The following is a 56,973-nucleotide window of genomic DNA, read 5'->3' on the forward strand; positions in this document are numbered from 1 at the left end:
CCCCGTGCACGGCGTCGTCTTCAAGGGCCGCCGCTATGACACCGGGGACCGTGGCGACTATCTGCGTGCCATTGTCAGACTCGCGTGCGAACGTGAAGACCTGGGCCCGGACTTCCGGACCTGGCTTCGCAGTTACGTAGCCGAGGAGATGTAGCAACGTTGAGCAGCGCCGTGCCCCGCACCACCGGCCAGGACCACCTCTGGTCGGTGGACGAACACCTGGAGGACATCCTCGCGACCGTCCGCCCCCTCGAACCCATCGAGCTGCAACTCCTCGACGCCCAGGGCTGCGTCCTGGTCGAGGACGTCACGGTGCCGGTGTCACTGCCGCCGTTCGACAACAGCTCCATGGACGGGTACGCGGTACGGGTCGCGGATGTCGCGGGCGCGAGCGAGGAGTTCCCCGCCGTCCTGGACGTCGTCGGGGACGTCGCGGCGGGCCAGTCCGAGCTGCTCCACGTCGGCCCCGGCCAGGCCGCCCGCATCATGACCGGCGCCCCGCTGCCGCCCGGCGCCGAGACCGTCGTACCCGTCGAGTGGACCGACGGAGGCCTCGGTGAGGGGCCCGTGACCGGCATGCGCGCCCGCGCGCTGGCCCCCGAGGGCGCCGAAGGGCACGTGCACGTGTACCGCCCGGCCGAGGCACGCGCGCACGTACGCGCCACCGGCAGCGACGTGAAGGCCGGCGACCGCGCCCTCGACGCCGGTACGGTCCTCGGCCCGCCGCAGATCGCCCTGCTCGCCGCGATCGGCCGCGGCACCGTACGCGTGCGCCCGCGCCCGCGCGTGGTCGTCATGTCCACCGGCAGCGAGCTGGTCCAGCCCGACGAGGACCTGGGCAGCGGCCAGATCTACGACTCCAACAGCTTCGCCCTCACCGCCGCCGCCCGCGACGCCGGCGCCATCGCCTACCGCGTGGGCGCCGTCGCCGACGACGCCGAGACCCTCCGCGACACCATCGAGGACCAGCTCGTGCGCGCCGACCTCATGGTCACCACGGGCGGGGTGAGCGTCGGGGCGTACGACGTCGTCAAGGAAGCCCTCTCGCACGTCGGCGACGAGGACGAGGCGGGCAGCGGCGTCGAGTTCCGCAAGCTCGCCATGCAGCCCGGCAAGCCCCAGGGCTTCGGCTCCATCGGCCCCGATCACACCCCGCTGCTCGCCCTGCCCGGCAACCCGGTGTCGTCGTACGTCTCCTTCGAGCTGTTCGTGCGCCCCGCGATCCGCACCCTCATGGGCCTGGCCGACGTCCACCGGCCGCGCACGCGCGCGAAGCTGACCGCCGGAAAGGCGCTGACCTCCCCGAAGGGACGCAGGCAGTTCCTGCGCGGGGCGTACGCCGACGGCGCGGTGACGCCCGTCGGTGGCGCCGGCTCCCACCTGGTCGCGGCCCTCGCGCACGCGAACGCGCTGATCGTCGTCCCGGAGGACGTGGAGAGCGTCGAGCCCGGCACCGAGGTCGAGGTGGTCCTGCTCGGCTGAGTGCTCCTGGTTGGCGGTACCGTGTCGCGCACAGCAGGCCCCTGCGCCGCACCGCGAAGGGCCGAGACCGGGAGCGCCACACAGCATGAGTACGCAGGACCGACTGACGCACATCGACGAGGCGGGCGCCGCCCGCATGGTCGACGTATCCGAGAAGGACGTGACCGCGCGCACCGCCCGAGCCAGTGGCCGCGTCCTCGTCTCGCCCCGCGTGATCGAGCTGCTGCGCGGCGAGGGGGTCCCCAAGGGCGACGCCCTCGCCACCGCGCGGATCGCGGGGATCATGGGCGCCAAGCGCACCCCGGACCTGATCCCGCTGTGCCACCCCTTGGCGGTGTCCGGTGTGAAACTGGATCTGTCGGTCGCGGACGACGCCGTGGAGATCCTCGCCACCGTCAGGACGACGGACCGCACGGGCGTCGAGATGGAGGCCCTCACCGCGGTCTCCGTCGCCGCGCTCACCGTGATCGACATGGTCAAGGCGGTCGACAAGGGAGCGGTCATCACGGACGTGCGCGTGGAGGAGAAGACCGGCGGGAAGTCGGGCGACTGGAGCCGGGCATGAGCGCCGGGACGCACGAAGCCGTGCCCGCGCCGTATCGCGCGCTGGTCGTGACCGCCTCCAACCGGGCCGCCGCCGGTGTCTACGAGGACAAGGGCGGCCCCCTCATCGCCGCGGGGTTGAAGAGCTTCGGCTTCGCCGTGGAGGGGCCGCAGGTCGTGCCCGACGGCGATCCCGTGGAGGCGGCCCTGCGCGCCGCCGTGGAGGCCGGCTACGACGCCGTCGTCACCACCGGCGGCACCGGTATCTCGCCCACCGACCGCACCCCCGAGGCCACCCGCAAGGTGATCGACCACGAGGTGCCCGGCATCGCCGAGGCCATCCGGGCGTTCGGACGGGAGAAGGTGCCGACCGCGGCGCTCTCGCGAGGCCTCGCCGGAGTGGCGGGCCGCACGCTGATCGTCAACCTGCCGGGTTCCACCGGCGGGGTGAAGGACGGACTGGCCGTCCTGGAGCCCCTGCTGGTCCACGCCGTCGACCAGATCCGCGGCGGCGACCACCCCAGACCCGGCGCCGGCAGTGGGGGTGCGAGCTGAACAGCCCATCCTGGCCCGTCGTGCTCGCGGACGGCGATGTCGTCCTGCGGCCGATAAAGATGCGCGACCAGCGGGCCTGGCGCGAGGTCAACCGGCGCAACCGCGACTGGCTGCGCCCCTGGGAGGCGACCATCCCGCCGCCCACGCCCAGCGGGCCGATCGCGCACCGGCCGACCTACCGGCAGATGGTCAGGCATCTGCGGTCCGAGGCGAACGCGGGCCGGATGCTGCCGTTCGTCATCGAGTACCAGGGGCGCCTGGTCGGGCAGTTGACCGTCGCCGGGATCACCTGGGGCTCGATGTGCTCGGGGCACGTCGGCTACTGGGTGGACGAGTCGGTGGCCGGCCGCGGCGTGATGCCGACCGCGGTGGCACTGGTCGTCGACCACTGTTTCCGGACCGTAGGTCTGCACCGCATCGAGGTCTGCATTCGCCCCGAGAACGGGCCCAGCCGACGGGTCGTGGAGAAACTCGGATTCCGCGAGGAGGGGATCAGGCCCCGTTATCTCCACATCGACGGAGCCTGGCGCGACCACCTCGTCTTCGCGCTCACGGCGGAAGAGGTGCCGGAGGGGTTGCTCGCCCGCTGGCAGCGGGCACGCTCACAGAAGGCGCCGCACACCACGCCCCGGAACCCGCAGAACACGCCGGGGAATCCCGCATAGCCCCGGGAAATTGAATAAATGTTCGAGAATGATCGGTCGGTGACCGTCTCGGGGCATTAAATTCGCATCCTCGGCGGCCTGCTGATCGCATCGGTCACAAAAAAAGCTCGAAATATCAGCCAGATCGTGCGACACACCGGCCCAATTGGCGGATGGCCTCACGCAAACCCCTCTACCGTGTGAGGCGTGAGCAGCAGCGGCCTCATCTACGCAGTCATTGTCGGGGCCTGGGCCGCCTACTTGGTGCCGATGTGGCTCCGTAGGCAGGACGAGCTGAACGAGGCCCGTCCGACGGAACGCTTCAGCACCGCCATCCGGTTGCTGTCCGGACGGGCGGGGATGGAGCGCCGGTACGCCAAGGACCTGCGGGCGCGCTCCACCGAGGAGGAGGAGCCCAGCGCCGTCGACCCGGACGCCGTCACCGACTCGGTGGACGTCCGGGCCTTCGCCATGCCTCCGACGCGTCCACAGGCGCGCGCGGACGTCCCGGCGCGCACGGAAGCACCGGCGCCGGGACGCAGGGAACCAGTGCGTGAACCGGGGCGTGAACGGACAGCCGAGTCGGCGCCCGCTTCCGCAGCCGTACCGGCGCCCGCATCCGGATCCGCGCCCGCGCGCAGACCCGTACCCACCCCTCGGCGCTCGCCCGCGGCGGAGGCCGCCGCGGCGCGCGCCCGGCGCACGAAGGCGCTCGCGCGCCGACGGCGCACCACCGTGGCGCTCTTCCTCGCCTTCACGCTCGGCGCGATCGTCGCCGCTGTCGGAGGGCTCACGTTCCTCTGGGCGCCCGGTGTCCCCGCTGTGCTGCTCAGCGCGTACATCGCCTACCTGCGCTCCCAGGAACGCCGTCGCTTCGCCTACCAGATGGACCGTCGCCGCGCGGAGGCGGCGGCACAGCGTCTGAAGGAGCGTGCGCGGCAACCGCGCCGGCGGCCGTCCGCGGACGCCGCCGACGCGGACGAGCCGGACGAAGGACCAGAGCCCGAGCAGCAGGACCCCGGACTCTCGGCGCTCGCCGCCGACCGGCGTGCGCTGGTCGAGCAGACCGATCACGCCGAGTGGGTCGACCAGCAGCGCGAGCGGCAGCGGCGGCCCGGGCACGGGGACAGCTGGGAGCCGGTGCCGGTGCCGTTGCCGACGTATGTGACGGCGCCGGTCGCCCCGCGGGCCACGAGCGACGTGGACCTGGGAGCGCCGGACGCGTGGAGCTCGGCGCGGTCGAGCTCCGTCGCCGGGGACCGGGACGCTCACGCGGGCGCCGCCGAGGCCGGTGACGGGCAGGACGGTGCGGCGTCGGACACCGAGCCGGGGGAGTCGTCCCGCGCGGAGGACAGGACGGACGGGGACGGGCGCAGTGACGCCCGTCGGGCCGCGTCCGCGCGGCGGGCCCGGGAGCGGGGGCGCACGCCGCTGTTCGACCAGTACGAGGACGGCGAGCGGCCGCGCGCGGCCAACGAGTAGACGAGGACGCCCCCACCTGTGGGTTGCCGCTTCGGCGGGGCAGGGAACGGATTTCCAAGCACCCCGTGAGGGGTGCTAAGGTTTCACTCGTTGCAAGGGCCTGTGGCGCAGTCTGGTAGCGCACCTCGTTCGCATCGAGGGGGTCTGGGGTTCAAATCCCCACAGGTCCACGCAGCATAGAGCCCCTGTCGGGAATCACCGACAGGGGCTCTTGCCATGCCTGGGTGATGACCGTCTCCCTCAGCGGCGGCTGCCCACGGGACCCCGTAGCGCCAGACCCGCCGGCACCACCGCCGCGGTGACGGCCAGGAGCGCGCAGGCCATGGTCGTCGCGCCGAGTTCGGGCCAGGGGACGTGGATCGGGGACCGGACCGACTGAAGACCCAGGGCGGCCCACATGCCGGTGAGGTTGAGGGCGGTCACCAGCAGGCCCAGGAGCGCGCCCACGGCGACCACCGTCAGGGACTCCAGGGCCACGAGACGGAGCACCTGGGCGTTCGTGGCCCCGGCCAGCCGCAGGGACGCCAGCTCACGGGAGCGGTCGGACGTCGCCATCAGGAGCGTGTTGGCCACGGAGAGGGCCGTGTACAGGAGAGCGATGCCGAGGACCAGGAAGTAGCCGAGGCGCGTGGTCGAGTCGGCGGACGCGAAGCCGGCCGCGGGGTAGGCGACGGCCAGCCACGCGTCGCGCGTGAGCAGCGTCGCCTCCGGGGCCGCCGAGCGCAGCGCCGTCCGCACCACCGACGCCTCGGCGCCCTCCCTCACCTTCACCTCCACCCGGTCGACCACCGCCCCGCGCGCGTTGACCGGCGTGATGTACACCCCGTTGTCGCCCGTCCCGACCGGCATCACCGCGGCGATGCGAAGGGATCTGCGAGTGCCGTCGCCCAGCCGGACGGTGACGTGTTCGCCGACCCGGTGCCGCGCCCACTCCTCGTTGACGACGATCGAGCCGTCGGAGAGGTCGGCGATCCGCCCCGCCGCGAGCGGTACGGCGGTCGTCGCGGCCAGCCGCTCCGGATCGACCGCCCTGGCCTCGGACTTGACGAGAGCCACGCCCTCCTCCAGCACGTACACCGCGCTCGACGCGGTCGGCGAGACCACGGCGCCCCGGACCGCGCGCAGACGCTCCAGCGTGCGCGCGTCCAGACCCGTCGCGGACGTCATCACGAAGTCCGCCCGCGTGCGCTCGCTCGCCTCCGTCGCCCGCGCGTCGTCCAGGGTCGCCGTCGCGCCCAGCAGTGAGCCCGTCAGCGCCACCGTGACCAGGACGGGAGCGGCGAGGGCGGCCGTGCGGCGCAGAGCGGTCGTGGTGTTGGCGCGGACCAGCGTCCCGCGAGGAGTGAGGAGCCTGATCAGAGGACGGGCCAGGAGGGGCGACAGGAGGGCCGTGGCTGTGATCAGGAGCAGCGGGCGACTCGTGTACGTCTTGCGGTGCAGCAGATCGCCCGGGTCCGTCAGCAGCGCCAGGGCGAGTGTGACCGCCGCCGTCAGCAGCAGGGCGATCCCGCACAGGAACCGGGGCATTGTCAGCGGGTGTTCGTCGGCCGTGGCCTCACGCAGGGCCTGGGTCGGGGCGGTGCGGCCGGCCCGCCAGGAGGCCGCCGTCGCCCCGCACAGCGCCACCAGCAGGCCCGTCCAGAACGCGACCTGGTACGGCCAGGCATGGTCGCCGATCGTGAACCAGGCCGGGGCGATGCCACTCTCGACCACTCGATCCGCCAGCCACGGGGCGCCGTACGACCCCATGGCGCACCCCGCCGCCGACGCGAGGACGCCGACGAGCAGCGCCTCCGTCAGCACCGTGCGGCGGATCTGGCCCGGCGTCGCGCCCACGGTCCGCAGCAGGCCGAACTCCCGGCGGCGTTGGGTCACCGAGAAGGCGAAGGTGGACGCCACGACGAACACCGACACGAAGCCCGTCACCCCGCCGGCGGTGCCGAACAGGGCGTTCAGGGTCGTCAGGGCCTCGGCGTCGCGGTGCGGGTCCGCGTCCGCGAGCCGTCGCTCGGCGCCCACCAGGACCCGGGCGCCCGATCCCGAGGCCGCCACCACCCGTCGTACCGCCTCCGGCGCGGCCTCCACCACGAGTTGCGTGCTCACCGGCGCCAACTCGGCCGCGCGCGCGTCCGGGTAGAACAGCGCGCGCTCGAAGACGCGGGTGCTCCCAGCGCCTTGAGCGCCCGCCGCGCCCGCCGCGCGCACCGTGCCGACCACGCGGACCGTCCCGTGTGCCGTCCGTAGGCGCTCTCCCACGGTCGTCCGGGTGTCCGTGGAGACCACTTCGTCCGGCGCGTGGGGCGGGCGGCCTGCTGTCAGGTGGTACGGGGCGAAGGCCGCGGTCGACCAGGGGTGGCCGATCAGGTCGTCGCCCACGGCGAAGGCGCGGTCCTGGGTGACCTTGCCGAGCGTGCGGAGCGCGGCCACCGTCCGTGCCGGTATCGGGCCTGGATGGGCGAGGGGCTGGGTGCGGTCGCCGATCCGGGTCGGCACGTGCAGGGTGTCCTGGGCCTTCACCACGACCGGAGCCGCGGCGAAACGTTCCGGCCCGCGTTCGGGGGCGTCGACGGAAGAGGCGAGGGCCAGGCCCATGACCGTGAGGAGGGCGACGCCGAGGGACAGGGCGACGAAACTGCCGGTGAAGCTGGTCCAGCGGGAGCGGAGGCCGGGCAGGGCGAGAGTCAGCACGGAACCGCCTCCAGGCACGTCATGCGAGCCGCCACGTCGGCCGCCGACGGGTCCGTCAGCTCACCGTGCACGCGGCCGTCGACCAGGAAGACGACGCGGTCGGCGTACGAGGCGGCGACCGGGTCGTGGGTGACCATGACGATCGTGCGGTCCTCGGTGTCGACGAGTTCGCGGAGCAGGGACAGCACCTCGCGGCCCGTGCGCGAGTCCAGGGCGCCGGTCGGTTCGTCGGCGAAGAGCACCTCGGGACGGGTGATCAGAGCGCGGGCCAGGGCGACGCGTTGCTGCTGTCCGCCGGACATCCGGTCCGGGCGGTGCCGGGCACGGTCGCCGAGGCCGACGCGTCGCAGCGCCTCACGCGCGCGTGCTCTCGACACCCGCCGGCCGGCCAGGCGCAGTGGCAGGGCGACGTTCTGCTCGGCGGTCAGGGCGGGCAGGAGGTTGTACGCCTGGAACACGAAGCCGACGCGTTCGCGGCGCAGCAGGGTCAGGCGCCGTTCGCTCAGCCCGGTCAGCTCCGTGTCACCGAGGCGCACCGAGCCCGATGTCGGCCGGTCGAGGCCCGCCGCGCACTGCAACAGCGTGGACTTGCCCGAGCCGGAGGGGCCCATGACGGCCGTGAACGTGCCCTGGGGAAAAGCGAGCGAGACGCCGTCGAGCGCGGTCACACCGCCGTCGCCGGTGCCGTACCGCCTGTGGACGGTGGTCAGTCGGATCGCGGGGTCGGTCGTCATCTGCCCTCATCGCGTCGGGGAGGGCTGCGAAGCCCTCGGCAGGTCGAAGCAAGTGGGCTTCAGCCAACCGTCCGACGGGCCCTCGAAGCAGTGCGGCAGGGGCGAGACCTGGGGTAGGGCCAGGCATACCCCAGGTCTCGCCCCCGCTGGATTCCGCCCGCCGCCGACCGCCTCCTACCGTGATCTCCATGACGGTGTGGCAGGCGCTCGGCGGGCGCGGATATCTGAGGTCGGCGTGGCCGTGGCGGTCGGTCGCGTTCCTGGCGGGCGGGGCACTGTTCGGGGCGGTCGTGCTGGTCGGGATCGTCGCCGGGGTCGTGGTGGGCGCGGCGACGGCCGTCGTGCTCGTCGGGCTGCCGCTGCTCGTGCTCACCGCGCTGTCCGGGATTCCGGTGGCCGCCGTGGAGCGGTGGCGGGTCGGGGCTGCCGGGGTGGGGCAGGTGCCCGCAGGGGCGCATAGGACGCCTGACGCGCCAGGGCTCGCGCGCTGGCTCTCCGTGCGGCTCAAGGAACCGGAGACCTGGCGGGAGTTGGCGTACGCCGTGTTCCTCGCGCTCGTGCTGTGGCCGCTGGACGCGCTCGTCGTCACCTTCGCGGCCGGAGTGCCGCTGTTCCTGCTCGCGACGCCGCTCCTTGTCGCCGTCGACGGGGAGGCGAAGGTGGTGAAGCTCTGGACGGTCGACACCTGGCCGACCGCGTTCGGGGCCATGGCGGCCGGAGGCGTGTTGCTCCTGGTCGGGGCGTATGTGCTGGGGGTGGCCGCCGGGGCGCGCGCCGAGGCGGCCAAGGCGCTGCTGGGGGCGGATGCGCAGAACAGCGCGCGGGTGACCGAACTCGTGCGCTCGCGCGTGCGGTTGGTGGACGCCTTCGAGGCGGAGAGGCGCCGTATCGAGCGCGATCTGCACGACGGCGCACAGCAACGGCTCGTCGCCCTCACGATGGGCCTCGGCCTCGCCCGTCTGGACGCCCCGCCCGGCCCGCTCGCCGACCAACTCGCCCGGGCGCACGGCGAGGCCGAGAGAGCCCTCGCCGAACTCCGCGAACTCATCCACGGAATCCACCCCAAGGTCCTCGCGGACTACGGCCTCGAAGCCGCCGTCGCCGACGCGGCCGACCGCAGCGTGATCCCGGTCGACGTGGGCCTCGACCTTCCCCGGCGCCTGCCCCAACCCGTCGAGGCCGCCGCGTACTTCGTCGTCTGCGAAGCCCTCGCCAACGTCGCCAGGCACAGCGGGGCGAGTCGCGCGGTGGTGAGCGGGGGAGTGACCGGAGGCGGACAGGAGAGGGAGCGGCTGACGCTCGAGATCCGGGACGACGGACGGGGCGGCGCGGACCTCGGCGGCGGCACCGGGCTCACCGGTCTCGCCGACCGGGTGTCAGTGCTCGATGGCAGACTTTTCCTGTCCAGCCCGCCGGGTGGACCGACCCTGCTGCGAGTGGAGATCCCTTGCCGGCCGACCGAGCCCTGCGCATAGTCCTCGCCGAGGACAGCGTCCTGCTGCGCGACGGCCTCGTCGGCCTGCTCACCCGGTTCGGAAACGAGGTGGTGGCGGCCGTCGGCGACGCGGACGCGCTCCTCACCGCCGCCGCCGAGCACGCGCCGGACGTGGTGGTCACGGACGTCCGCATGCCGCCCGGCTTCCAGGACGAGGGGCTGCACGCGGCGGTGAAGCTGCGCGAGGAGCGGCCCGGGCTGCCGGTGCTGGTCCTCAGCCAGTACGTGCAGCGGGCCTACGCCGCCGAACTCCTCGACTCCGGGGACGGCACCGGAGTCGGATACCTGCTCAAGGACCGGGTGGGCCAGGTCGAGGAGTTCGTGGACGCGCTCCACAAGGTCGCGGCCGGGGGCACGGTCGTGGACCCCGAGGTCGTACGGCAACTGCTGCGCCGCCGACGGGATCCGCTCGCCCGGCTCAGTCCGCGCGAGCGGGAGGTGCTGGCACTGATAGCGGAGGGCAGGTCCAACGGCGCGATAGCCAAGGCGCTGGTGGTGTCCGAGGCGGCCGTCGGCAAGCACATCGGCTCGATCCTCACCAAGCTGGACCTGCCACCGGCGGACGACACCCACCGCAGGGTGCTGGCGGTGCTCGCGTACCTCAGAAGCTGACTCCGGACGCGCTCCTCAGAGGGCCTTCGCGTAGCAGCGGCTCGACTCGTAGTGCCGGTAGTAGCCGAACTTCGCGCAGGGCTCGTAGCCACTGGAGAGGTACAGCGCTATGGCCTCCGGCTGCTTGTCGCCGGTCTCCAGGACCATGCGGACCCGGCCCGCCGCCCGCGCGTCCTCCTCCAGCGCGGCCAGGATGCGCCGGGCGATGCCGCGACCGCGTGCCTGCTCGACGACGTACATCCGCTTCAGCTCGGCGTCCCCGTCGCCGTACCCCTCGTCATTGGCGTCCTGGGTGCGCCAGCCGCCCGTGGCGACCGGGCTGTCGAACTCGTCGTAGGCGATGAGGTAGACGCCGTGCGGCGGCGCGAAGTCCGACGGGCTCAGGAACGTGGCGTCGCCGCCGTCGCCGTACCGGGCGGCGTACTCGGCCTGCACCTGGTCGTTGAGCTTGACGGCGTCGGGGTGGTCGAAGGTGACGGGGCGGATGTCCATGGGCAAACCGTATACCAATGTGTAGGAACGTATATTGATACAATCCAGAACAGGACTCAGTCCAGTGTGCGGGTAAGGTGCCCTGGTGCTCACTGTGACCTCTGCGAATGTAAACGGACTCCGCGCCGCCGCGAAGAAGGGCTTCGTGGAGTGGCTCGCCGACACCTCCGCCGACGTGCTCTGCCTCCAGGAGGTGCGTGCCGAGCCGGGGCAGCTGCCCGAAGAGGTCCGCACGCCCGACGGCTGGCATGTCGTGCACGCCCCCGCCGCCGCCAAGGGCCGCGCCGGTGTTTCCCTCTACACCCGCCGCGAGCCCGACCGGGTGCGGATCGGCTTCGGGTCGAGCGAGTTCGACACCAGCGGCCGGTACGTGGAGGTCGACCTCCCGGGTGTGACCGTCGCCTCCCTCTACCTCCCCTCCGGCGAGGTCGGCACCGAGCGCCAGGACGAGAAGGTCCGCTTCATGGGCGAGTTCCTCGCCTACCTCAAGGAACTGCGCGAGCGGGCCGCCGCCGACGGCCGCGAGGTCGTCGTCTGCGGCGACTGGAACATCGCCCACCAGCCGGCCGACCTGAAGAACTGGCGAGCCAACCAGAAGAACTCCGGCTTCCTGCCGGAGGAACGGGCATGGCTGACGCAGGTCCTCGACGCGGGCGACGGGGGGTACGTCGACGTGGTGCGGGCGCTGCATCCGGAGGTCGAGGGGCCGTACTCGTGGTGGTCGTACCGGGGGCGGGCCTTCGACAACGATTCGGGATGGCGCATCGACTACCACGTCTCGACCCCCGGTCTGGCGGCCAGGGCGGTCAAGGGGTTCGTGGAGCGGGCGGCCACGCACGCCGAGCGCTGGTCGGACCACGCGCCGGTGACCGTGGTCTACGACCTCTAGGGCTGCCCGCCTCGGGACTCCGGGCCCGCTCCGCCCTGCTTGCGCAGCCGTCGGTCCAACGCCAGGGACAGTTCCGCCTCCACCACGCTGCGGGCGAGCGGGCGTAGGCGTTCGAGGTCGTTCTCCGTGGCGTAGTGGAGGACCAGGTCGGTGAACATTTCCGCGAGTTCGTCCACGTGGTCGCGGACGCGTTTGCCGGCGGCGAGGACCTCCGCGAGGGGGATGCCCTCGGCGACCAGGGCGGAGGAGACGTCGAGGAGGCGGCGGCTGATGTGGACGATCTCGTCGCCGTCGGTGCCGAGGTAGCCGAGGTCGAGGGCGGCGGCGAGGTTCTCCGGGGTGACCTGGCCCTCGAAGCGGGCGGCGAGTTCCTCCGGGGTGAGGTGGACCGGTTCCTCCTCCGAGGGGGGCTCGACCCCCAGGAGGTCCGCCACGTCGCGGCCGTTGTCCAGGGCTTCGGCCAGTTCCGCGATGCCCGTCAGGGTGTGGCCGCGTTCCAGCAGCGCCGCGATCGTGCGCAGCCGGGCCAGGTGATGGTCGTCGTACCAGGCGATACGGCCCTCGCGGCGGGGCGGCGGGATCAGTTTGCGTTCGCGGTAGAAGCGCAGGGTGCGCACCGTGATGCCGGCCTGCCTCGCCAGCTCCTCCATGCGGTACTCGCGGTGCTCCTGCTTCTCCGTCACGGCCGCAGCCTATGTTGTACCGCCGGTAACTTTCCTTTCCTCGCCCCCTACCCATCGGTACGGAGCTGCTCTACCCTCCCATTGCGCCAGTGTTCACTGGCGGAGTCCGAAAGCGTGGAGGGTTCGGGATGACCGAGCACGAGCATGTGCGGGTGGCGGTGATCGGGTCCGGGTTCGGTGGGCTCGGGGCCGCCGTGCGGCTGCGGCGGGAGGGGGTCACCGACTTCGTCGTGCTGGAGCGCGCGGACAGTGTGGGCGGCACCTGGCGGGACAACAGTTATCCCGGGTGCGCCTGTGACGTGCCCTCCCACCTGTACTCCTTCTCCTTCGCCCCCCATCCCGACTGGCCCCGCACCTTCTCCGGGCAGGAGCACATCCGGGCCTATCTGGAGCATGTGGCCGACGTCTTCCACCTCCGGCCGCACATCCGCTTCGACTCCGAAGTGATGAAGATGACCTGGGATGCCGGCAAGCTCTGCTGGGACATCGAGGTCAAGGGGGGCAGGCGGCTCTCCGCCGACTTCGTCGTCTCCGCCACCGGGCCGCTGTCCGACCCCAAGATGCCCGAGATCCCCGGCCTCGACTCCTTCCCCGGCAAGGTCTTCCACTCCGCGCGCTGGGACCACGACTACGACCTGCGCGGCAAGCGGGTCGCCGTGGTGGGCACCGGGGCCTCCGCGATCCAGATCGTGCCCGCCATCCAGCCGCAGGTCGGCCGGCTCACCCTCTTCCAGCGCACCCCGCCCTGGGTGATGCCCCGCATCGACCGGGCCATCACCGGCGCCGAGCGGGCGCTGCACCGGGCGCTGCCGTTCACCGGGCAGGCCCGGCGTGGACTGCTGTGGGGGATCCGGGAGTTGCAGGTCTCGGCGTTCACCAAGCACCCCGACCAGCTCGGGTTCGTCGAGCAGTTGGCCAAGCGGAACATGGGGCGGGCCGTCAAGGACCCGGCCCTGCGCGCCAAGCTCACCCCCGACTACCGCATCGGCTGCAAGCGCATCCTGCTGAGCAGCACCTACTACCCGGCGCTCGCCCGGCCCAACGTCGATGTCGTCGCCAGCGGTCTGCGGGCCGTGCGCGGCTCCACCCTCGTCGCCGCCGACGGCAGTGAGGCAGAGGTGGACGCCATCGTCTTCGGCACCGGCTTCCATGTCACCGACATGCCCATCGCCGAACGGGTCGTGGGCGCGGAGGGCAAGACGCTCGCCGAGGTGTGGAAGGGCGGCATGGAGGCCCTGCGCGGTGCCTCCGCCGCCGGGTTCCCCAACTGGATGACCATCATCGGCCCCAACACCGGGCTCGGGAACTCCTCGATGATCCTGATGATCGAGTCCCAGCTGAACTACATGGCGGACTTCGTACGGCAGTTGGACGTGCTCGGCGGTCGCGCCGCCCTGGACGCCCGGCCGAGCGCCGTCGGCGCGTGGAACCGGCGGGTGCAGGAGCGGATGAAGCGCACGGTGTGGAACACCGGCGGCTGCACCAGCTGGTACCTCGACGAGAACGGCCGCAACACCACCATCTGGCCGGGGACGACGGGCGAGTTCCGGCGGGCGACGCGGCGCGTGGACATCACCGAGTACGAGGTGCTCCGCGCGAGGAAGACGGAGGAGAAGCAGGCGGCCGAGAAGAACGCCGCCGGGGAGAAGACGGCGGAGGTGTCCGCGTGAGCCGGCTGATGTCCGTCGGGGACGGGCCGTACGCCCCGCCCGTCCCGGCCCGTGAGCTGACCGCCGTCTCCGCCGACGGAGCCCGGCTGCATGTCGAGGTCCACGGTCCCGAGGGCGCCCCCGTCGTCGTCCTCGCCCACGGCTGGACCTGCTCGACCGCCTTCTGGGCGGCGCAGATACGGGATCTCGCCGTCGACCACCGGGTCGTCGCCTACGACCAGCGCGGTCACGGACGCAGTCCGGCGAGCCCGGCGTGCAGCGTGGACGCGCTCGCCGACGACCTGGAAGCCGTACTGGAGGCGACCCTCGCTCCGGGGGAGAAGGCCGTGATCGCCGGGCACTCCATGGGTGGGATGACGGTGATGGCGGCTGCCACCAGGAAGAACCTCCGGGAGCGTGCCGCCGCCGTCCTGCTGTGCAGCACCGGGTCCTCGCGGCTGGTCGCCGAGTCGACCGTCGTACCGATCAGGCCCGGACGGCTGCGGACCTGGCTGACCCAGCGCGTCCTCGGGTCGCGGGCGCCGCTCGGGCCGGTCACTCCCCTCGCCCGGCGGATCCTCAGATACGGGACGATGGGGCCGGGTTCGGCGCCGCACATGGTGGAGGCGTGCGCGCGGATCGTGCACGCCTGTCCGCGCAGGGTGCGGTACGCCTGGTCGCAGGTGCTCGACCTGCTCGACCTCGACCACGGCGTACGCTCCCTCGACGTGCCGACGGCCGTCGTCGTCGGCACGGCCGACCGGCTCACGCCGCCGGTGCAGGCGCGGGCGCTGGTGGCGGCGCTGCCGCACTGCGTCGGGCTCACCGAACTGCCGGGAGTCGGGCACATGACGCCCGTGGAGGCTCCCGACCTGGTCACCGGGAAGATCCGGGACCTGGTGATGACGTACGCGACGCTCAAGGAGGGCGCATGAGCAGGGTCGGTCTCGAGGGACAGGTCGCCGTCGTCACGGGCGCCGCGCGCGGTGTCGGGGAGCTGCTCGCGCGGAAGCTGTCGGCGCGGGGGGTGAAGGTCGCGCTGGTGGGCCTGGAGCCGGACGCGTTGAAGCAGGTCTCCGAGCGGCTGCACAGCGAGAGCGAGCACTGGTACGCCGACGTCACCGACCACGAGGCGATGGCGCGGGTGGCCCAGGAGGTCAAGGAGCGGTTCGGCAAGGTCGACATCGTCGTCGCCAACGCCGGTGTGGCGACCGGCGGGCCCTTCGTGGACTCCGATCCCGAGGCGTGGCGGCGGGTGATCGAGGTGAACCTGATCGGGTCGGCGGTGACGGCCCGTGCGTTCCTGCCGGTGCTGATGGAGAGCCGGGGGTATCTGCTCCAGATCGCCTCGCTGGCCGCCATCACGCCCGCGCCGATGATGACCGCGTACTGCGCGTCCAAGTCGGGTGTGGAGGCGTACGCGCACAGTCTGCGGGCCGAGGTCGGCTACAAGGGCGTACGGGTCGGGGTCGGGTATCTGTCCTGGACCGACACGGACATGGTGCGCGGGGCCGACCAGGACGAGGTCATGCGGGAGCTGCGGCAGCGGCTGCCGTGGCCCTCCAACAAGACGTATCCGCTGGGTCCCGCGGTGGACCGGATCGTCGCCGGGATCGAGCGGCGGTCGAGCCATGTGTACGGGCAGTGGTGGCTGCGCGGGATGCAGGGGGTGCGCGGGTATCTGCCGGGGCTCATCGGGACGGTCGGGGTGCGCGAGATGCGGCGCTTCGGGGACCGATTGGAGGGCATGCGGTCGGGACTCGTCGGCGCAGGTGGGGCGGCTGACGAGGAGGCGCGCGCTACACGGCGTGACTGATCGAAATGCGCAGTGTGTCCGGTCGTGTGAATCTGGTCGAGGCCCCGGCAAGGGGCTCTTCCCCTCACCCTCTTTGGGAGTGAACCCACATGGGTATGAAGGACCAGTTCCAGGACAAGTCGGAACAGTGGCAGGAGCAGGCCAAGCAGAAGGCCCAGCAGGGCCGGGAGCAGGCTCAGCGCGGCCAGCAGCAGCGTGGCAAGCCGCGTGACGAGGAGACGGAGCGGCTCCAGCGCGAGGAGCAGGACCGGATCGACCAGGACTACGACGCCTAGTCGCTGACGGTTTGTGTGAGGCGCCCTGAGTTTGCTCGGGGCGCCTCACGTTTGTGTTTCGGGTGCGGGTGGGTGGGGGCTTGTCGCGCAGTTCCCCGCGCCCCTTGGGGAGTTGTCCCTCCCCTTTCTCAAGTCCGCGGCGGAAGTTTTGGCCTTGATCGGTTCGGTACGTCGCTGTAGTCCGGTGGGGTCGCCGGAGGCGTTGTGGTCAGCAGGTCCACCGCCAGTTGCACCGCGTCGTCCAGCTGGGCGTGGCGGCCTTCCGCCCAGTCCAGGGGGGTGCGCAGAATCTCCAGGTCCGGGGTGACGCCGCGGTTCTCCACGCTCCAGCCGTACGCGTCGAACCAACCCGCGTTCATCGGCACGGTGATGACCGTGCCGTCGCCGAGTTGGTGTCGGCCGGTCATGCCGACGACTCCGCCCCAGGTGCGCTGGCCGACCACCGGGCCCAGTTTCAGCAGCTTGAAGGCGGCCGTGATCATGTCGCCGTCGGAGGAGGTCGCTTCGTCCGCCAGCGCGACCACCGGGCCGCGCGGGGCGTTCGAGGCGTACGAGACCGGCTGGGCGTTGCGGGTGAGGTCCCAGCCGAGGATCGTGCGGGTCAGCTTCTCCACCACCAACTCGCTGATGTGGCCGCCCGCGTTGCCGCGTACGTCGACGATCAGGGCCGGCCTCGACACCTCCATGCGCAGGTCCCGGTTGAACTGGGCCCAGCCCGAGCCGCCCATGTCGGGGATGTGCAGGTAGCCGCAGCGGCCGCCGCTCAACTCCCGTACCACCTCCCGGCGTTTGGCCACCCAGTCCTGGTACCGCAGGGGGCGCTCGTCGAGGAGCGGGACGACCGCCACGCGCCGTGCGCGGCCCTCGCCCTCCGCCGGGGTGAACGTCAGCTCCACCGTCGTACCGCCCGCCCCGGCGAGCAGCGGGTACGGACCGGTCACCGGGTCGACCGGGCGGCCGTCGACGTGGGTGAGGACGGCGCCCTCGCGGATGCCCGTGCCGGCCAGCGGGGAGCGGGCCTTGGAGTCGGAGGAGTCGCCGGGGAGGATGCGGCGGACGGTCCAACCGGCCTCTCGGCGGACGAAGTTGGCGCCCAGCAGGCCCTGGCGGCGCTGGTAGTGGGGCGGGCCCTCGTTGCGGCGGGCGGCGGTGACATAGGCGTGGGAGGTGCCGAGTTCGCCGAGGACCTCGCGGAGCAGGTCGGCGAACTCGTCGGGGGTCGCCACCCGTTCCACCAGCGGACGGTACTGGTCGAGGACCGCGTCCCAGTCGATGCCGCACATCCCGGGGTCCCAGAAGTAGGCGCGGATGATCCGGCCCGCCTCCTCGTACGACTGGCGCCACTCGGCGCCCGGGTCGGCCTCGTGCAGGATGCGGCGGGCGTCGATCCAGACGGTGGAGTCGCTGTCGCCGGACTCCGTGGCGGGCACCGCGCGCAGGTCGCCCTCGTCGACGATCACCAGCCGTGAGCCGTCACCGCTGACCGCGAACCAGTCGAGGTCGTCGACGAGTTCGGACTTCTTGGCCTTGGTGATGTTGAAGTACTCCAGGGTCGGACGGCCGCTGGTGTCGTCCGGGTTGGCGAAGGTCTCGCCGAGCGCGCCCGAGATCGGCCAGCGCAGCCAGACCAGGCCGCCGCCCGCCACCGGGTACAGCGCCGAGTACTTGGAGGCGCTGACCGGGAAGGGGGTGACCCGGCTCTCCAGGCCCTCGACCTCCACCGTGACCGTGCTGCCGTCGCCCGGCTCGTCCTCCGCCGGGTCGAGGCCGCCGGCCGCCGGGCGTCCCTCCGGGGTGAGGGCGAAGGGGGAGGGGGTCGCGGAGGACAGCGGTACCAGGTACGGGCGGCAGCCCAGCGGGAAGGAGAGGTCGCCGGTGTGGACGTCGTACACCGGGTCGAAGCCGCGCCAGGAGAGGAAGGCGAGATAGCGGCCGTCCCGGGTGAACACCGGGTTCTCGTCCTCGAAGCGGCCGTTGGTGACGTCGATGATCAACCTCTCCCCGCCTCCCTTCGGGGAGACCCGGGCCATCTTGATCTGGCGCAGGGAGCGGCCGATCCCCGGGTGGGACCAGGTCAGCCAGGAACCGTCCGGCGAGAAGGACAGGTCGCGCACCGGGCCGTTGATCGAGCGGATCAGCTCGGTGACCTCGCCGTTGGAGTCCTCGGTCGCGTCGATGAGCGAGAGCCGGCCGTCGTGGGAGGCGATGGCCAGGCGTTCGCCCTGGGGGTCGGACACCAGTTCCAGGACGCGGCCCAGTTCGCCGGAGGCGAGGCGGCGGGGCTCGCGGTCGCCGGTCGCGCGGGGCAGAGAGGCGATCTCGATCGCGTCCTCGCCGTCCGCGTCGGTGACGTACGCGACCTGGCCGACCGAGCCGAGCATCTCCGGGAGCCGGACCCGTACGCCCGGGGTGTCGGTGATCGTCCGGGCCGGGCCGTCGCGGTGGGTGAGCCAGTACAGGCTGCCGCGGACGACGACGGCGCTCGCGCGGCCCGTCTCGTCGACCGAGACGCCGTCCACGTGCTGGGCGGCCGGCACCTGGTACGTGCGGCGGCCCGCGCGCGGGCCGCTGAGACGGACGTCGAGCTTGCGTGGCGTTCCGGCCGGGGACAGGTCGTCGACGATCCACAGGTCGCCCGCGCACTGGTACACCACCCGGTGGCCGTCGCTCGCCGCGTGCCGGGCGTAGAAGGCGTCGTGGTCGGTGTGGCGGCGCAGGTCGGAGCCGTCGTGGGCGCAGGAGTAGAGGTTGCCGATGCCCTCGTGGTCGGAGAGGAAGGCGATCCGGCCGCCGACGAACATGGGGGAGTGGAGGTGGCCGTCGAGGTCTTCGAGGAGCCGGTGGCCGTGCAGCCAGAGGCGGCCTGTGGCGCCGCCCCGGTAGCGCTTCCAGGCGGCCGGTTCGTGCGGCGGGGTGCCGGTGAGCAGGAGGGTTCTGCGGTCGCCGTCGAGGTCGGCGACCTGGAGGTCGGAGACCGGGCCCCAGGGCAGCTTGCGGCCGGGGTCGCCGTCGGTGGGCACCTTGTAGGCCCAGGTGAAGTACGAGAAGGGCTCCCCGTGCGAGGCGACGGCGAGGATCTGTGCCCCGCCGTTGCTGTCGGCCGGGGTCCAGCCGCACACCTGGGTGTCCGGCGACCCCCAGTAGGTCAGCTGTCTGCCGGGCCCGCCCGCGACGTCCACCAGATGGATCTCGGGCACGAGGCTGCGCCAGCTCGTGTACGCGATGCTCCGGCCGTCGGGGGAGAAGCGCGGGTGACCCACCTTGGTGCGGTCGACGGTGAGCCGCCAGGCGCGGTCGGCTCCGTCCAGGGGGGCCAGCCACAGGTCGTCCTCGGCCACGAAACACAGCAGGTCGCCGCTCAGATGCGGAAGGCGCAGATAGCTCACCTCCTCATGCTTTTCCGGGGGACGGGCCGGAGCAACTTATGAAAAAACGCCCCGGGTGACGCATGACACGAACGAAACCGTTTCGTTTCGCTTGCTGGGTGCGCTACATTCGTCACGTACGAAACCGTGTCGTTCGGCGCGGTGACCCGGAGCGGGAAAGGGTGAGTGGCATGACTGAGGTCGCAACGGCGCGTCGCAGTCGGATCACGCCCGAGCGTGAGGCCGAGTTGTACGAGGCCGTGCTCGACCTGCTCCGCGAAGTCGGCTACGACGCCCTCACCATGGACGCCGTGGCCGCTCGCACCAAGTCCAGCAAGGCCACGCTCTACCGCCAGTGGGGCGGCAAGGCCGAACTCGTCGCCAAGGCCGTGCGGCACACCAAGCCCGGCGGGGTGGGTCTCTCCGAGATCGACACCGGGTCGCTCCGCGGCGACCTGCACGCCCTCACCCTGCGCTCGGACGACTGCACGATGGAACAGAACTCCGCGCTCATGCGGGGCCTGGCCATGGCGATCCACGGCAATCCCGATCTGCTGAAGGCGTTCAAGGAACACCTCATCGGACCGGAGATGGCGGAGTTCCGTACCGTGCTGCAACGCGCGATCGACCGCGGTGAGGTCCGGCCGGACAACCCCGCGATCGACTTCGTGATGCACATGATGATCGGCGGGTTCGCCGCCCGTTCGATGATCGACGAGCAGCCGCCGACGCAGGCCTTCCTTCTGTCGTACATCGACGCCGTGGTCCTCCCCGCCCTCGGCAGCCCGCGCGACTGACGCCTTTCCCCAGCACGACCCCTTCACCTGACGTACCCGCTCATGTCGTCGGGACGATCACCCCTGCCACCCACCGGGCTGATCACCCCTGTCCCTGAACCACCCCACGACCTGACCGGGAGTACGCCCACGTGGCCACTTTCCTGTACAAACTCGGCCGGCTCGCCTTCCGGCGACGGCATTTCGTCGCCCTGCTCTGGGTCGCCCTGCTGACGCTCGCGGGCGTCGGCGCGGCCAGCGCCCCCGCCGCGGGCTCCTCCTCCTTCTCGATCCCCGGCACGGAGGCGCAGAAGGCCTTCGACCTGCTGGAGCAACGTTTCCCCGGGGCCAGCGCGGACGGCGCGACCGGACGGCTCGTCTTCAAGGCGCCCGAGGGCGAGAAGATGACCGACGCCGCCAACAGGGCGACCGTCGAGAAGACCGTGGCCGCGCTCGGCGACGGCTCCGAGGTCGTCTCCGTCACCGACCCCTACAAGACCAACGCCGTCAGCAAGGACGGTACGGTCGCCTACACCTCCGTCTCCTACGACGCCCCCTCCATGGAGCTCAAGGACTCCACCCGGGACGCCCTGGAGGCGGCCGGGGACGAGGCCAAGGACGCCGGGCTGACCGTCGAGGTCGGCGGTGACGCGCTGCAGGCCGGGGCCGAGCCGGGTGCCATCGGCGAGGTCATCGGCCTCGCCATCGCCGCGGTCGTCCTGGTCATCACCCTGGGCTCGCTGGTCGCGGCCGGGCTGCCGCTGCTGACCGCGATCATCGGCGTCGGGATCGGTGTCTCCACCATCACCGCCCTCGCCAACGCGCTCGACCTCGGCGACACCACCTCCACGCTCGCGCTGATGATCGGCCTCGCGGTCGGCATCGACTACGCCCTGTTCATCGTCTCCCGCTACCGGGGCGAGCTGGCCGAGGGCCGCGACCGCGAGGAGGCGGCCGGCCGGGCCACCGGCACCGCGGGCTCCGCGGTGGTCTTCGCCGGCCTCACGGTCGTGATCGCGCTGGCCGGACTGTCGGTGGTCGGTGTGCCGATGCTGAGCAAGATGGGCCTCGCCGCGGCGGGCACGGTCGTCATCGCCGTCCTCATCGCGCTGACCATGATCCCGGCACTGCTCGGCTACGCGGGCAAGAAGATCCGTCCGACAGGCGAGAAGCGCAAGAAGTCCGCCGCGAAGACAGTCGAGAAGCCGAACCTCGGCACCCGCTGGGCCAGCTTCGTCATCCGCCGCCCGGCCGTCGTGCTCCTGCTCGGTGTCGTCGGCCTGGGCGCCGTCGCCCTGCCCGCCACCTCCCTCGAACTGGGCCTGCCGGACGACGGCTCGCAGCCGACCTCCACCACCCAGCGCCGCGCCTACGACCTCCTCTCGGAGGGCTTCGGACCCGGCTTCAACGGCCCGCTGATGGTCGTCGGCGACGCCAAGGACAGCTCCGACCCGAAGGCCGCCGCCACCGAGGTCACCGACCGGATCAAGGGCCTCGACGACGTCGTGACCGTGACGCCGGCGGCGTTCAACAAGGCCGGGGACACCTTCACCATCACCGTGATCCCGGACTCCAAGCCCTCGTCGACCCAGACCGAGGACCTGGTGCACGCCATCCGGGACAGCGGGGCGGACGTCAAGGCCGCCACGGACACCGACGTCCTGGTCACCGGCACCACGGCCATGAACATCGACTTCTCGCAGAAGCTCACCGACGCGCTGATCCCGTATCTGGCGCTCGTGGTCGGCCTGGCCTTCCTGCTCCTGATCGTGGTCTTCCGCTCGATCCTGGTCCCGCTGAAGGCGGCCCTCGGCTTCCTGCTCTCGGTGCTCGCCGCGCTCGGCGCCGTCGTCGCGGTCTTCCAGTGGGGCTGGCTCGGCGGTCTGATCGGGGTCGAGGAGACCGGCCCGATCATGTCGATGATGCCGATCTTCATGGTCGGCGTGGTCTTCGGCCTCGCGATGGACTACGAGGTGTTCCTCGTGACCCGGATGCGGGAGGCGTACGTCCACGGCGAGTCCCCGAGTCAGGCCGTCGTCACCGGCTTCAAGCACAGCGCCCGGGTCGTGGTCGCCGCCGCGGTGATCATGATGGCCGTCTTCGGCGGCTTCATCAGCTCCAGCGAGTCCATGATCAAGATGATCGGCTTCGGCCTCGCGATCGCGGTCTTCTTCGACGCGTTCGTCGTCCGCATGGCGATCGTCCCGGCGGTGCTGGCGCTGCTCGGCAGGAAGGCCTGGTGGCTGCCGAAGTGGCTGGACCGCGCCCTGCCGAACGTGGACGTCGAGGGCGAGGGACTGCGCAAGTCCGACGACGACCAGAAGGACGAGGACCGGGAGCTCGTACGGGCCTGACGTACGGGTCCTGAACCGAAGCCGTGGTGTAGCGCGCTACACCACGGCTTCGGCAGTTCCCTCCCTCGTGGCGGTGGCCCCGGAACGGAAGGCTGGACGACAGATCCAGAAGCCCCGTTTCGAAAGGCCGGAACCATGAGCTCTCCCCTCGCCACCGTCAAGAAGTTCGTCGCCGACCTGCTGCTGTGGCAGTGCTTCGTGGTCGGGCTCGCCGCGAGCGCGGGCGCGGGCGCCGTCCTCGACGGCACCCGGAAGGACGTCGCCACGGCCGTCGGCACGGTGGTCGCGCTGATCGCCGGCTCCCGCATCGCGAAGAAGCCCCGGATCAAGGCGTTCCTGTCCCGGCCGGGCACCCTGTGGTTCCTGTTCCTCTTCAACGGCGGTACGGCCGTCGCCATGTACTTCACGATGGACGGGGTCAAGGGCGTCCTCGCCGCCGCGATGATGGGCCTGGTGTCGCTGGGGGCCGCGGGCGGCCTGGTCGCGGGCCGACGCAAGAAGGCGGAGGCGGAGGCGGAGGTCGGGGCGGTTGTCAGTGGCCGGGTCTAACGTGGCGGGCATGACCACACTTGCCGCACGACCTCACACGGCCCTGCTGGTGATCGACGTCCAGAAGGGCGTCGTGGCCGACGCCCACGAGCGGGACGCGGTCGTCGCCACCATCGCCGCGCTCGTCGACCGGGCCCGCGAGGAGGGCGCCCCGGTGGTCTGGGTCCAGCACTCCGACGAAGACCTGGTGAAGGGCAGCGACGCCTGGGAGTACGCGCCCGAGTTGATACGCCGGGACGCGGAGCCCCTGATCCACAAGAACTACGGCGACTCCTTCGAGGACACCGAACTGGAGGAGGTCCTCGCGGGCGCCGGGGCGGGCCACCTGATCGTGACCGGTGCGTCGACCGACGTCTGCATCCGCTCCACCCTCCACGGCGCCTTCGTCCGCGGCTACGACGTCACCCTCGTCGCCGACGCCCACACCACCGAGGACACCAGCAAGTGGGGCGCCCCACCGCCGGACCAGGTCATCGCCCACACGAACCTGTACTGGCGGTACCAGTCGGCGCCGGGGCGGACGGCGGCGGTGGCGGAGGCGAAGGACGTGACCTTTCACTAGGGCCTGGCCGACTTGGTTTCAGTACCCGGCTTAACCGTTCGCCTGTGCCCTACACCCACCGCTAGCGTGCCCCGCATGACGACGACCGACAGCCCAGCGGGCACCGCCGACTCCGGAGCCCACCCCCTGTTCGCCGAGGCCCTGCGGGAGAAGGGGCTCGATGACCTGCGTACCCGGGTACGCCGGTTCCCGGAGGCGACCCGTACCGCCGCCGAGGCCGCCGCGGCCATCGGGTGCGAGCTGAGTCAGATCTGCAAGTCGCTGATCTTTGCCGCCGACGGGGTGCCGGTGCTGGTGCTCATGGACGGGGCCTCCCGGGTCGACGTCGAGCTGGTGCGCGAGGTGCTCGGGGCCGAGAAGGTGACGCGGGCCAAGGCGGACGTCGTACGGGAGACCACCGGGTACGCCATCGGGGGCGTGCCGCCCTTCGGGCACCGGACCAGGACGCGGGTGCTGGCCGACCGTTCGCTGCTGGAGCACGACCTCGTGTGGGCCGCGGCCGGGAATCCGCACGCCGTCTTCCCCATCGCCCCCAAGGACCTCGTCGCGCACGCCGGTGCCGACCTCGTGGACGTGCGCGAGCGCACCGCGTGACGCCGGCCGTCACCGCGGCGGTACTGCTCGCCGCGGTCACGCACGCCAGCTGGAACGCCATCGCGCACAAGATCACCGACAAGCTGGTCGGGTTCACCCTGATCGCCGGCGGCGGGATGCTGATCGGGCTGGTGATGGTGCCGTTCGTGGCGATACCGGCGGCGGGGGCGTGGCCGTATCTCCTCGCCTCGGCCGTGATCCACGTCGTGTACTACCTGCTGCTGATGAAGTCCTTCCGGCTCGGGGACTTCGGGCAGGCGTACCCGATCGCCCGCGGCAGCGCGCCCCTGGTCGTCACGGTGCTCGCCGCCCTTTTCGCCCATGAGGTGCCGGACGGGTGGGCCGCCGCCGGGATCGGGGTGTCCTGCGCCGGACTCACCGGTGTCGCGCTGTGGGGGCTGCGTGGGCGTCGGCCCAACTGGGCGGCGATCGGTGCCGCGTTGGCGACGGGTCTGTCCATCGCCGCGTACACCGTCGTCGACGGGCTCGGGGTGCGGGCCTCCGGGTCGTCGCTCGGGTACATCGCCTGGCTGATGGCTCTGGAGGGCGTGTTCGTACCGGCGTACGCGCTCTACCGTCTGCGCGGTCAACTGATCGCCGAGCTGAGGCCGTTCGCCGCGGTCGGACTGCTCGGCGCCGCGCTCTCCGTCGCCGCCTACGGGCTCGTCCTGTGGGCGCAGACCAAGGCCGAGCTGGCGCCGATCGCCGCGCTGCGGGAGTCGTCGATCATCGTCGGCGCGGCCATCGGGGCGGTGTTCTTCAAGGAGCGGTTCGGGGCACCGCGGATCGTCGCGGCCGGGTTGCTGGTGGCCGGGATCGGGCTCATGTTGCACGCCGGGTGACCGGGCGGTCACTGGCTAACCTGTGGGCCATGAGCGGTGTCTTCATCAACTACCGCAGGGGCGGGCACTGCGGCGTCGTCGACGATCTCGACGCGGCGCTCGCGGGGCACTTCGGCCGCGGGCAGGTGTTCCTGGACCGGCCGTCCCTGCTGCCCGGCCAGCGGTTCGCGGACGCGCTGGCGGAGCGGGTCGGCGACTGCGACGCGCTGGTCGCCGTGCTCCACCCCGGCTGGGCGGACGCGCGGCATCCGACCGGGGCCCGGCGGCTCGAGGACGGGGCCGACTGGGTCCGGCGGGAGATCGAATGGGCGCTGGCGGGCGGGAAGTTCGTCCTGCCGGTGCTGCTCGACGGGGCCGAGATGCCCACCGCCGCCGAACTGCCCGACTCGCTCCGGGCGCTCGCCGGCCTCAACGCGCCCCGGCTGCGCGAGGCGCACTGGAGCGCCGACCTCGCCGTGGTGATCGCCGCGCTGGAGGGGAGCGTGCGCGCCGAGTGGCAGCCGGTCCCGGCGCCCGAGGAGCGCGGGGTGCGGCCCGGGCGGTGGCTCGGGGCGCTGACCGCGCTTCTCGCCGCGGCCGTCCTGGTCGGCGTGCCCGCGCTGCCGCAGGACGACGACTGGGTCGGCACCGGTGTGCTGCCGTACACCCTGACCGCCGCCCTGATGTGCTGTCTGCTGCTGTGCGCGCCACTGGTCGCGGTCGCCGCCGTGCGGGTCGTACGGCGGTCCGTCGACGACCTGGAGCGTGAGCTGCACGCGGTCCGGCACCGGACGTACATCCGCAAGACCTGGCCGGTCGGGGTCGGGCTCGTCCTGGTCGGGGTGTACGGCGCGGTCCGCGGCGACCTGGGCATGGTGCAGGCGCTGGTCCTGCTGCTGATCCTGGGTGTCGCGGTGGCCAGGGCGGCGGCGACCGACATCCGGCTGCGCCGCCGCGACGACGACCTGTGGGCCCGCTGGCCGCACCGGCTGCCCGAGCGGGTCAACCGGGCCGAACTGCGCCGCGCGGTGGCCCGGCTCCACGTCCGCCTCGACCGGATGACCGCCCCCCTCTCGCGCGAGCAGCGGGAGAAGGCGGACTGGGAGCTCCTCGACATCGGCGTGGCCGTCGGACGGGTCGCGGACGAGGCGGGGCGTCCGCGCGGGCGGTGGCTGCGGCAGGACCATCCCTGGGTCCTCGCCGGGTACGTGGTGTGGCTGGCGCTGATCGCGGCGCTGGCCGCCGCGTCGGGGCTCGCCTTCGCCGACGCCGGCGAGGGGACGGTACGGCGGTACGTGACGCTGGCGGTGGTGGTGCTGATCGGCGTACTGCTCGCGCTCGCCACGCTGGAGCTCGCGCACCGGTACCAGCGGCGGCAACGGCGGGAGCTGGTACGGCAGGTGGGCGGGTTCCGGGCGACGCTGGCCGCGCGGGTGGCCGCGATGAGCCGGCCCGCGCGCACCAAGCCGACGGCGCCCGCGCCGCGGCCGGAGGAGTACGCGGAACCCGAGCAGTGACCAGCCGACTTCGGACGACTGGTCGCGGTCGCCTCTTCGGTAGCACTCTGGAAGGAGTTCTTCCGGAGGTGATCGTCATGATGCACACCACTGTGGGATGGCACGTCGAGATGGAGTTCATGGAGGACAGCGAGCACACGCGCGCGGTGGCGATGGTCCGGCTGCCCGACGGCAGCGAGGTACGGGCCCACGGCCAGGCCAGCCGCCACCACACCGACTCGAATCAGCCGCGGGTCGGCGAGGAGATCGCCGGTGCCCGCGCACTCAACGAGCTCGCCATGCGGTTGCTGACCAAGGCGCACGGCGAGATCGACGCGGCGTCCGGGCGGACGTCCCACCCGATCCACGTGTAGCCGGCTATACGGCTGCCCGTACCGCCCGCACCAGCGCCTGCGCCCGCGGATCCGCCGTGACCGTCTTGCGCAGGCCGTTGGTCACATAGCCGAAGGCGATGCCGGACTCGGGGTCGGCGAAGCCGAGCGAGCCGCCGCGGCCGGGGTGGCCGAAGGAGCCCGGGCCGAGGAACGGGGCCGCGCTGCCGTGCAGCATGTAGCCGAGGCCGAAACGGGTGTTGACCACCAGGACCCGGTCGGGCCCGGCGGACTCCTCGGCGCGCGCCCGCTCCACGGTGGCCGGGGACAGCAGCCGGACGCCGTCCACCGCGCCGATCGTCGCCGCGTAGAAGCGGGCCAGACCGTCGGCCGTGGCGATCCCGTTGGTCGCGGGCAGGGCGCTCGCCCGGTAGGCCGGGTCGTTCTGGTCGGGGAAGGGCGTGATCGCGCCGAAGGCGCGGTTGGTGAGGGAGTCGGGATCCTTGTAGGCCTCGGTGACGGAGCGCCTCGGGCGCATCCGCAGTGCGGCGGCGGCCTCCGGGGCGTCGACCCGGCCCACGCGCCCGGCCCGGTGCGCCTCCGTCTCCGGCAGCCCCAGCCACAGGTCCGCCCCGAGCGGCCCGGCGATCCGCTCGGCGATCCACTCGCCGGTGCCGCGGCCCGTCACCCGTCGCACCAGCTCGTCCAGCAGCCAGCCGTACGTCAGCGCGTGATACCCGTGGTCCGTGCCGGGCTCCCAGACGGGTGTCTGCGCGGCCACGGCCGCCGGGCCCGCCAGCGGGTCCAGGGCCTGCGCGGGGGTGATCGGGTGGTCGAGGACCGGCAGTCCGGCCCGGTGGTTGAGTACGTGCCGGACCAGTACCCGCTCCTTGCCGTGCGCCTTGAACTCCGGCCAGTACGCGCCGACCGGCGCGTCCAGGTCGAGCTGTCCGCGCTCGGCCAGCATCAGGGGTACGGCGGCGGCGACGCCCTTGGTCGCCGAGCGCACGATCTGGGCGGTGCCGCGCTGCCACGGTTCGCCGCCGTCGACGTCCTTGGTGCCGGCCCACAGGTCGACGACCCGGCGCCCGTCCCGGTACACGGTGACGGCCGCGCCCCGGTCGCCGAGCTGCTCGAAGTTGCGGACGAACGCGTCCCTGACCGGCTCGAAGCCCGCTTCGACCGTGCCGTTCACGTCCACGTCCACACTCCTGTTCGCGTTGCTCGTCTCTCCTCTAGCCAAGCAGGATCGTCACGTCGATGTTCCCGCGGGTCGCGTTGGAGTACGGGCACACCTCGTGGGCGGCGTCCACCAGCTGGGTCGCGACGGCCTGGTCGAGCACGGGGAGCGAGACGCTGAGGGCGACCGCCAGACCGTAGCCGCGCTGCGCGTTGGGGCCGATGCCGACCTTCGCGGCGACCGTGGAACCGGTCAGGTCGAACCCGGCCCGGCGGCCCACCAGCACCAGCGCGTTGTGGAAGCAGGCGCTGAAGCCCGCCGCGAACAGCTGCTCCGGATTCGTGCCGTTGCCGTCGCCGCCCAGCGCCGGAGGCATCGCGACCTTCAGCGCGATCTGGCCGTCCTGGCTGGTGACATAGCCGTCCCGGCCGCCGTGGGCGGTGGCCTCGGCGACGTACATGATCTTCGTCGGGCGGGTGTCGACGGTGGTCGCGGTTTCCTCATTTGTGGCGGTCATGGCTGGCTCCCCCCAGAACAGGTGCGCACAAGAACATCGTGCACAAGGTACTGGCCGGTAGGTAGATGTTGCGTGACCAGGGGGTGGCAACCGCGGGTAACAGGAGCTCAGAGGCGGCGCTCGGCCGCCGAGTGCGCCTTCTCCGCAAGCTCCCACAACTCCTCGCGCAGCCTCACGATGCCCGCGGTGTCGAGCCCCGTCGCGGACAGCAGCGCGCCGGGCACGCGCGCCGCGCGCTCCCGCAGTTCCTCCCCGCGTCCCGTGCACGCGACGAGCACCGAGCGCTCGTCGTGGGCCGCGCGTTCCCGGCGCACCATCCCCGCGCTCTCCAGCCGCTTGAGCAACGGCGACACCGTGCCGTAGTCGAGCCGCAGCGCCGCCGCCAGCTCCTTGACCGTCGTCTCGCCGCGCTCCCAGAGCACCAGCAGCACCAGGTACTGCGGGTAGGTGAGACCGAGTTCCTCCAGCAGCGGGCGGTACGCGGCCGTCACGGCGCGCTGGGCGGCGTACAGCGCGAAACACAGCTGCTCGTCGAGGAGCAGGGAGCCGTCGACCGCCGTGGGGTCCTCGTTCGTCACGCGCCCATTGTCACGGACGGTCCGACCCGGCGGACACCGAACGCGGATCGAAGCCGAACGGCAGCTCCAGGCGGTGGGCGCGCATCAGGTCGTCGTCGGAGAGCAGCTCGGACGTCTTGCCGTCGGCCGCGATGACGCCGTCGCTGAGGACGAGGGAGCGCGGGCACAGCTCCAGGGCGTACGGGAGGTCGTGCGTGACCATGAGGACCGTGACGTCCAGGGAGCGCAGGATGTCGGCGAGTTCGCGCCGGGAGGCGGGGTCGAGGTTGGAGGACGGCTCGTCGAGGACGAGGATCTCCGGTTCCATGGCGAGCACGGTGGCGACGGCCACGCGGCGGCGCTGGCCGAAGGAGAGGTGGTGCGGCGGGCGGTCCTTGAACTCCGCCATGCCGACGCGCGCCAGCGCACGGTCCACGCGCGCCTCCAGTTCCGCGCCCTTCACGCCGGCGGCCGCCGGTCCGAACGCGACGTCCTCGCGCACGGTCGGCATGAACAGCTGGTCGTCCGGGTCCTGGAAGACGATCCCGACCCGGCGCCGGATCTCCGCCATGTGCCGCTTGCCGACGGGCAGTCCGGCGACGTGCACGCTGCCGGTGCCGCCGGACAGGATGCCGTTGAGATGGAGCACGAGGGTCGTCTTGCCGGCGCCGTTCGGCCCGAGCAGCGCGACCCGCTCCCCGCGCGCGACGGAGAAGTCCACGCCGAACAGGGCCTGATGCCCGTCGGGGTAGGCGAAGGCGAGGCCGGAGACCTCCAGAGAAGCAGTCACAGCATCCATCCCAGCAGACATACGACAAGGGCGGCACCCGGCAGCGCGAACGCGTACGTCCACTGCGCCCGGGACGCGGTCACCTCGTCGATGACCGGCATCGAACCGGCGTAGCCCCGGCTCACCATGGCGAGGTGCACGCGCTCGCCGCGCTCGTAGGACCTGATGAACAGGGCGCCCGCCGACTTGGCGAGCACCCCCCAGTGCCGCACGCCCCGTGCCTCGAAACCGCGCGACTCCCGCGCGATCCGCATACGCCGCATCTCGTCGGTGATGACATCGCCGTAGCGGATCATGAAGGAGGCGATCTGCACGAGCAGCGGCGGGAGCTTCAGCCGCTGGAGCCCCAGCAGGAGTTCACGCAGCTCGGTCGTGGAGGCGAGCAGGACCGAGGCCGCCACGCCGAGCGTGCCCTTGGCGAGCACGTTCCAGGCGCCCCACAGCCCGTTCACGCTCAGCGAGAGGCCCAGCACCTCGACCCGCTCGCCCTCCGCGACGAACGGCATCAGCACCGCGAACGCGACGAACGGCACCTCGATCAGCAGCCGCTTGAGCAGGAAGCCGGCGGGCACACGCACGACGTACGTGACGACGCCCAGCAGGACGGCGTACAGCCCGAAGGCCCACATCGCCTCGCGCGGGGTGGAGACGACGACCACCACGAAACAGAACACCGCGGCGAGCTTGGTGTGCGGCGGCAGACCGTGCACCGGGGAGTGCCCGTGCCGGTAGAGCTTGTGCGCGTGTCCGGCACCCATCTCAGACGCCCGCGCTCACCGGGGTCGCGTCCTCGGACGTACGCCGCCTGCGCACCGCCCAGAACACCGTGCTGCCCGCGACGACCGTGACGCCGACGCCGATGACGCCCGCGAGACCGCCGGAGAGCCGGGCGTCGTCGACGTCCTTGACGCCGTAGTCGGCGAGAGGGGAGTCGGCGGAGGCGTGCTTCTCGGTGTTCTTGTCGATGCCCTGGTCGGCGGCGACCTTCTCCAGGCCGTCGGGGCTGGCGGAGGCGTAGAAGCTGACGCCGCCCGCGAGGACGAGGGAGGTGACCAGGCCGGCCAGCCACACCTTGCGGTGCGAGCGGGCGGCGACGGGGACGGCCACCGGGTCGGGCGCGTCGACGAGTTCGCCGTTGACGCGCAGCTTGAGCCGCTGGCGCAGGTCACGGGCGCCGTACACCAGGTCCGGGCGGACGGCGACGACGGCGCCGACCGTCAGCGCGGTGATCGCGGCCTCGCCGATGCCGATCAGGACGTGCACGCCGACCATCGCGGTGGTGACCTTGCCGATGGAGACGTCGGTGGTGCCGCCGACCCAGTAGATCAGCGTGAAGGCCACGGCCGCGGCCGGGACGGACAGCAGTGCGGCGGCGAAGGAGGCCACGGTGATCGACCGGCGCTTACGGGGCAGCACTTTCACCAGGACGCGGAAGACCGCGTAGGCCACGACCGTCGTCACCACCGCCATGTCCGTGATGTTCACGCCGAGCGCGGTCAGGCCGCCGTCCGCGAAGAGGATGCCCTGCATGAGCAGCACGACGGAGACGCACAGCACGCCGGTGTAGGGGCCGACGAGGATCGCCGCGAGGGCGCCGCCCAGAAGGTGGCCGCTGGTGCCCGCGGCGACGGGGAAGTTGAGCATCTGCACGGCGAAGATGAACGCCGCCACCAGGCCCGCCAGGGGCGCGGTGCGCTCGTCGAGCTCGCGGCGCGCACCGCGCAGGCTCACGGCCACGGCGGCGGCCGCGACCACTCCGGTCGCGGCGGATACGGGGGCGTCGATAAATCCATCAGGCACATGCACGGTTAGATGATGCGACTTAATGCGAACAAGTTGCAAGAGCGAGCCGGTTGTGGGCTCGCTGTGGGTCTCGCCGCGGCTTCGCAGTGTGAGATGCCCGACGATGTCCGGCGTCCGGGGGCGCACCCCGAAAAATATGCGACATTGGAGAGGAAGCGGTCGCACAGCTTCCGCACAGGTCACTCAGCGTAAGGGGCCGAGCCGATGTCCGTGGTCGAACAGTACGCGCGAGCCCATATCGTCACCGACGCCGACATCACGGTCGCGGAACCCGAGGCGGTCCCCGTCGTCCTGCGCTACGACCCCGACGCCGACCCGCGCGCAGTACGCGTCGGCCTGCCGGGGCCCCATGAATGGACCTTCGAGCGGGCGCTCCTCGAACAGGGACTGCGGGCGCCGGTCGAGGCGGGCGACGTACGGGTGTGGCCGTGCGGGCGGGTGCAGGCTGTGGTCGAGTTCCACTCCACCCAGGGCGTCTCTGTGGTGCAGTTCGAGTCCAAGGCCCTGCTCAGGTTCCTGCGCCGCACCTACACGGCCACTCCGGTGAGCAGCTAGCTGCCCTTCTTCAGCAGCGCGGCCACGATCGGTCCCGCCGTGTCGCCGCCGTGCCCGCCCGCCTGGACGACACCGGCGGCGGCGAGATCGCCGCGGTACGCGGTGAACCAGCCGTTGGGCTTCTTCTGGCCGTCGACCTCCGCCGAGCCGGTCTTCGCGCCGACGTTGCCGTAGACGCCCTGCATCGCCTCCGCCGCCGTGCCGTAGGCCGCCGTGTACGCCATCAGCTCGCGCAGCTGGGAGAGCGTGCCCGAGGACATCGTGCGCGAGGCCTTCGCGAGCGTGCGGCCGTCCACGTCGGGGGAGACCAGGTACGGCTGCCTGAAGACGCCGGACTCCACGGTCGCCGACACCGACGCCATGTTCAGCGGGTTCATCCGCACCGCGCCCTGGCCGATCAGCGAGGCCGCCATCTGGGCCTGCGACTGCACCGGCACCGAGCCGTCGAAGGTGGGCACCCCGACCGCCCAGTTGTTCATGGACAGCCCGAAGACCTGCTGGGCCTGCTGGGTCAGCGAGTCGTTCTCCAGCTTCGGCGCCTGGCTGATGAAGGCGGTGTTGCAGGAGCGGGCGAAGCTCGCCTTGAAAGTGCCGCCCTTGATGGAGAACTTGTCGTCGTTCTGGAACTTCCAGCCGCCGTACGTGAAGTACTTCGGGCAGGGATGCGTCTTGTCCGCCGACGCCAGTCCCTTCTCGATGAGCAGCGAGGACGTGACGACCTTCATCGTCGAGCCGGGGGCCAGGGAGCCCTGGAAGGCCACGTTGAAGCCCTTGTTGGCGTTCGCCACGGCGAGGATCTCGCCGGTCGAGGGCCGCAGCACCACCACGGAGGACTGCGCCCGCTTCGCGACCTGCGCCTCGGCCGCCGCCTGGAGGCCCGGGCTGAGCGTCGTCTTCACGGTTCCCGGCGTGCCCTTGCTCAGCTCCAGCAGGGTCTTGTCGGACAGCTCGGCCTTCTTCGACTCCTTGCCGCGCACGACCTGGAGTTCGACGCCCGCCTTGCCGCCGGCCTTCTTGCCGTACTTCTCGCGCAGCCCGTCGAGCACCGAACCCAGCGACGGGTACTTCTCGGTGGTGATCTCCCCGCCGTCGCGGTCCATGGCCTTCACCGGCGGGGTCCCGGACTCGCCGGTGACGAGCGTGTCGCCGTCCTTCAGGTCCGGGTGGACGACCGCGGAGTGCCAGTCGACCTGGGGCTTGCCGGTGGTGGTGTTCCGCACGACGGTGAGCGAACTGGCGTACGACAGCGGCTTGGAGGTGCCCTTGTACGCCACCGTGGCCTTCACCGTGAAGGGCACCTTGGCGCCGGTCGGGGTGCCGGGGGTGAGGGTGACGTCCTTGAGGTGGGCGTCCTTGGCGTAGCCGGTGAGGAGCTTCGTGGCGGCCTCGGTGTCGCTGGTGACGGCGGCGGCTTCGGCGACCTCGGCCTGCTGCCAGGACGTGAGGAACGTGCGCGCCGCGGTGGTGACCTCGGTCGCGGACAGCGGGCCGGTCTTCACCTTCGGCTTCTCGGCGGAGGCGGCCGAGGACGTACGGTCCTCGGCCGCCGCGCCGCCGCTGTACAGCACGTACCCGGCGAAGCCGGCGCCGCCGACGACCACGGCGACCATCCCGCCGATCACGGCGGGACGGTGCGTCCTACGTCGCTCGGCGACGCGCCTTCTCTTGCCCACAGCCTTCGTTCCTCCGTGAAATCACCGGGGTTCCCGTGCCCTCGTCCACCATGTCAACGACGGCGACCACCCTGGAGTCCCGTCCTGAGCGGGTGAGTTCAGTCTCCCGCCACCAGGACGGCCCGCACGATCGGTCCGGCCGCGTCGACACCGTGGCCACCCTGCTCGGTCATGGCGGCCGCCGCCACATCATTGCGGAAGCCGGTGAACCAGCTGTTCGAGGTGGCGTTCCCGTCGACCTCGGCCGAGCCGGTCTTCGCGCCGATGTCGTCCCCGGCCAGGCCCCGCATGATGCCCGTCGCGGTGCCCGGCGCCTGTGTGGCCGTCATCCGCATCATCTGCTTCAGCTGGGCGACCGTGCTCGACCGCAGCCCCTCGGCGGTGGCCAGTTCGCGGCCGTCCAGCTTCGGCGAGACCAGGTACGGCTGGCGGAAGGTGCCGGTGATGGCGGTGGCGGTCACGGACGCCATGTTCAGCGGGTTCATGGTGACCTGGCCCTGGCCGATGGCGCCGGCCGCGCGGTCGGGGCCGCTGACGGCCGGGACGCTGCCGTCCTGGGAGGTGATGCCGGTCTTCCAGTTGTTGCGGCCGAGCCCGAACTTGTTCTGCGCCTCGGCCGTCAACGAGTCGTCGGTCAGCGGCTTCTCGTCGATCAGCTTGATGAAGGCGGTGTTGCAGGACCGCATGAAGCTGTTGGCGAGCGTGGCGTTCTCGTTGGGCTGCATGTTCTTGAGGTTGTGGAAGGTCTGCCCCTGCCAGATCGCGTCGGGCGGACAGGGCGCCGGGCCGTTCATCGAGGTCACGCCGTTGTCGATGAGCATCGCCGCGGTGACGATCTTCCAGGTGGAGCCCGGGGCTACCTTGCCCTCGAAGGCCGCGTTCCAGCCGTCGTCGCGATGGTTGGCGACCGCGAGCACCTCGCCGGTGCTCGGCTTGACCGCGACCACCGAGGAGTTGTCGTACTGGGTCACCGCCTTCTCGGCGGCGGCCTGCGCGCCCGCGCTGATGGTGGTCTGGAGCTTGCCCGCCCTGCCCTTGGAGAGTGTGAGCAGCGAGGTGTCGGGGGCGCCGTCGGCGCCGTGGCGTACGTACAGCTCGACGCCCGGCGAACCGCCCACCTTGGCGCCGTACTTCTCGCGCAGCGCGTCCAGGATCGGGCCGAGGGAGGGGTACTTGTCCTTCGTCAGCACCTTGCCGTCGCGGTCCACGGCCTCGATGGGCGGCGTGGAGGACGAGCCGGTGACGAGGCTGTCCTGGTCGGCGCGCAGCTCCGGGTGGACCACGGACGGCTTCCAGTCGACCAGCGCCCTGCCGGTGGTGATCCCGCGCACGACCTTCAGCGAGCTCTTGTACGACAGCGGCGCGGACTTGCCCTCGTAGGACACCTTCGCCTTCACCGTGAAGGGCACGGTGGTTCCCTGGGCGGTGCCGGGCGTGATCCTCACGCCGGTGATGTGCGCGTCCTCGGCGTACGACGTCAGCAGGGTCTGCGCCGCCGCGTCGTTGTCGGTGAACCGGGCCGCGGCCGCCGCCGAGCCCTTCTCCCAGTCGGCGAAGAACTTCTCCGAGGTCTCCTTGACCTCGTCGGCGTCGGGCGGACCGGTCTTGACCTCGGTGCCGGACCCCCCGTCGCCGTTCAGCGCGGACACGATGTTGAACGCGCCGTACCCGGCACCGCCCACCATCACGGCGAACACACCGCCGATGATGGTGACCTTGACCCCCTTGTTCATGGAACTGAACCCCTCCCCGTTATCAGTCCTCCGCACCCTAAGTGGGCTGAGTGAAAACTGTGAGGGGTGTTTCCCTTTGTGGCCGAGTTGTTGACTAGACCCAGGTATCCAGCCACATCCGTGAACGCCAGTCATCGATCGGGATGGCGGTTCCGGTGTACAGGGGCCAGAAGTAGATGAAGTTCCAGGCGATCAGCAGCACCAGCACGCCCGCCCCGGTCGCCCCCGCCACCCGCCGCGTGTCACTCGCCCCCGGCGGTCCGACGATCGCGCCGATCATCATCGCCACGGCCAGGCACAGGAAGGGCAGGAAGACCACGGCGTAGAAGAAGAAGATCGTCCGCTCCTGGTACATGAACCAGGGCAGATAACCGGCCGCGATACCGCAGGCGATGGCGCCCGCGCGCCAGTCCCGGCGGAAGAACCAGCGCCACAGCACGTACAGCACCGCGAAGGCCGCCGCCCACCACAGCAGCGGGGTGCCGATCGCGAGGACCTCGCGCGCGCACTTCTCCGTCGCGTCGACCGGGCAGCCGTCCTTGCCGGCGGCCGGGGACTCGTAGAAGTACGACACCGGGCGGCCGTCGACGATCCAGCTCCACGGATTGGACTGGTACGTGTGCGGGGAGCTGAGGCCCACATGGAACTCGTAGACCTGGTGCTCGTAGTGCCACAGGCTGCGCCACCAGTCCGGGAACAGCCAGGACCAGTCGCTGTTCTTGCCGTCGGTCACCGCCCAGTTGCGGTAGTAGCCGCCGGTGCCGTCGGTCGGGGAGAGGATCCAGCCGAGCCAGGACAGCAGATACGTGGCGATCGCGACCGGGACCGTGGCCAGGAAGGTGAGGCCCAGGTCGCGCTTGAGGACGGCCGTGTACGGGTGGCGGGCGCCGGCGACCTTGCGGGAGCCGACGTCCCACAGCACGGCCATCACGCAGAACGCGGCCATGATGTACAGGCCGTTCCACTTGGTGCCGATGGCCAGGCCCAGCATCAGACCCGCCAGCCAGCGCCAGGGGCGCCAACCGAACCGGGTGGTCTCCGCGATGCGCGCGTCCGGGCGGACCCGGCCGTCCGCGTCCACCGGCAGCGCGGCGGCGAGCTTCTCGCGCGCCTTGTCCCGGTCCACGACCAGGCAGCCGAACGCGGCCAGCACGAAGAACATCAGCACACCGTCGAGCAGCGAGGTGCGGGCCATCACGAACGCCAGCCCGTCCACCGCCATCAGCGCGCCCGCGAGACAGCCGAGGAACGTCGAGCGGAAGATCCGGCGGCCGATCCGGCACAGCATCAGCACCGACAGCGTGCCGAGCAGCGCCGTCATGAACCGCCAGCCGAACGGGTCGAAGCCGAAGACCAGCTCGCCGAGCCCGATGACGTACTTGCCGACCGGCGGATGCACGACGTACGACGCGTCCGTCGGGATCGTCACCTTGCTGCCGATGTCGAGGATGACGTCGTTGGCGTTCTTGTCCCAGGACACCTCGAAGCCGCGGTGGACGATCGCCCACGCGTCCTTCGCGTAGTACGTCTCGTCGAATATCACCGCCTTGGGGCTGCCCAGGTGCCAGAACCGGATCACGCCCGCGAACAACGTGACGAGCAGCGGACCGCCCCAGCCGGACCAGCGCACGAGCCGGTCGACCAGCGTCTTCGGCAGCCCCAGCGCCGCCCACATGCGCGGGTTGGGCCGCGCGTACGGCGGCACCAACCGGTCCCGGACATCGCTGTGGGGCCCGGCCGAATAGCCGAAACGCCGCAGTCGCTGCTGCCACGAAGGCCGCTGGTCCTGCGGCGCCTGGTCCTGCCGGGTGTCCGTGGAGTCCATGGACGACGCTGTACTGGTCACCGCGCCATCGTAGGGAACACGTCTGTGGGAGTCCCGTGGATGGGCCCTGCGAGGATGGAAACGTGACAGGAACCCTTGTTTTGGCAGGCACCCCCATCGGTGACATCGCGGACGCCCCGCCCCGGCTGGCCGCGGAACTGGCCGCCGCGGACGTGGTCGCCGCCGAGGACACCCGGCGGCTGCGGCGCCTCACTCAGGCGCTCGGCGTCACCCCCAAGGGGCGTGTCGTGTCGTACTTCGAGGGCAACGAGGCCGCCCGCACGCCCGAACTGGTCGAGGAACTCCTCGGCGGCGCGCGCGTGCTGCTCGTGACGGACGCCGGCATGCCGTCGGTGTCGGACCCCGGCTACCGGCTCGTCGCCGCCTGCGTCGAGAAGGACGTCCGGGTGACCGCCGTACCGGGCCCGTCCGCCGTGCTGACCGCGCTCGCGCTGTCCGGGCTGCCCGTCGACCGGTTCTGCTTCGAGGGGTTCCTGCCCAGGAAGGCGGGGGAGCGGCTGTCGCGGCTGCGCGAGGTCGCCGAGGAGCGGCGCACCCTCGTCTACTTCGAGGCCCCGCACCGGCTCGACGACACCCTCGCCGCGATGGCCACCGTCTTCGGCGAGGAGCGGCGCGCGGCCGTCTGCCGCGAGCTGACCAAGACGTACGAGGAGGTCAAGCGCGGTCCGCTCGGGGAGCTCGCGGCGTGGGCCGCGGAGGGCGTGCGCGGGGAGATCACCGTCGTCGTGGAGGGGGCGCCCGAGAGGGGCGCGCAGGACGTGAGCGCCGAGGAGCTCGTGCGCCGGGTGCGCGTGCGGGAGGAGGCCGGCGAGCGACGCAAGGAGGCGATCGCGGCAGTGGCGGTCGAGGCGGGACTGCCCAAGCGGGAGGTCTTCGACGCGGTCGTGGCGGCGAAGAACGCGGGGGTGCAGCGAAGTCTGTGAAGGGGGCGCAGAAGCGCCCCTGAGCAGGGCGCTTCTCCTCTGAGCGCGCGCCCCACGCGCAGGCAAAGGGCGACGGCCGAAGGCAAAGCCCAGCCCCCGTCGGCAGGGCCGTTTTGGCAAGGAAGGTCCAAATCGGATCCAACAGTCGACAGGGCTGATGCATTCGCGGCGGCGGAAGCGTCCACTGGTCGAAGGGACGCACCCGTCCCGGTGTCCAGCGGACCAGAGGAGCTGGCATGAGCGAGATCGCAGGGCAGACCGCCGCACTGCGCAGTGGCGCCACCGCCGTCGTCCACGAGTCGTACTCCTTCGCCTGCATGCGCTGCGGGCACGGCTGGGAACAGTCGTACGAGATAGAGCACCACACCGACGCCGACGGCCATGAGTTCGTCATCTACGTCGCCGACCGGCAGGTCGTGCCGTCGCCGCTGTCCCGGCCCACGTGCCAGAACTGCGACGGCCACGTCGTGCGCATCATGCGGCCGGGCCAGGTCTCGTCGGTGCTCGACGCGGTGCACCGCCATGAGCACCGCACCCCGCAGGCCGGCCCCGTGGAGGTGCCGGAGGTGCCCGCGCAGGCCAAGGAGCGCCACCACTGGCAGCTGTCCGATCTCCTGCACCCGTTCCACCACCGCAAGGCGAGCTGAGCTCCGCCGGTCCGGGTGGGCATGCCCCTTTCGTAGGATCGGGGCATGCCTTCGAACTCCTCCACCGCCTCCGACAAGAACGCGGCGCCGCCGCTCCCGGAGCCCCTCCGGGTGCCCGTGGCCGACTCCCACACCCACCTGGACATGCAGTCCGGGACGGTGGAGGAGGCGCTCGCGAAGGCCGCGGCGGTGGGCGTGACCACGGTGGTGCAGGTGGGCTGCGACCTCAAGGGCTCGCGGTGGGCCGCGGAGACGGCCGCCGCCTTCGAGAGCGTCCACGCGACCGTCGCCCTGCACCCCAACGAGGCGCCGCGCATCGTGCACGGCGATCCCGACGGCTGGTCCCGGCAGGGCGCCCGGCAACCGGGGGGAGCGCAGGCGCTCGACGAGGCGCTCGCCGAGATCGACCGCCTCGCCGCCCTCCCCCAGGTCAAGGGCGTCGGTGAGACCGGCCTCGACTACTTCCGCACCGGGCCCGAGGGCAAGGAGGCGCAGGAGCGCTCCTTCCGCGCCCACATCGAGATCGCCAAACGGCACGGCAAGGCCCTCGTCATCCACGACCGGGACGCCCACGAGGACGTCCTGCGTGTGCTGAAGGAGGAGGGCGCACCGGAGCGGACGGTGTTCCACTGCTACTCCGGAGACGCGGAGATGGCCGAGGTGTGCGCCCGCGAGGGCTACCTCATGTCCTTCGCCGGCAACGTCACCTTCAAGAACGCCCAGAACCTGCGGGACGCGGTGGCGGTGGCCCCGCTCGACCTGCTCCTGGTGGAGACCGACGCGCCCTTCCTGACGCCGGTGCCGTACCGCGGACGGCCCAACGCGCCCTACCTGATTCCGGTCACGGTGCGCGCGATGGCGGCGGTGCGCGGGATCGACGAGGACGCCCTGGCCACGGCCCTCGCCGTCAACACGGCACGCGCGTTCGGCTACTGAACACCACGCTGAGTACTCGCGTCGCTTTGGAGAGTGACGGCCGCTCCGCTAGGTTCTGTCTCTCTCTGGACCCTGGAGCGTGTCGGCGTGAGCAACTCCCAGTACCAGACGTACGAGCCGTACGGCGCGGCCTACGACCCGCACAACGCGGAGACGCTGGCCTACGGCGTGCAGGTGGCGCCGACGCCTACGCCGCCGATGCCGGTGGCGTACGAGGACACGTACCGGCCCGCCTACGACATGCCCGGCGTACCCGTGCCCGCGTCCGAGCCCGTCGCGCGCCCCGGAGCGAGTCGGCGGGCCGCGCGTCGGCGGAAGCTGCGGGGCCCCGAGCGCGTGGACAGCACCATGCGCCGGCTGCTGCCGCAGGCGCTGGTCGTCGCGTTCCTCGCGGGCGGGACCACCGCCTTCGTCGCCGAGGACAAGGCCATCGAGCTGAACGTCGACGGCAAGCCGCGCACTCTGCACACCTTCGCGGACGACGTCACCGAGCTGCTCGCCGAGGAGGGCGTCGAGGTGGGGGCGCACGACGTGGTCGCGCCCGCCCCCGGGACGCCGCTCAGCAGCGGCGACGAGATCGCGGTGCATTACGGGCGCCCCGTACGGCTCACCATCGACGGGCAGCGGCACGAAGTGTGGACCACGGCGCACACGGTGGAAGGGGCGCTCAGACAGCTGGGGGTGCGTGCCGAGGGTGCTTATCTGTCGGCCGCGCGCTCCCAGCGCATCGGGCGCGGGGGGCTCACGCTGGACGTGCGCACCGAGCGCGCGGTCACCGTCATGGCCGACGGACGGTCACGCACCGTCCGCACCAACGCGGCGACCGTCCGCGAGGTCGTCGAGGAGGCCGGCATCACGCTGCGCGGGCAGGACACCACGTCGGTCGCGCCGGGGAGCTTCCCGCGCGACGGGCAGACGGTGACCGTGCTGCGGATCACCGGCACCAAGGAGGTCCGCGAGGAGTCGATCCCGTTCCGGGTGGAGCGGAGTGCCGACCCTACGCAGTTCAAGGGCACGGAGGTGGTCGAGCAGGCCGGACGGGAAGGGCTGCGGCGGGTCACCTACTCCCTGCGCATCGTCAACGGGGTCCGGCAGAAGCCGCGGCGGATCAGGACCGAGGTGGTGCGCGAGCCGCGGGCCCAGGTGGTGAAGGTGGGGACGAAGCCCATGCCGACGTCGGTGCAGGGGGCGGACGGGCTGAACTGGCAGGGGCTCGCGGCGTGCGAGTCCGGCGGGCGGCCCGGCGCGGTGGACCCGTCGGGCACGTACGGCGGCCTGTACCAGTTCGACACGCAGACCTGGCAGTCGCTGGGCGGCAGCGGACGCCCGCAGGACGCCTCGGCGGCGGAGCAGACGCTGCGGGCGAAGAAGCTGTACGTGCGGCGGGGAGCCAGCCCGTGGCCGCACTGCGGGCGTCGGCTGCACGGCTGAGCGGGGTGGGGGCGGCTGGGGCGGGTGGGCGGGTGCCGGTTCTGTGGCGTGACTGATCGCAGCCATGGTGGCGGACAGCTGAGCCGAGTCGCCCCCGTACCCTTGTCCCGTGACCAGCAGCCCCACCCCCGACGCCCTCCTCGGTCCCGCCGACATCCGTGAGCTCGCGGATGTGCTCGGTGTACGGCCGACCAAGCAGCGCGGACAGAACTTCGTCATCGACGCGAACACGGTCCGCCGGATCGTCCGTACCGCCGATGTACGGCCGGACGACGTGGTCGTGGAGGTCGGGCCGGGACTCGGGTCGCTCACGCTCGCGCTGCTGGAGGCCGCCGAGCGCGTCACGGCCGTCGAGATCGACGACGTACTCGCCTCGGCCCTGCCCGCCACCATCGCCGCGCGCATGCCGACGCGCGCCGAGCGGTTCGCGCTGGTGCACTCCGATGCCATGCAGGTCGCCGAGCTGCCGGGGCCGCCCCCGACCGCGCTGGTCGCGAACCTGCCGTACAACGTCGCCGTGCCCGTGCTGCTGCACATGCTCGACACCTTCCCGAGCATCGAGCGCACCCTCGTCATGGTGCAGGCGGAGGTCGCCGACCGGCTCGCCGCCGGACCCGGCTCCCGGGTGTACGGGGTGCCCTCCGTCAAGGCCAACTGGTACGCCGAGGTCAAGCGCGCCGGGTCCATCGGGCGCAATGTCTTCTGGCCCGCGCCCAACGTCGACAGCGGACTCGTTTCGCTGGTGCGGCGGGCCGAGCCGATCCGGACGACCGCCTCCAAGCGTGAGGTCTTCGCCGTCGTGGACGCCGCGTTCGCGCAGCGCCGCAAGACCCTGCGGGCCGCGCTCGCCGGCTGGGCCGGGTCCGCGGCCGCCGCCGAGGCCGCGCTCGTCGCCGCCGGGATCTCCCCGCAGGCGCGCGGGGAGGCGCTCACGGTGGAGGAGTTCGCGCGGATCGCCGAGAACAAGGTGGAGCAGGAGCAGGAGCAGCAGTGAGCGTCACCGTCCGCGTTCCCGCCAAGGTCAACGTCCAGCTCGCCGTGGGCGCCGCCCGCGCCGACGGGTTCCACGACCTCGCCAACGTCTTCCTCGCCGTCGGGCTCTTCGACGAGGTGACGGTCACGCCCGCCGACGAGCTCAGGGTCACCTGCGAGGGCCCGGACGCCGCTCTCGTCCCCCTCGACCGGACGAACCTCGCGGCGCGGGCCGCGCTGATCCTCGCCGAACGCCGGGGCATCGAGCCCGCCGTTCACCTTCACATCGCCAAGGACATTCCCGTCGCCGGCGGCATGGCGGGCGGGAGCGCCGACGGCGCGGGCGCGCTGCTCGCGTGCGACGCGCTGTGGGGCACGAACGCCTCCCGCGAGGAACTCCTGGACATCTGCGCCGAGTTGGGCAGTGACGTGCCGTTCAGCCTGGTCGGCGGGGCGGCGCTCGGCATCGGGCGGGGGGAGAAGCTCACGGTCCTCGATGTCGGCGGGACCTTCCACTGGGTCTTCGCCATGGCGGAGCGCGGGCTGTCCACCCCGGCCGTGTTCCGGGAGTTCGACCGGCTGACCGAGCACGTGGAGGTGCCCGCGCCCGTCGCCTCCGAGGCGCTGCTCGACGCGCTCGCCGCGGGCGATCCCGAGGCGCTCGCCGCCGCCGTCTCCAACGACCTCCAGCCCGCCGCCCTCTCCCTCTTCCCGGAGCTCGCCGACACCCTCGCGACCGGCAGCGGCGCCGGTGCGCGGGCGGCGCTGGTGTCGGGTTCGGGGCCGACTACGGCGTTCCTCGTGCGCGATCCGGAGTCCGCCGCGAAGGTGGCCGAGGCGCTGAGCGCGTCCGGTACGTGCCGTTCCGTGCGCGTCGCGTCGGGACCGGTGCCGGGCGCCACCGTGGTGGCCGGGAACTGACGGCATGTCTTCGCGCTATCTCCACACCGATTACCGCGAACGCAGTACGTGAGGGAAAGCCGGGGCCTCTAGGGTCACTTGATACTTCAAGTGGCCCCCCTGGAAGGCAAGGCACGTCCGTGTCCGAACAACCCCCCACCCCCGCCCACCGCCGCAAGCGGTCCCTGTCACGCCGTGGCGTGATCGGGGCCGCCGGAGCCGTCGCCGCCGGGGCCGCCCTGACCCCGGTGGTCTTCGCGGCGACCGACAGCGACTCCGACTCCGGTACGACCGACACCGGCACCACCCCCGAGAAGTTCCCGGCGACCCGCTCCGACGCCACCACCGGCACCGGCACGGCCACCACCGCCTTCGCCGCCTCCTACGTCGGCGTCCGCTGGAACGGCCCCGCGGCCTCCCTGCGCCTCCCCGACGGCGACTGGACGACGCTGGGCGGCGGCTGCGCGACCGTCGAGGAGGGCGGGACGGCCCTGGTCGCGACGGCGCCTGTCACGACGTACGACCTCAAAGCCGCGGACGGCACCACGGACGTGCGCTCGCTCGCGATCGACACCACCGACGGCCCCCGGCGCACCGTCGAGGTGCCCTCGGAGCCCACGCGCGTGCGCGGCGTGCGTTACCTCTCGCGTCCGGCGTGGGGTGCGGACGAGGCGAAGCGGTACAAGGACGGCGTGGTCAACTCGCCGGAGAAGTACTACGCGTTGCAGGCGATCACCGTCCACCACACGGACACCCCGAACGGCGACGCCGACCCCGCCGCGACCGTCCGGGCGATCTACGAGTACCACGCGGTCACCCTCGACTGGGGCGACATCGGCTACCACTTCCTGATCGATGAGGCCGGTGTCGTCTACGAGGGCCGCTACTCCGGCGACGACGGCGTCCCCGCCTTCGACCCGGACGGCAACGTCGTCACCGCCTTCCACACCGCCGGCTACAACTCCGGCAACCTCGGCATCGCGTTGCTCGGCACCCTCACCGAGCAGGGCCCGACGGACGCGGCGAAGGCCTCGCTGACCCGCCTCGTCAAGGTCATCGCCCGCTTCAAGGGCCTCGACCCGCAGGCGAAGATCACGTACACCAACCCGGTCAACGGCGTCACCAAGGACGCGACCACCGTCAGCGGCCACCGCGACTGGCTCCAGACCGACTGCCCGGGACAGACGATGTACGACCTCCTCGACGAGGTCAGGGCGGCCGCAGGACGCTGACCTGGGCAGACCTGCGGGGGGATCGGCGAGCGAACGGCGCGCACTAGGCTGGGAGGCTGATCGATCCCCCTCGTCAGGAGAGAAATGGCCGTCAACCTGGTCAATGTCGAGAACGTCAGCAAGGTGTACGGCACCCGTGCCCTGCTGGACGGTGTCTCGCTCGGCGTCTCCGAGGGCGATCGGATCGGTGTCGTGGGCCGCAACGGTGACGGCAAGACCACCCTGATCCGGATGCTGGCCAAGCAGGAGGAGGCCGACACCGGCCGGGTCACGCACTCCGGCGGACTGCGCATCGGCGTCCTCACCCAGCACGACTCCCTCGACTCCACGGCGACCGTCCGCCACGAGGTCATCCGGGACCTGGCCGACCACGAGTGGGCCGGCAACGCCAAGATCCGGGACGTGCTGACGGGCCTGTTCGGCGGGCTCGACCTGCCGGGCTTCCCGCAGGGCCTCGACACCGTCATCGGCCCGCTCTCCGGTGGCGAGCGCCGCCGGATCGCGCTCGCCAAGCTGCTCATCGAGGAACAGGACCTGATCGTCCTCGACGAGCCGACCAACCACCTCGATGTCGAGGGCATCTCCTGGCTCGCCCAGCATCTGCGCGAGCGCCGCTCCGCGCTCGTCTGCGTCACCCACGACCGCTGGTTCCTCGACCAGGTCTGCACCCGCATGTGGGACGTGCAGAAGGGCGACGTCTACGAGTACGAGGGCGGCTACTCCGACTACGTCTTCGCCCGCGCCGAACGCGAGCGCATCGCGGCGACCGAGGAGACCAAGCGGCAGAACCTGGTCCGCAAGGAGCTGGCCTGGCTGCGCCGCGGCGCCCCCGCCCGTACGTCGAAGCCGCGCTTCAGGGTCGAGGCCGCCAACGAGCTCATCAAGGACGTGCCGCCGCCGCGGGACACCAGCGAGCTGATGAAGTTCGCCTCCTCGCGGCTCGGCAAGACCGTCTTCGACCTGGAGGACGTGACCGTCCAGGCCGGCCCCAAGGTGCTGCTCAAGCACGTCACCTGGCAGCTCGGCCCGGGTGACCGCATCGGCCTCGTCGGGGTCAACGGCGCCGGCAAGACCTCGCTGCTGCGGGCCATGGCCCAGGCCGCCCGCACCGAGGGCGAGACCCAGCCGGCCGGCGGCCGCGTCGTCGTCGGCAAGACCGTCAAGCTGGCCTACCTCTCCCAGGAGGTCTCCGAGCTCGACCCCGCCCTGCGCGTCCTGGAGGCCGTCCAGCAGGTGCGCGACCGCGTCGACCTCGGCAAGGGACGCGAGATGACCGCCGGCCAGCTGTGCGAGACGTTCGGCTTCTCCAAGGAGAAGCAGTGGACGCCGGTCGGTGACCTGTCCGGTGGCGAGCGGCGCAGGCTCCAGCTGCTGCGGCTGCTGATGGACGAGCCCAACGTCCTCTTCCTCGACGAGCCCACCAACGACCTCGACATCGAGACCCTGACCCAGCTGGAGGACCTCCTCGACGGCTGGCCCGGCTCGATGATCGTCATCTCCCACGACCGGTTCTTCGTCGAGCGCACGACCGACCGCGTCTTCGCGCTCCTCGGCGACGCCACCCTCAGGATGCTGCCGCGCGGTATCGACGAGTACATCGAGCGCCGCCACAAGATGGAGCAGGCCGCGGCGGCCACGGCACCGGTCGTGCAGAAGGCCGCCCCGGAGAAGAGCGCCGCCGACCAGCGCGCCGCCAAGAAGGAACTCCAGAAGATCGAGCGGCAGCTCGACAAGCTCTCCGAGAGGGAAGCCAAGCTGCACGCCCACATCGCCGAGAACGCGACAGACTTCGCGAAGGTGGCCGAACTCGACGCGGAGCTGCGCGACTTGGCCGGTGAGCGCGATGAACTGGAGCTGCGCTGGCTGGAACTCGCCGAGGACGCATGAGGGCGGTCACGGCGGCGCTGGTGGGCGGCGCGCGCGCCGCGTGAAGGGCGCGTGAAGGCGCATAACAGTGGCATCACGGGCCGGTCCTCCCTTGGGTACAGGGGGTGATCGGCCCGGGTCCCTGTCAGTCCCGAGTGATAGAAAGAGCCGTCTGAGAACTTTCTGAGTACGACTCTGAGCCGTTACGTACCTCAGGGCGTGGCTAAAAATCAGTGAACGAGGGGGAGCGCGCTGATGACCCAGCCGCCCGGTTTTGGAGCACCGCAGGACCCGCCGCCGCAGGGTGGTTTCGGCGCACCGCCGCCGCCCGCGGGACCGCCGCAGACCCCGCCGCCTCCGCAGGGCCCGCCGCAGCCCGGTTACGGCTACCCCCAGAAGGTCGACCAGCCCGGCCCGTACGGCCAGCCGCCGCAGCAGCCCGGTCCCTACGGCCAGCCGCAGCAGCCGGGCCCCTACGCCCAGCCCGGCCCGTACGGCCAACCCCAGCAGCCGGGCCCGTACGGCCAGCCCGGTTACGGCTATCCGCCCCAGCCGCAGTACCCCGGCGGCCCCGGCACCCCGCCCGGCTCCTCCGGCTCGCGCAACCCCTTCAAGGGCAAGCCGGCCCTCGTCATCGCCGCGGCCGTCGCCGGACTCCTCGTCGTCGGCGGCACGGTGTGGGCCGTCGCCGGCGGGGACGACGACCCGAAGAAGCCGGTCGCGGAGGAGAGCGGCAGCGCCAAGCCCTCCGCGTCCGACGACCCGGTCAACCCCGGTGACGGCGACGGGGGCGGCGGCAAGGACCAGGAGGACCTCAACGAGGGCCGCCAGGCGGGCGAGTCGAAGGTGCTCTGGTACAAGACCGCGCCGGACGCCCCCGGTTCAGGGGCCGACGCCCCCGGCATGTGGATCACCGACAAGACCGCGGTGAAGGCGGCGTACAAGCAGCTCTTCGGCTACCACGTCAGTGACGGCAACCCCGCCTGGGACCCGATCACCTTCGACCAGAAGATCTGCTCGGTCACTCCGCAGAAGACCGCCGCCAACAAGATCGTCGTCGCCTACATGAGCGGCAGCAGCGACCGCGCGGAGTGCAACAAGCTCCAGGAGATCGACCTCGACACCGGCGCCAAGGGCTGGACCGGGGAGGTCGCCGACGGCGAACTGTTCGACTCCACGCTCCAGATCGAGCTCACCATCACCGGCAAGACGCTGATGGTGGGCCGCTCGATGTCCGGCACCGCCCTCGACGTCACGACCGGCAAGAAGCTGTTCGACAAGAAGAAGTACGGCGACGCCTGCTTCCCGAGCGCGTTCGCCGGCGGCTCCAAGCTGATCGCCGTCTCCTCCTGCGACGCCTCCGGGGCGAACGAGCACGACGAGGTGCAGGAGCTGGACCCGACGACCGGCAAGGTCAGGTGGACCCAGAAGTTCGACAAGGGCTGGCGGGTCGCCCGCGCCTACTCCATCGACCCGCTCGTCATCTACAGCACCAACGAGGACAAGAACGCCTGGAACATCTCGACGTTCACCTCGGGCGGCAAGTTCCGCTCCCAGGTCGGCTTCGACGAGGACTTCGATCCCGCCTGCGACTGGGCGATCTTCGCCCGCGACCTGACGGGCTGCACCGGCACGGCCGCCGACGCCGACACGCTCTACCTGCCGACCAAGGCGACGACCGGTGCGAACGAGATCGTGGCGGTCAACCTCTCCACCGGCAAGGAGAAGTGGCGCGTCAAGTCCCCCGCGGACGAGTCGATGCTGCCCCTGAAGATCGAGAACGGCAAGCTCATCGCGTACGTCGAGCCGTCGTACGACGCGGGCGGCCAGGTCGTGTCCATCGCGACGACCGGCTCGGACCACAAGCCGGCGAAGCTGCTCCAGAACCCGGCGTCGGCCGCCGAGGTCGAGAACGGCTTCTACTCCAAGGCCCTCGACTGGGCCGGCGGACGCTTCTATCTCTCGACCACCCGGCTGAACGGCGACGACGACGCGCAGGAGAAGTTGATGCTCGCCTACGGCAAGTAGCGCGCCCCGCCCGCCACGGCGGGCAGCCCTCCCGCCCTTCGTCCGCTTCCGTCCCCGCTTCCCGAGGTACTCCGTCATGACCCAGCCGCCGCCCCCGCCGAACCAGCCCCCGCCCGGGGGAGGCTTCGGCCCACCCCAGGACCAGCCCCCGCAGACGCCGCCGCCGGCGCAGCAGCCCGGTTACGGCGCTCCCCAGACGCCCCCGCCCCCGCAGCCGGGCTACGGATATCCGCAGGCTCCGCAGACGCCGCCGCCCGCGCCCCCGCAGGGCCCGCCGACGCCCCCGGCCGGTCCGGGCTACGGCTATCCGCAACCGCCGCAGCCGCAGCAGCCGTACGGCCAGCCGCCCACCCCGGCGCCGAACCCGTACGGCCAGCCGCAGCCCGACACCTACGGTCAGCAGCCGGGTGTCTACGGCCAGCCGCAGCCGAACGCCTATGGCCAGCAGCCCGGTTACGGCTACCAGCAGCCGACCATGCCGATGCAGCCGCAGCCCGGGCCGCCGACCGGCGGGCGGAAGTTCAACTCGCAGTTGACGATCATCGTCGCGGCGGTCGTCGCGATCGCGCTGATCGTCGGCGGCGGCCTCTGGTACGCGAACTCCTCCGGTGACGACGGCAAGAAGGACACCGCGGGCAGCAGCGGCGGCACCGGGGGCGGCGGCGAGAAGGGCGGCACCGGCGGCACCAGCAGCAAGGGCGACGAGAAGGTCCCGGCGAACACCGCCGCCTCCGTCCTCTTCCAGGTCCCGCAGCCCGAGGTCAAGGTCGACACCACCTACACCGTCAACGGCTCCTGGCTGACCGACACGGTGTACGCCAAGAGCGGCATCGCCGAGATCGTCGGCTACGACCCCGACAAGGGCACCGAGAAGTGGACGATCAAGCTGCCCGGCCCGGTGTGCCAGGCCAGCCGCCAGATGACCGACAAGCATCTGACGGCCATCGCCTACGAGCCCGCGATGCCGACCAAGGAGAAGCCGACAGCCGGGTGCAGCCAGGTCGCGGCGATCGACCTGGACGCGGGCACGAAGCTGTGGACGAAGACGGCCAACGCCGGTGACCGGCTGATCCCCTGGGACAACGTCACCGTCAGCGCGAACACCGTCGCCACCGGCTCCACCAGCGGCGGCGCCGCCTGGGACATCACCACCGGCAAGTCCCTGTGGACCCCCAAGCCGACCGACAGCTGCTACGACGCGGGTTACGCCGGCGGCGCCAAGCTGGTCGCGGTCCGCAAGTGCGGTGAGTACGGCGAGCGCCAGCTGCACATCCAGACCATCGACCCGGCGTCCGGGAAGGTGATCTCCGAGTACAAGATGTCGCAGGGCATCGAGTACGCGAGCGTGGTCTCCACCGACCCGCTGGTCGTCGCCGCCGAGGTCGGGGAGGACGCGGCCGCCAGCGGTATCTCCGACGTCTTCTCCATCGACAACAAGACCGGCAAGCTGCGCACCCGTATCTCGCTCCCGGGCGACGAGTACGCGGCCCGCTGCGACGGGATCTACCGGCCCGAGTACTGCTTCCAGATCGCCGTCGGCAACGACCGGGTGTACGTGCCGACGGAGGAGCACCAGGGCACCGGCAGCGACTACAGCCGGACCAACGAGATCATCGCCTTCGACCTGGCCACGGGTAAGCAGACCGGCCAGCGCGCGGACGCCGGCGACGGCTACACGATCAGCCCGCTGCGCATGGACGGCGGCAACCTGATCGCGTACAAGCGTCCGCCGTACGACAAGGGCGGCCAGATCGTCAGCATCGACGGCGGCACGTTCAAGGAGACCAAGCTCCTGGAGAACCCGGCGACTGAGGCGGTGCGGGACGTGGAGACGAGCATGCTCCCCGACTCCTCCGAGCTCATCTACCACGACGGCCGGCTGTTCATGTCGGAGGTCTACGCGAGCGATTTCGGAAGCAGTTCGGGGGAGAAGGAGTACCTGGCGATCGCTTTCGGCGCGAAGTGACCGCGTAACCGTCTCTTCACACTGCCCCGCCCCTGCTCAGGGGCGGGGCAGTGCGCGTACCACCCATCAATCTCGAATGACGGAAATTCCGTCGATCCGGGGCACTTCTCACCAGTAGGGGGAGCGCAACGTCGAACAAGCGTGTAGCTTCCGGGGGCATGAAGAGCGGGGGGAGCCGGGAGGGGGCTCCTGTCCGTGCGGACCAGTGAGCATCCATAGTGGGGCATCCATTTGCGGATCCATTGGGGGACTGGGGGGTTGCTCGATGGGAGTGCGGCTCATGGTGGTCGACGACCACCGACTGCTGGCCGAGGCGTTGGCCTCGGCGTTGAAACTGCGGGGCCATCGGGTCCTCGCCGCGGCGGCACCGGCCGCGGGGGCGGCGGAGCTGGTGATCACCCGGGCGCCGGAGGTGTGCCTGCTGGGCACGGCGACCCCGGCCGAGCCGGGCATCTTCGACCCGGTGGTCAAGATCAAGCGGGACCGTCCGCAGGTGGCGGTGCTGGTCCTCGGCCCGGTGCCGAGCCCGCGCGGGATAGCCGCGGCCTTCGCCGCGGGCGCCTCGGGATACGTACGGCACGACGAGCGCATCGAGGGTGTCGAGCGGGCGATCATGAAGGCGCGGGCGGGCGAGGCGGCGGTGGCACCTCAGCTGCTCCAGGGCGCCTTCAGTGAACTGCTCAACCCCGCCGCCCAGCCCGACGACGAGGGCCAGCGCCTGCTCCAGATGCTCACCCCGCGCGAGGTGGAGGTCCTGGTCCGGGTCGCCGACGGCGAGGACACCCGGCTGATCGCGGCCGGCATGGGCATCGCCCCGTCCACGGCCCGCACCCATGTCCAGCGGGTCCTGATGAAACTGGGGGTGGGATCGAGGCTGGAAGCGGCAGCACTGGCGGCCCGCACCGGCCTGCTCGACCGGGCGGGCCCGGTGAACTCCGGCTCCGAATAGAACGCCCTGGGGGCAACGCCCCAGGGGCGCGGGGCTGCATCGATATGCGGCTCCGCCGCGGAGCGCGACCAGCCCCCACGCCCCCGCCGCCGGCGGACAACAGTCAGCCCGACGGCGCTACTCCGCCCGCTGCTCCCCCTCCGGAGGAACCGGCGTCGCCGGCGGAGTGGGCCGCAGCTTCAGCCAGACCAGGAAGAAGATGCCGAGGAGCAGCATCCCCAGCCCGGTCCAGAGGTTGATGTTGACGCCCTCCGCCTTGTCGAGCGTGGCGTCGGACGGGTTGATGCCGGCGATGGTGACGATGACCCCGTAGAGGACGAACAGACCGCCGATGATGCGGCGCAGGTCGAAGATGCGGGCCGCGGTGGCCGACTTGGCCTGGAGCTCGGCGACTTCCCGCTGGACGTCCTTCTCGGAGTACCCGTGGTGGTCAGACATGGTCTCTCAATCCTCCCGCGATCAGAACGAGAACGGGATGTAGCAGGCGGCGGCCAGCACGATCGCGCCCCAGCCCAGCAGGGCCGGCCTGCGGTACCAGGCGTCGTCGCCCTCGGCGGGGGCCTCGGACATACCGGGGGAGCGGGTGCCGTAGACCAGGCCCTGGAGCTCCTCGGCCGGCTTCGGGGCGGTGAACATCGACACCGCGAACATCACGACCGCGCCCGCGACGAAGCCGACGATCGCGGAGACGAAGTTGGCGCCCTGGTCGGAGGGGATGTCGATGATGCCCTGCTTGTAGATCCAGAAGTAGTTCACCATCGCCGCGACCGTGCCCGCGAGCAGGCCCCAGAAGCCGGACTTCACCGACGCGCGCTTCCAGAACATGCCGACGATGAAGACCACGAACATCGGCACGTTGAAGAAGGAGAACAGCGTCTGGAGGTAGCTCATGATGTTGGAGAAGGAGGAGGCGAGGAACGCCGTCCCCACCGAGGCCGCCACACCGATCACCGTGATCAGCCGGCCGAAGCGCACGTAGTACTCGTCCTCGCGGCCCCGCTCCACGTACCGCCCCCAGATGTCGTTGGTGAACACCGTGTTGAAGGACGACACGTTGGCCGCCATGCCCGCCATGAACGCGGCCAGCAGACCCGTCACCGCGATGCCCAGCACGCCGTTGGGCAGCAGCTGTTCCATCAGATAGGGGATCGCGTCGTTGTACTGGTAGCCCGACTCGGAGGTGCCGAAGCCGGGGATCAGGGCGGCGGCGGTCAGGCCCGGGATCATCACCAGGAAGACGATGAAGATCTTCGGGAACGCGGCGATCAGCGGCGTGCGCTGGGCGGCGCTCAGGTTCTTCGCCGACAGGGCGCGCTGGACCTCGGCGAAGTTCGTCGTCCAGTAGCCGAAGCTCAAGACGAAACCCAGACCCAGCACGATCGTCAGCCAGTTCGCGCCCAGCGGGTTGTCCGAGCCGATGCCGGTGCCGCCCCAGGCCGTCGTGAAGTTCGCGCCGTGCTCAGCCGTCAGCTTGTCCGTCAGACCGTCCCAGCCGCCGACCTTCTTCAGGCCGAGGACGACGATCGGGATGAGGGCCGCGAGGATCACGAAGAACTGGAGCACCTCGTTGTAGATCGCCGACGACAGTCCGCCGAGGGTGATGTACGCCAGTACGAACGCGCCCGCGACCACGATCGCCACCCACTGCGGCCAGCCGAGCAGCGCCTCGACGACGATCGCGAGGGCGTACAGGTTCACCCCGGCGATCAGGATCGCGGCGAAGGCGAACAGGGCCGAGCTGAGCAGGTGTGCCCATTTGTCGAAGCGCAGCAGCAGCATCTCGGGGACCGAGCGGACCTTGCTGCCGTAGTAGAAGGGCATCATCACCAGGCCCAGGAAGACCATGGCCGGGATGGCGCCGATCCAGTACCAGTGCACGGTGTACGCGCCGTACTGGGCGCTGTTGGCGGCCATGCCCAGGATCTCGGTGGCGGCGAGGTTGGCCGAGATGAAGGCGAGGCCGGTGATCCAGGCGGGCAGCGAACGTCCGGAGAGGAAGAAGTCGAGGCTGGTCTTCACCGATCTGCGGGCGGCGAAGCCGATGCCCAGGACCACGACGAAGTAGATCGCCAGGATCGTGTAGTCGAGCCAGTTCGTGGGGAGTCGTAGCTCGGCCGCCAGATATGTGGCTTCTGTGGGGGTTTGCATGGGGCGATTGAACCCTTCGGCTGGCGTTCTTTGTTTGATTCTGATGTTGACGCTGCTGTCGAGTTATGGTTACTTGTGTTTAGTTCTGTTTGAGTGAAGGAGTCCGGCGGTGAAGAAGACCTCGACCCGGCTGGCCGACGGTCGTGAGCTCATCTACTACGACCTGCGTGACGACACCGTGCGGGACGCGGTCGACCGCCGCCCCCTGGAGCGGACCGTCACCACCTCCGAGGTCCGCCGCGACCCGCTCCTCGGCGACTCGGTGGCCATCGCCTCGCACCGGCAGGGCCGCACCTACCACCCGCCGGCGAACGAGTGCCCGCTCTGCCCCTCCGAGGGCGACCGGCTGAGCGAGATCCCGGACTCGTCGTACGACGCCGTCGTCTTCGAGAACCGTTTCCCCTCCCTGGCCGGCGACTCGGGCCGCTGTGAGGTCGTCTGCTTCACCTCCGACCACAACGCGTCCTTCGCCGACCTCACCGAGGAGCAGGCACGCCTCGTCCTGGAGGCATGGACGGACCGGACGTCGGAGCTGTCTCATCTGCCCTCCGTGGAACAGGTGTTCTGCTTCGAGAACCGCGGCGCCGAGATCGGGGTGACCCTCGGACATCCGCACGGGCAGATCTACGCGTACCCGTTCACCACGCCTCGCACCGCCCTGATGCTGCGCCAGGTGGCCCAGCACAAGGAGGCCACCGGCGGCGAGAACCTCTTCGACAGCGTGCTGGAGAGCGAACTCGCCGGTGAGCGGATCGTCCTGGAGGGTGAACACTGGGTCGCGTTCGTGCCGTACGCCGCGCACTGGCCCTACGAGGTCCACCTCTATCCGAAGCGCCGGGTGCCGGACCTGCTCGGGCTCGACGAGGACGCGCGCTCAGAATTCCCCAAGGTTTATCTGGAACTCTTGAGGCGCTTCGACCGGATCTTCGGTGAAGGGGAGCCCGCGACGCCGTACATCGCGGCCTGGCACCAGGCCCCGTTCGGCCAGCTGGAGGAGTTCGAGGGCGTCAGCCGTGACGACTTCGCGCTCCACCTCGAGCTTTTCACCATCCGCCGCACCTCCGGCAAGCTGAAGTTCCTCGCGGGTTCCGAGTCCGGCATGAACGTGTTCATCAACGACATCCGGCCGGAGGCCGCGGCCCAGCGACTGCGAGAGGTAGCGAGTTCATGAGCGGTAAGTACCTGGTGACAGGTGGCGCGGGTTACGTCGGCAGCGTGGTCGCCCAGCATCTGCTGGAGGCGGGCCACGAGGTCGTCGTCCTCGACAACCTCTCCACCGGCTTCCGCGAGGGCGTCCCGGCCGGCGCCAGGTTCGTCGAGGGCGACATCCGCGACGCCGCCAAGTGGCTCGACTCCTCCTTCGACGCCGTGCTGCACTTCGCCGCGTTCTCCCAGGTCGGCGAGTCCGTCGTCAAGCCCGAGAAGTACTGGGACAACAACGTCGCCGGCACCATGGCACTGCTCGGCGCGATGCGCGAGGCCGGCGTCCGCAAGCTCGTCTTCTCCTCCACCGCCGCCACCTACGGCGAGCCGGAGCAGGTCCCGATCGTCGAGACCGCGCCGACGAAGCCGACCAACCCCTACGGCGCCTCCAAGCTCGCCGTCGACCACATGATCACCGGCGAGGCGGCGGCCCACGGCCTGGGCGCGGTCTCCCTGCGCTACTTCAACGTCGCGGGCGCGTACGGCAACCAGGGCGAGCGGCACGACCCCGAGTCGCACCTCATCCCCCTGGTCCTCCAGGTCGCGCAGGGCAAGCGCGACGCCATCTCCGTCTTCGGCGAGGACTACCCGACGCCGGACGGCACCTGCGTCCGCGACTACATCCACGTCGCCGACCTCGCCGAGGCCCACCTCCTCGCCGTCGAGGCCGCCACCCCCGGCGAGCACCTGATCTGCAACCTCGGCAACGGCGAGGGCTTCTCCGTCCGCCAGGTCATCGAGACCGTCCGCCAGGTCACCGGCCACCCGATCCCCGAGGTCGTGGCCCCCCGCCGCGGCGGCGACCCGGCGACCCTGGTGGCCTCGGCCGCCACCGCCCGCGAGAAGCTGGGCTGGAACCCGTCCCGCGCGGACCTCGCGGGCATCGTCGCGGACGCGTGGGAGTTCGCGCAGAACATCTCTAGGGAGCAGTAGTGGGCGCAGAGCAGGTGCGCGACGGTTTCGTTGCGCTCTACGGCACCGAGCCCGAAGGCGTCTGGTCGGCGCCGGGGCGCGTCAACCTCATCGGTGAGCACACCGACTACAACGACGGCTTCGTGATGCCCTTCGCGCTGCCGCACACCGCGCTCGCCGCGGTCTCCCGCCGCGACGACGGCGTCCTGCGCCTGCACTCGGCCGACGTCGAGGGCGGCGTCGTGGAACTGCGCCTGGACGACCTCGTCCCGGAGTCCGACCGCGACTGGACGGCGTACCCGGCGGGCGTGGTCTGGGCCCTGCGCGAGGCCGGCCACGCCGTGACCGGCGCGGACGTCCACCTCACCTCCACCGTCCCCTCGGGCGCCGGTCTGTCGTCCTCGGCGGCGCTGGAGGTCGTGGTCGCCCTGGCCCTGAACGACCTCTACGAACTCGGTCTGCCGGGCTGGCAGTTGGCCCGTCTGTGCCAGCGCGCCGAGAACGTGTACGTGGGCGCTCCCACCGGCATCATGGACCAGACGGCGTCCGCCTGCTGCGAGGAGGGCCACGCGCTCTTCCTCGACACCCGCGATCTCTCCCAGAAGCAGATCCCCTTCGACCTGGCCTCCGAGGGCATGCGCCTGCTGGTCGTCGACACCCAGGTCAAGCACTCCCACAGCGAGGGCGAGTACGGCAAGCGCCGGGCCGGCTGCGAGCGGGGCGCCGCCCTGCTCGGAGTCGACGCGCTCCGGGACATCGCCTACGGCGACCTCGACGCGGCCCTCGCACGGCTCGGCGACGACGAGGAGGCGGTCCGGCTGGTCCGGCACGTCGTCACCGAGGACGAGCGGGTGGAGAAGGCCGTCGCCCTGCTGGAGTCGGGCGACACCCGCGCGATCGGCCCCGTGCTGGTCGCGGGGCACGCCTCCCTGCGGGACGACTTCCGGGTCTCCTGCCCCGAGCTGGACCTGGTCGTCGAGGCGGCCGTGAACGCGGGCGCGCTGGGCGCCCGGATGACCGGCGGCGGCTTCGGCGGCTCGGCGATCGTCCTGGCGGACGTCGCCGACGTCGACACCATCACCAAGGCCGTCGAAGAGGCCTTCGCCACGGCCGGGTTCACCGCGCCCCGCGTCTTCGAGGCGGTACCGGCGCCGGGAGCGCGCAGGCTCGTCTGAGTTCTCCGGTCAGCCCCGCACACCCCGTGGTGTGCGGGGGCCGCGTCCCTGACCGAGCCTCTTCGTCAGCGTGTACTCCGTGATCCCCGGTGGATAGTCCGGGATCACGCACACCACGTCGTAGCCCCGCTTCCGGTAGAACT

The 56,973-nt window shown here is 71.4% G+C and carries 53 protein-coding genes and 1 tRNA gene (2 of these 54 running past the window's edge); 37 read left to right on the top strand and 17 right to left on the bottom strand.

Annotated elements, in window-relative coordinates; genetic code table 11:
* The 7 genes from galU to ACIHIX_RS28785 form a co-directional block, all read left to right on the top strand.
* On the top strand, positions 1 to 154 hold the 3' portion of the coding sequence (gene galU, locus ACIHIX_RS28755; protein ID WP_399961077.1) for a UTP--glucose-1-phosphate uridylyltransferase GalU. 749 nt of this gene lie to the left of the window's left edge; only the last 154 of its 903 coding nucleotides appear in the window; the start codon falls outside the window, past its left edge; the stop codon is at positions 152 to 154.
* A 5-nt stretch (positions 155 to 159) separates the two neighbouring features.
* Positions 160 to 1,482: a gephyrin-like molybdotransferase Glp gene (glp, locus tag ACIHIX_RS28760; protein WP_399961079.1), complete on the top strand. Its 1,323-nt coding sequence runs from the start codon at positions 160 to 162 to the stop codon at positions 1,480 to 1,482.
* Positions 1,483 to 1,567: 85 nt separating this feature from the next.
* Complete coding sequence (gene moaC / locus ACIHIX_RS28765; RefSeq protein ID WP_329338094.1) at positions 1,568 to 2,047, top strand: cyclic pyranopterin monophosphate synthase MoaC; 480 nt, start codon at positions 1,568 to 1,570, stop codon at positions 2,045 to 2,047.
* Positions 2,044 to 2,580, top strand: a complete 537-nt coding sequence (locus ACIHIX_RS28770) for a molybdenum cofactor biosynthesis protein B (RefSeq protein WP_399961081.1) — start codon at positions 2,044 to 2,046, stop codon at positions 2,578 to 2,580. The genes moaC and ACIHIX_RS28770 overlap by 4 nt, the downstream gene beginning before the upstream one ends.
* A gap of 20 nt (positions 2,581 to 2,600) precedes the next feature.
* A complete protein-coding gene (locus tag ACIHIX_RS28775; protein ID WP_399961083.1) occupies positions 2,601 to 3,245 on the top strand; it encodes a GNAT family N-acetyltransferase in 645 nt (214 codons plus the stop codon).
* Between the two features lie 186 nt (positions 3,246 to 3,431).
* Positions 3,432 to 4,706, top strand: coding sequence for a gephyrin-like molybdotransferase receptor GlpR (glpR, locus tag ACIHIX_RS28780; RefSeq protein WP_399961084.1), 1,275 nt, complete (start codon positions 3,432 to 3,434; stop codon positions 4,704 to 4,706).
* A 96-nt stretch (positions 4,707 to 4,802) separates the two neighbouring features.
* A tRNA-Ala gene (locus ACIHIX_RS28785) sits at positions 4,803 to 4,876 on the top strand.
* A gap of 70 nt (positions 4,877 to 4,946) precedes the next feature.
* On the opposite strand, the gene ACIHIX_RS28790 is transcribed toward ACIHIX_RS28785, so the two are convergent.
* Together ACIHIX_RS28790 and ACIHIX_RS28795 are read right to left on the bottom strand one after the other, a co-directional pair.
* Complete coding sequence (locus tag ACIHIX_RS28790; protein WP_399961086.1) at positions 4,947 to 7,394, bottom strand: ABC transporter permease; 2,448 nt, start codon at positions 7,392 to 7,394, stop codon at positions 4,947 to 4,949.
* The gene (locus ACIHIX_RS28795; protein WP_399961088.1) at positions 7,388 to 8,128 is read right to left on the bottom strand and encodes an ABC transporter ATP-binding protein; all 741 of its coding nucleotides are present in this window, start codon (positions 8,126 to 8,128) and stop codon (positions 7,388 to 7,390) included. Before ACIHIX_RS28795 ends, ACIHIX_RS28790 begins: the two co-directional genes overlap by 7 nt.
* Positions 8,129 to 8,316: 188 nt before the next feature.
* On the opposite strand from ACIHIX_RS28795, the gene ACIHIX_RS28800 reads away from it, so the two are divergent.
* On the top strand, positions 8,317 to 9,603 hold the full coding sequence (locus ACIHIX_RS28800; RefSeq protein WP_399961090.1) for a sensor histidine kinase: 1,287 nt from the start codon (positions 8,317 to 8,319) through the stop codon (positions 9,601 to 9,603).
* Entirely contained in the window at positions 9,576 to 10,235 is a 660-nt protein-coding gene (locus ACIHIX_RS28805; protein ID WP_399961092.1) for a response regulator, read from the top strand. Before ACIHIX_RS28800 ends, ACIHIX_RS28805 begins: the two co-directional genes overlap by 28 nt.
* A 15-nt stretch (positions 10,236 to 10,250) precedes the next feature.
* On the opposite strand, the gene ACIHIX_RS28810 is transcribed toward ACIHIX_RS28805, so the two are convergent.
* Positions 10,251 to 10,727 (bottom strand): GNAT family N-acetyltransferase, encoded by a 477-nt coding sequence (locus ACIHIX_RS28810; protein ID WP_399961094.1) that lies wholly within the window; start codon positions 10,725 to 10,727, stop codon positions 10,251 to 10,253.
* 85 nt (positions 10,728 to 10,812) lie between these two features.
* Between ACIHIX_RS28810 and ACIHIX_RS28815 the strand changes: the two genes are divergently transcribed.
* Positions 10,813 to 11,616 (top strand): exodeoxyribonuclease III, encoded by an 804-nt coding sequence (locus ACIHIX_RS28815; RefSeq protein WP_399961096.1) that lies wholly within the window; start codon positions 10,813 to 10,815, stop codon positions 11,614 to 11,616.
* On the opposite strand, the gene ACIHIX_RS28820 is transcribed toward ACIHIX_RS28815, so the two are convergent.
* Positions 11,613 to 12,266, bottom strand: coding sequence for a MerR family transcriptional regulator (locus ACIHIX_RS28820; protein ID WP_399961456.1), 654 nt, complete (start codon positions 12,264 to 12,266; stop codon positions 11,613 to 11,615). The genes ACIHIX_RS28815 and ACIHIX_RS28820 overlap by 4 nt on opposite strands.
* A 161-nt stretch (positions 12,267 to 12,427) precedes the next feature.
* Between ACIHIX_RS28820 and ACIHIX_RS28825 the strand changes: the two genes are divergently transcribed.
* The 4 genes from ACIHIX_RS28825 to ACIHIX_RS28840 all read left to right on the top strand — a co-directional run bounded on the left by ACIHIX_RS28825 (position 12,428) and on the right by ACIHIX_RS28840 (position 16,039).
* Positions 12,428 to 13,969, top strand: coding sequence for a flavin-containing monooxygenase (locus ACIHIX_RS28825; RefSeq protein WP_399961098.1), 1,542 nt, complete (start codon positions 12,428 to 12,430; stop codon positions 13,967 to 13,969).
* Positions 13,966 to 14,883, top strand: coding sequence for an alpha/beta fold hydrolase (locus ACIHIX_RS28830; protein ID WP_399961100.1), 918 nt, complete (start codon positions 13,966 to 13,968; stop codon positions 14,881 to 14,883). Before ACIHIX_RS28825 ends, ACIHIX_RS28830 begins: the two co-directional genes overlap by 4 nt.
* Positions 14,880 to 15,764 (top strand): SDR family oxidoreductase, encoded by an 885-nt coding sequence (locus ACIHIX_RS28835; protein ID WP_399961102.1) that lies wholly within the window; start codon positions 14,880 to 14,882, stop codon positions 15,762 to 15,764. The genes ACIHIX_RS28830 and ACIHIX_RS28835 overlap by 4 nt, the downstream gene beginning before the upstream one ends.
* 89 nt (positions 15,765 to 15,853) lie before the next feature.
* Positions 15,854 to 16,039: a hypothetical protein gene (locus tag ACIHIX_RS28840; RefSeq protein ID WP_399961104.1), complete on the top strand. Its 186-nt coding sequence runs from the start codon at positions 15,854 to 15,856 to the stop codon at positions 16,037 to 16,039.
* Positions 16,040 to 16,167: 128 nt separating this feature from the next.
* Here ACIHIX_RS28840 and ACIHIX_RS28845 read toward each other — a convergent pair whose 3' ends face one another.
* Entirely contained in the window at positions 16,168 to 19,425 is a 3,258-nt protein-coding gene (locus ACIHIX_RS28845; protein WP_399961106.1) for a S41 family peptidase, read from the bottom strand.
* Between the two features lie 170 nt (positions 19,426 to 19,595).
* On the opposite strand from ACIHIX_RS28845, the gene ACIHIX_RS28850 reads away from it, so the two are divergent.
* The 8 genes from ACIHIX_RS28850 to ACIHIX_RS28885 all read left to right on the top strand — a co-directional run bounded on the left by ACIHIX_RS28850 (position 19,596) and on the right by ACIHIX_RS28885 (position 26,930).
* Positions 19,596 to 20,201, top strand: a complete 606-nt coding sequence (locus ACIHIX_RS28850) for a TetR/AcrR family transcriptional regulator (RefSeq protein WP_399961108.1) — start codon at positions 19,596 to 19,598, stop codon at positions 20,199 to 20,201.
* Between the two features lie 131 nt (positions 20,202 to 20,332).
* Entirely contained in the window at positions 20,333 to 22,534 is a 2,202-nt protein-coding gene (locus ACIHIX_RS28855) for an MMPL family transporter (RefSeq protein ID WP_399961110.1), read from the top strand.
* A 135-nt stretch (positions 22,535 to 22,669) separates the two neighbouring features.
* A complete protein-coding gene (locus ACIHIX_RS28860) occupies positions 22,670 to 23,083 on the top strand; it encodes a hypothetical protein (protein ID WP_399961112.1) in 414 nt (137 codons plus the stop codon).
* 10 nt (positions 23,084 to 23,093) lie between these two features.
* A complete protein-coding gene (locus tag ACIHIX_RS28865) occupies positions 23,094 to 23,645 on the top strand; it encodes an isochorismatase family protein (protein ID WP_399961114.1) in 552 nt (183 codons plus the stop codon).
* 75 nt (positions 23,646 to 23,720) lie between these two features.
* A complete protein-coding gene (locus ACIHIX_RS28870) occupies positions 23,721 to 24,239 on the top strand; it encodes a YbaK/EbsC family protein (protein WP_399961115.1) in 519 nt (172 codons plus the stop codon).
* Positions 24,236 to 25,081, top strand: a complete 846-nt coding sequence (locus ACIHIX_RS28875) for an EamA family transporter (RefSeq protein WP_399961117.1) — start codon at positions 24,236 to 24,238, stop codon at positions 25,079 to 25,081. Before ACIHIX_RS28870 ends, ACIHIX_RS28875 begins: the two co-directional genes overlap by 4 nt.
* A 29-nt stretch (positions 25,082 to 25,110) precedes the next feature.
* Entirely contained in the window at positions 25,111 to 26,577 is a 1,467-nt protein-coding gene (locus ACIHIX_RS28880) for a toll/interleukin-1 receptor domain-containing protein (RefSeq protein WP_399961119.1), read from the top strand.
* Positions 26,578 to 26,654: 77 nt separating this feature from the next.
* The gene (locus tag ACIHIX_RS28885; RefSeq protein WP_399961121.1) at positions 26,655 to 26,930 is read left to right on the top strand and encodes a DUF1876 domain-containing protein; all 276 of its coding nucleotides are present in this window, start codon (positions 26,655 to 26,657) and stop codon (positions 26,928 to 26,930) included.
* Positions 26,931 to 26,934: 4 nt separating this feature from the next.
* On the opposite strand, the gene ACIHIX_RS28890 is transcribed toward ACIHIX_RS28885, so the two are convergent.
* The 6 genes from ACIHIX_RS28890 to ACIHIX_RS28915 all read right to left on the bottom strand — a co-directional run bounded on the left by ACIHIX_RS28890 (position 26,935) and on the right by ACIHIX_RS28915 (position 31,738).
* A complete protein-coding gene (locus ACIHIX_RS28890) occupies positions 26,935 to 28,089 on the bottom strand; it encodes a serine hydrolase domain-containing protein (protein WP_399961123.1) in 1,155 nt (384 codons plus the stop codon).
* A 34-nt stretch (positions 28,090 to 28,123) separates the two neighbouring features.
* On the bottom strand, positions 28,124 to 28,585 hold the full coding sequence (locus ACIHIX_RS28895) for an organic hydroperoxide resistance protein (RefSeq protein ID WP_399961125.1): 462 nt from the start codon (positions 28,583 to 28,585) through the stop codon (positions 28,124 to 28,126).
* A gap of 107 nt (positions 28,586 to 28,692) precedes the next feature.
* Complete coding sequence (locus tag ACIHIX_RS28900; RefSeq protein WP_399961127.1) at positions 28,693 to 29,163, bottom strand: MarR family winged helix-turn-helix transcriptional regulator; 471 nt, start codon at positions 29,161 to 29,163, stop codon at positions 28,693 to 28,695.
* Between the two features lie 10 nt (positions 29,164 to 29,173).
* Complete coding sequence (locus ACIHIX_RS28905; protein WP_399961129.1) at positions 29,174 to 29,941, bottom strand: energy-coupling factor ABC transporter ATP-binding protein; 768 nt, start codon at positions 29,939 to 29,941, stop codon at positions 29,174 to 29,176.
* Positions 29,929 to 30,690, bottom strand: coding sequence for a cobalt ECF transporter T component CbiQ (gene cbiQ, locus ACIHIX_RS28910; RefSeq protein WP_399961130.1), 762 nt, complete (start codon positions 30,688 to 30,690; stop codon positions 29,929 to 29,931). Before cbiQ ends, ACIHIX_RS28905 begins: the two co-directional genes overlap by 13 nt.
* A gap of 1 nt (position 30,691) precedes the next feature.
* Positions 30,692 to 31,738, bottom strand: a complete 1,047-nt coding sequence (locus ACIHIX_RS28915) for an energy-coupling factor ABC transporter permease (RefSeq protein WP_399961132.1) — start codon at positions 31,736 to 31,738, stop codon at positions 30,692 to 30,694.
* 201 nt (positions 31,739 to 31,939) lie between these two features.
* Between ACIHIX_RS28915 and ACIHIX_RS28920 the strand changes: the two genes are divergently transcribed.
* Positions 31,940 to 32,290 carry an SsgA family sporulation/cell division regulator gene (locus ACIHIX_RS28920; protein ID WP_097265205.1) on the top strand — a complete coding sequence of 117 codons (351 nt, stop codon included), beginning with the start codon at positions 31,940 to 31,942 and terminating at the stop codon, positions 32,288 to 32,290.
* On the opposite strand, the gene ACIHIX_RS28925 is transcribed toward ACIHIX_RS28920, so the two are convergent.
* From ACIHIX_RS28925 to ACIHIX_RS28935, 3 genes are all read right to left on the bottom strand, one after another.
* Complete coding sequence (locus ACIHIX_RS28925) at positions 32,287 to 33,963, bottom strand: penicillin-binding transpeptidase domain-containing protein (RefSeq protein ID WP_399961134.1); 1,677 nt, start codon at positions 33,961 to 33,963, stop codon at positions 32,287 to 32,289. The genes ACIHIX_RS28920 and ACIHIX_RS28925 overlap by 4 nt on opposite strands.
* Positions 33,964 to 34,061: 98 nt before the next feature.
* Positions 34,062 to 35,696 (bottom strand): penicillin-binding transpeptidase domain-containing protein, encoded by a 1,635-nt coding sequence (locus ACIHIX_RS28930; protein ID WP_399961136.1) that lies wholly within the window; start codon positions 35,694 to 35,696, stop codon positions 34,062 to 34,064.
* Positions 35,697 to 35,790: 94 nt separating this feature from the next.
* Positions 35,791 to 37,542, bottom strand: coding sequence for a dolichyl-phosphate-mannose--protein mannosyltransferase (locus tag ACIHIX_RS28935; protein WP_399961138.1), 1,752 nt, complete (start codon positions 37,540 to 37,542; stop codon positions 35,791 to 35,793).
* A gap of 62 nt (positions 37,543 to 37,604) precedes the next feature.
* Here ACIHIX_RS28935 and rsmI point away from each other — a divergent pair, with 62 nt between their 5' ends.
* The 11 genes from rsmI to ACIHIX_RS28990 all read left to right on the top strand — a co-directional run bounded on the left by rsmI (position 37,605) and on the right by ACIHIX_RS28990 (position 51,392).
* A complete protein-coding gene (rsmI, locus tag ACIHIX_RS28940; protein WP_399961140.1) occupies positions 37,605 to 38,465 on the top strand; it encodes a 16S rRNA (cytidine(1402)-2'-O)-methyltransferase in 861 nt (286 codons plus the stop codon).
* A gap of 236 nt (positions 38,466 to 38,701) precedes the next feature.
* Positions 38,702 to 39,112, top strand: a complete 411-nt coding sequence (locus ACIHIX_RS28945; RefSeq protein ID WP_399961141.1) for a hypothetical protein — start codon at positions 38,702 to 38,704, stop codon at positions 39,110 to 39,112.
* Between the two features lie 45 nt (positions 39,113 to 39,157).
* A complete protein-coding gene (locus tag ACIHIX_RS28950; RefSeq protein ID WP_399961143.1) occupies positions 39,158 to 40,048 on the top strand; it encodes a TatD family hydrolase in 891 nt (296 codons plus the stop codon).
* Positions 40,049 to 40,135: 87 nt separating this feature from the next.
* Positions 40,136 to 41,479 (top strand): ubiquitin-like domain-containing protein, encoded by a 1,344-nt coding sequence (locus tag ACIHIX_RS28955; protein ID WP_399961145.1) that lies wholly within the window; start codon positions 40,136 to 40,138, stop codon positions 41,477 to 41,479.
* Between the two features lie 109 nt (positions 41,480 to 41,588).
* Positions 41,589 to 42,473: a 16S rRNA (adenine(1518)-N(6)/adenine(1519)-N(6))-dimethyltransferase RsmA gene (gene rsmA, locus ACIHIX_RS28960; RefSeq protein WP_399961147.1), complete on the top strand. Its 885-nt coding sequence runs from the start codon at positions 41,589 to 41,591 to the stop codon at positions 42,471 to 42,473.
* The gene (locus ACIHIX_RS28965; protein WP_399961149.1) at positions 42,470 to 43,372 is read left to right on the top strand and encodes a 4-(cytidine 5'-diphospho)-2-C-methyl-D-erythritol kinase; all 903 of its coding nucleotides are present in this window, start codon (positions 42,470 to 42,472) and stop codon (positions 43,370 to 43,372) included. Before rsmA ends, ACIHIX_RS28965 begins: the two co-directional genes overlap by 4 nt.
* Before the next feature lie 119 nt (positions 43,373 to 43,491).
* Positions 43,492 to 44,583: a peptidoglycan recognition family protein gene (locus ACIHIX_RS28970; RefSeq protein ID WP_399961151.1), complete on the top strand. Its 1,092-nt coding sequence runs from the start codon at positions 43,492 to 43,494 to the stop codon at positions 44,581 to 44,583.
* An 84-nt stretch (positions 44,584 to 44,667) separates the two neighbouring features.
* Positions 44,668 to 46,470 (top strand): ABC-F family ATP-binding cassette domain-containing protein, encoded by a 1,803-nt coding sequence (locus tag ACIHIX_RS28975; protein ID WP_399961153.1) that lies wholly within the window; start codon positions 44,668 to 44,670, stop codon positions 46,468 to 46,470.
* Positions 46,471 to 46,704: 234 nt separating this feature from the next.
* Positions 46,705 to 48,477: a PQQ-binding-like beta-propeller repeat protein gene (locus ACIHIX_RS28980; RefSeq protein ID WP_399961155.1), complete on the top strand. Its 1,773-nt coding sequence runs from the start codon at positions 46,705 to 46,707 to the stop codon at positions 48,475 to 48,477.
* 76 nt (positions 48,478 to 48,553) lie between these two features.
* On the top strand, positions 48,554 to 50,443 hold the full coding sequence (locus ACIHIX_RS28985; protein WP_399961157.1) for a PQQ-binding-like beta-propeller repeat protein: 1,890 nt from the start codon (positions 48,554 to 48,556) through the stop codon (positions 50,441 to 50,443).
* A 265-nt stretch (positions 50,444 to 50,708) separates the two neighbouring features.
* Positions 50,709 to 51,392, top strand: coding sequence for a LuxR C-terminal-related transcriptional regulator (locus ACIHIX_RS28990; protein ID WP_399961159.1), 684 nt, complete (start codon positions 50,709 to 50,711; stop codon positions 51,390 to 51,392).
* A gap of 117 nt (positions 51,393 to 51,509) precedes the next feature.
* Here the strand turns inward: ACIHIX_RS28990 and ACIHIX_RS28995 are convergent, their stop codons facing one another.
* Positions 51,510 to 51,830 carry a hypothetical protein gene (locus tag ACIHIX_RS28995; RefSeq protein ID WP_399961161.1) on the bottom strand — a complete coding sequence of 107 codons (321 nt, stop codon included), beginning with the start codon at positions 51,828 to 51,830 and terminating at the stop codon, positions 51,510 to 51,512.
* A 21-nt stretch (positions 51,831 to 51,851) separates the two neighbouring features.
* On the bottom strand, positions 51,852 to 53,540 hold the full coding sequence (locus tag ACIHIX_RS29000; protein WP_399961163.1) for a sodium:solute symporter family protein: 1,689 nt from the start codon (positions 53,538 to 53,540) through the stop codon (positions 51,852 to 51,854).
* A gap of 109 nt (positions 53,541 to 53,649) precedes the next feature.
* Between ACIHIX_RS29000 and galT the strand changes: the two genes are divergently transcribed.
* The 3 genes from galT to galK are packed head-to-tail and all read left to right on the top strand — an operon-like array spanning position 53,650 to position 56,830.
* Complete coding sequence (galT, locus tag ACIHIX_RS29005) at positions 53,650 to 54,711, top strand: galactose-1-phosphate uridylyltransferase (protein ID WP_399961165.1); 1,062 nt, start codon at positions 53,650 to 53,652, stop codon at positions 54,709 to 54,711.
* Entirely contained in the window at positions 54,708 to 55,676 is a 969-nt protein-coding gene (gene galE / locus ACIHIX_RS29010) for a UDP-glucose 4-epimerase GalE (protein ID WP_399961167.1), read from the top strand. Before galT ends, galE begins: the two co-directional genes overlap by 4 nt.
* Positions 55,676 to 56,830 (top strand): galactokinase, encoded by a 1,155-nt coding sequence (gene galK, locus ACIHIX_RS29015; protein WP_399961169.1) that lies wholly within the window; start codon positions 55,676 to 55,678, stop codon positions 56,828 to 56,830. Before galE ends, galK begins: the two co-directional genes overlap by 1 nt.
* 9 nt (positions 56,831 to 56,839) lie before the next feature.
* Here galK and ACIHIX_RS29020 read toward each other — a convergent pair whose 3' ends face one another.
* Positions 56,840 to 56,973 carry the 3' portion of a GNAT family N-acetyltransferase gene (locus tag ACIHIX_RS29020; protein ID WP_399961170.1) on the bottom strand. The gene runs 361 nt beyond the window's last position, so the window shows 134 of its 495 coding nt (coding positions 362-495); its start codon lies off the right edge, out of view; its stop codon occupies positions 56,840 to 56,842.

The organism is Streptomyces sp. NPDC051913, from assembly GCF_044593635.1.
Lineage (GTDB): Bacteria > Actinomycetota > Actinomycetes > Streptomycetales > Streptomycetaceae > Streptomyces.

Bases quoted from the DNA above. Each gene is read 5' to 3' on its own strand.
- moaC (WP_329338094.1), top strand. From the start codon at position 1,568: ATGAGTACGCAGGACCGACTGACGCACATCGACGAGGCGGGCGCCGCC.
- ACIHIX_RS28770 (WP_399961081.1), top strand. From the start codon at position 2,044: ATGAGCGCCGGGACGCACGAAGCCGTGCCCGCGCCGTATCGCGCGCTG.
- ACIHIX_RS28795 (WP_399961088.1), bottom strand. From the start codon at position 8,128: ATGACGACCGACCCCGCGATCCGACTGACCACCGTCCACAGGCGGTAC.
- ACIHIX_RS28800 (WP_399961090.1), top strand. From the start codon at position 8,317: ATGACGGTGTGGCAGGCGCTCGGCGGGCGCGGATATCTGAGGTCGGCG.
- ACIHIX_RS28810 (WP_399961094.1), bottom strand. From the start codon at position 10,727: ATGGACATCCGCCCCGTCACCTTCGACCACCCCGACGCCGTCAAGCTC.
- ACIHIX_RS28820 (WP_399961456.1), bottom strand. From the start codon at position 12,266: ATGGAGGAGCTGGCGAGGCAGGCCGGCATCACGGTGCGCACCCTGCGC.
- ACIHIX_RS28825 (WP_399961098.1), top strand. From the start codon at position 12,428: ATGACCGAGCACGAGCATGTGCGGGTGGCGGTGATCGGGTCCGGGTTC.
- ACIHIX_RS28835 (WP_399961102.1), top strand. From the start codon at position 14,880: ATGAGCAGGGTCGGTCTCGAGGGACAGGTCGCCGTCGTCACGGGCGCC.
- ACIHIX_RS28840 (WP_399961104.1), top strand. From the start codon at position 15,854: ATGGGTATGAAGGACCAGTTCCAGGACAAGTCGGAACAGTGGCAGGAG.
- ACIHIX_RS28850 (WP_399961108.1), top strand. From the start codon at position 19,596: ATGACTGAGGTCGCAACGGCGCGTCGCAGTCGGATCACGCCCGAGCGT.
- ACIHIX_RS28860 (WP_399961112.1), top strand. From the start codon at position 22,670: ATGAGCTCTCCCCTCGCCACCGTCAAGAAGTTCGTCGCCGACCTGCTG.
- ACIHIX_RS28865 (WP_399961114.1), top strand. From the start codon at position 23,094: ATGACCACACTTGCCGCACGACCTCACACGGCCCTGCTGGTGATCGAC.
- ACIHIX_RS28870 (WP_399961115.1), top strand. From the start codon at position 23,721: ATGACGACGACCGACAGCCCAGCGGGCACCGCCGACTCCGGAGCCCAC.
- ACIHIX_RS28880 (WP_399961119.1), top strand. From the start codon at position 25,111: ATGAGCGGTGTCTTCATCAACTACCGCAGGGGCGGGCACTGCGGCGTC.
- ACIHIX_RS28885 (WP_399961121.1), top strand. From the start codon at position 26,655: ATGATGCACACCACTGTGGGATGGCACGTCGAGATGGAGTTCATGGAG.
- ACIHIX_RS28895 (WP_399961125.1), bottom strand. From the start codon at position 28,585: ATGACCGCCACAAATGAGGAAACCGCGACCACCGTCGACACCCGCCCG.
- ACIHIX_RS28905 (WP_399961129.1), bottom strand. From the start codon at position 29,941: ATGGATGCTGTGACTGCTTCTCTGGAGGTCTCCGGCCTCGCCTTCGCC.
- cbiQ (WP_399961130.1), bottom strand. From the start codon at position 30,690: ATGGGTGCCGGACACGCGCACAAGCTCTACCGGCACGGGCACTCCCCG.
- ACIHIX_RS28920 (WP_097265205.1), top strand. From the start codon at position 31,940: ATGTCCGTGGTCGAACAGTACGCGCGAGCCCATATCGTCACCGACGCC.
- ACIHIX_RS28930 (WP_399961136.1), bottom strand. From the start codon at position 35,696: ATGAACAAGGGGGTCAAGGTCACCATCATCGGCGGTGTGTTCGCCGTG.
- ACIHIX_RS28945 (WP_399961141.1), top strand. From the start codon at position 38,702: ATGAGCGAGATCGCAGGGCAGACCGCCGCACTGCGCAGTGGCGCCACC.
- ACIHIX_RS28950 (WP_399961143.1), top strand. From the start codon at position 39,158: ATGCCTTCGAACTCCTCCACCGCCTCCGACAAGAACGCGGCGCCGCCG.
- ACIHIX_RS28975 (WP_399961153.1), top strand. From the start codon at position 44,668: ATGGCCGTCAACCTGGTCAATGTCGAGAACGTCAGCAAGGTGTACGGC.
- ACIHIX_RS28980 (WP_399961155.1), top strand. From the start codon at position 46,705: ATGACCCAGCCGCCCGGTTTTGGAGCACCGCAGGACCCGCCGCCGCAG.
- ACIHIX_RS28985 (WP_399961157.1), top strand. From the start codon at position 48,554: ATGACCCAGCCGCCGCCCCCGCCGAACCAGCCCCCGCCCGGGGGAGGC.
- ACIHIX_RS28990 (WP_399961159.1), top strand. From the start codon at position 50,709: ATGGGAGTGCGGCTCATGGTGGTCGACGACCACCGACTGCTGGCCGAG.
- ACIHIX_RS28995 (WP_399961161.1), bottom strand. From the start codon at position 51,830: ATGTCTGACCACCACGGGTACTCCGAGAAGGACGTCCAGCGGGAAGTC.
- ACIHIX_RS29000 (WP_399961163.1), bottom strand. From the start codon at position 53,540: ATGCAAACCCCCACAGAAGCCACATATCTGGCGGCCGAGCTACGACTC.
- galE (WP_399961167.1), top strand. From the start codon at position 54,708: ATGAGCGGTAAGTACCTGGTGACAGGTGGCGCGGGTTACGTCGGCAGC.